Consider the following 49585-nt stretch of genomic DNA (forward strand, 5'->3'; position numbering starts at 1 on the left):
CCAACGGCCACCCTCAAAGCCGTCTAGACGATCTGCTACCGTGGAACTTCACGCCGTCAAGATAAGCTGACTGTGGCCCACAGCGAACGCTTACGGGCGTAGAGGGCCTCGCCCATCTGGCGGGCGCGGTGCGCGGGATCATCATGGCCGCCGCCGATCTCGACGCGGACCTGCTCGGTGCGGATCGAGGGCGCGCTGCGCTTCGCCAGCGCCTCGAAGGCCGCGCGGCGGGCGGTGTCGGCATCGGCGTTCGCGTCGATCTGCCCGTCGATCCAGGACTGGTCGAGCCCGGCGATGCGGGCGATGGAGCGGATCTCGGCGTTCGCTTCGGCGCGAGTCTCGGTGGTCGGCGCCGCGTCGGCGGCCTCTCGGGTGGTCGTCTCGGTCATCTCTGTCTCCATGCGAATGTGGGCCCCGGGGTCGGCGGGCGTCGGCACCAGGGAAATCTCGTGAGGCGTCCAGCGCATGGCGGTGAGCACGCGCGCGCCGTTCTCGACGGTCTCGGCCCAGTCCTCGACCGAGTAGCCGACCGAGACGTGGCGCAGGATGCCTGCCAGCACGTCCTGCCAGACGGGCTCCACCTCGGGTCGGGCCGAGAACTGGATGAGCGCGGTGCCGCGCTTGCCGTCCACAGTGGCGCTGCGCACGGAGCCCAGCACGTCGCGGACGGCGGTCTGGCGATGGGCGTCGAGTACACTGGCCCCTTCGAGACGCGACAGGTCGACGGCCTCGGGCGCGAGGCTCAGCCGCTCGATGTATTGCCCGGCCATGTCGCGGCGGCGCACCGGCGCGCCGGTGGACCACACAACCTCGACGGTGCGGGCCTCCGGATCGGCGGTCGCGGGCGCCAGCGTCGCGCGGCGGGTCAGAAGGCAAACGTTGTCATTCCCGACGTTTGAGCGCGTCCGTGCCCGGGTGGTCGCTGTGTCAGCCATCGGCGGCCTCCTTCTGCTGCGCCGTCGCCGTCTGGCCGAAGGCGAGCCCCAGCCCCTCCGCGCGCTCGCGGTCCGCGGCGATCTCGGCATCCACCTGTTCGGCATCGTAGCCGCGCTCGGAGATCGCCTGGGACCGGCTCTTGAGCCCCGCGCCGATCGCCATGATCTCGGCCTGCACGTCCTTCATCGGATCGACGTAGTCGAACTTCGGCGGCAGCCATTCGCACCCCAGGTAGCCGTCCGGGTTCCGGTCGAAGTCCCACGCGGGCAGCTCGCCCGTGAGCACCGCCAGCCGCACGAACCGCTCCCAGACCGGGCGACAGAACAGGTGCACCACCACGTTGTGCTGCAGCTGCTCGACCCGGCGGCGGAACTCGATCAGCCCCGCCCGGATCGAGGAATAGGTGACGCCCTCCAGGTCGCCCGAGACCAGCTCGTAGGGCAGGCCGAGCCCCGCCGCGACGGCGCGTAGATGGTTCTTCACGAAGGGCGCATAGGCATCGTGCTCGGTCGGATTGGAAAAGCGGATGTCGGTGCCGGGCGGTAGCGGGATCAGGCTGCCGGGCTCCATGCCCACGGTCAGCGCGCCGCCGGTGTTGGTGCCGCTCAGCCCACCCGCCGTGCCATCGGGATCGGTGATGAAGCCGGTGAACAGCGCCGCGACCTTCGCCTTCACCAGCGCAGCATCCTCGAACTGGTCGAGCTCGTGCAGCCGCAGCAGCACCGGCGCGAGCCAGGTGATCCCGCGCAGCTGGCCCGCAGCGAGCGGCTTGAACAGGTGAAGGCAATCGGCGGCAGGGACGCGGAGCGGGTCCATGCGGAGAGACCCCAGCGGATCGCCCGGGCGGGAGGACAAGACCCGATAGGCGACCCGGCGACCGGCGGCGTCGAACTCGATGCCCGCGCGGATCCGCGCCCCGCCGCCGATCTCGCGATGCAGGTCCATGGGAACCTGCTCGCGATCCAGAAGCTCGAGGTGGAGGGGAATGCTGGCGGCGTCGGAGGGGACGCGCAGCCGGGCGAAGCTCTCGCCGCTCTCGACCATCGCGCGCACGGCCATGGCCTGCAGCCCGTAGAAATCCGCCAGCCCGTCCGGGGCGGCGTGATCCGTCCAGCGCAGCCAGAGTGCCTGCAGCCGTTCGCGCACCGCTCGGTCGGGATGGGTGGATTGCGGCTTGATCCCGGCGCCGACGACATTGCCGACGAGGCTGTCCACCGCCGCCGCGACCCACGGGTTGTTCCGCGCATACCACCCGGCCCGCCGCGCCGCCGTGGTCGCGCCCGCGAGGATAGCCGCGTTCAGCCCGTCGACCGTCCGGGCCCCCTCCCAACGCCGCCCGCCACCCGCAGCATCGAAGCCGCGAGCGCGCGCGAGGCCGAGAAGGCGATGGAGGAAGGTCCGCATGGGCAGCAGAATCGCCCGAAACGGACCCTCAAGCTATTGGGAATGTTTGGTAATCAAGGGGATTGTGCGCTCTTCGTGGGGCGCCTATCATCGCGTCATGGCAAAAAACACGATCGGCCCTGCTCCTTTTCCCCCTGTCGTTACCATCGACACGGATGCCCCCCTCACGGTCGCGGATCTCAAGACCGCTTTTGACCAGCGGGACGGGGGAGTGAGCATTTGCGTCCGCTATGCAAGCGGGCACGAGAAGCGCGGCGGGTATTTCTTCCATATCCGGCCACTAGCCAACGGACAGGAGCTTTACTCTCTATTCGATTTTGAGAAGAGACACTTGGTCGATGTCGAGTTCGATGCACTCTTGCGGTTCATTAATCACTCGACTGGACGCGTGTTTGATCAAGCAACCTTCGACCTTTGCGCTACAGAGCTGAATTTTCTGACAGACGACTGATAAGGTGTTTTGGTTTGCGGCCTTGGTCGCGCCGCACTAGGCGATTACCGATTAGCTCATTGTCAGACCACTGATATTTGTCGGTCAGTACCACGGCACGTTTGACGCCCGCCAACTTGCAAGCGTCGACCTGCTCTTTGGCTTTCGGTGCCCGCCGCTTGAGGATCATCCCGATTTTCGTGTTCCTAAAGCCTGCGGTCTGACCGGCTGCGTTCGACAACGGTACAACACCTCCACCCCCAAATTTATTGAGAATATCGGCCGCAAGAACTTCAAAGCCACTCCAAATCACATCTTCTTCGAAAGCGCGGCAGAGGGTGCTTGTTTCTCTCAATAGAGGGCTCAAACCTGGCGCATAAATCGCGCCAGACGGCCATATCCGCAATAACTTTCCATAATTTCCCTCTTCCTCGTTGTACGTGCCATCGTTACAGTTAACCGCGAAACGGAAGTCATATCCCTGAAACCCATTTCCGAGGCCATTTGGTGGATTGTTGAGCCAATTATAGTCGCGAAGTTCGGCCAGGGAGGACGCATGGAAAACATAGCACTTGAGTATCTTTGGTGCGCGATCCCATGCAACTGCTGCCTGATCTCGAAACCACTCCCATAGAAAGACTGCAACGAAATCCGTGTCAGGATTGAGGTCCTTCTTGAGCGTGTCAAAATTTGCAGATTTCTCTTCGGCTACTGCTTCCAGACATTTGACTTCAACGCGTATACCTCGGCTGCCGTTGGTGCTGCGAACCTCAAGGTCTGGAAAGCGATTGGCGACAACGTTAGTCCAGAAAAAATCACCGATCTTGGCTTCGGATAGAATGTCGTTGCCGATCCAAGCGAGCTTATACTCGATGAGTAGACTCATTCGGTTTCTGACATCCGTCAGATTCCGTTCGTTCTCTGGCACTCGGTCGCCGCCGTAGAGCGCCATTCGGCGCCTTGTACCGATCTCGTTGAGGCGGGCTACAACTGCAGGCATGAATTCGCTGGTAAGGAAAGATAAGGTCTCCTCGACCGGAGCCTGCGCGAGGAGGTGCTTCCGAATTTCTTCAGGCTTCATTCAAACAAACTCCTGCGCGAGGTTGTGCACGGCGTTACGCTCCATTTCCGCAGCGTCACGCAGCAAGGCCTCTGCCTTGTCGCGAAGGCGCACGCTGGCTTCAATCTCCGCAAGATATCTTGTTCTCCAAGTCTGCTGGAGCTCCTCCGGCGGAACCGGTATGCGGACCCGTCGCAGATCCTTTGTCGAGAGACGCGGACGCCCGATACCAGCTATCAGGTGCATGATTTGGCCATGGACCAAATCAGAACGAAGCAGGACACTCAGCAGAAGAGGGTCAATGGACCGTCGTCCGGTCGTGTCAGTCTTCACTGTCAGGACGACGCACTCGGGCGACGCGTAACCACCCTCTTCGCCATCCATCAACGCGACCTTTCGGAGACCAGGTCGCATCTTCGCAAACAGGATGTCACCTGGCTCGAAACGCTTCACCGCACTCTTTAGCGAATTTGCTGGCGTGGGAACTTGGTGTGCGATGCCGGCCTCGGCTTCGATGTTTGCCAAACCAGTGTAGAGAATGACCTGCCCCTCAAGTTCCTTCGAGGGCACGACGGTCTCATTCCTCTCGTCGCAAAGATCAGCAAGCGAGACGAGGGTTCGTTCGCTGCTGTCCAAAAGCCTCTGGCTTTCTTTCCGGGTCGGATGGTGAAACCTGAAATCCAAGCGCCAGCCGCGAGGATCTTCACAAAGGTTTTTTCTGATTTCCGCCGTATACGCGAGCTCCGATGCGTCGAAGCTGCCCCCCACGTTTTGGCGCCTGAATAGATCGAGAATTTCTGGCAGATCCGAGTTCAGCCGGGCCTTCCCATCCGATTCATAAACGAGATCATCGTCGCCATTGCTCTTTCTCCCGATCTTTTCGGCCTTTCCGAAAAACGTCTCGTGTGGAGGTATTGTCTTTGTTCTGGGTTTGCGCAGGAATAGAATTGATGCATTTACGGAGGCGTAGGGCATAAAGGCAGTTTCGGGGAGGCTCACAATTGCCTGAATCTCAAAGTTTTCTGTAATGAAGCGACGCACATCCTCCGCTGAATTTCCGTTCAGCACGCCTTCATCGATGATGAAAGCCAGAATGCCACCTTTCTTCAGCAGCTGATGGCATTGCTCAAGAAACAAAATTCCTCGACGACGACTGCTGCGGTCTGCACCAAGCTGAAAGGAGCTGAGCAGAGCCGGATCCGTTAAATCGCTACCGAAGGGCGGATTTGTAATAATCGCATCGTACTTGCCAAAAAAGTCTCTTGCTTCTCGACCAAGCGTTCCGCCGTCCTGAAGCCAGTGTGTGGAAAAATGATTTGCACCATGTGTTGCCAAGTTTATTCCTGCAACCCATGCGAGTCGTTCGTCGATTTCAAATGCTGTGAGAGATTTATGTGGGACCTTCCCCTTGAGGATCTCTACCAAGAATCCTCCGGTACCTGCGGCTGGGTCGCAAATTGCGCCATGCAGCTCAGGCCGCAACATCTCGACCATGAACTTGACGATCTGTGGTGGCGTGAAGAACTGTTGGTTATCGCTCTTGTCGAACGTGTTCTTAATTACCTCTTCATAGGCAAGACCTTTAACATCAAAGGAGACGCCTCGAAATGAGACCTGGTCGAGAGCAGATGCGCATTCGCACACTGCAGTGGTGGCCGCTCTCAATTCCTTGAATTGCGAGGGAACCCTAGCGTCATCCTGCACAATGCGCAGATATGCGGCGCGAAGGCGGTCTGCAAAGTCAGACGGACTTTCTTCACGGCTCATATAGAAGAGGTCCGGGTTGGTTTCTTCAGCTTGAATTTTCAAGAACAGGATCTTCGTCAGCTCGTCGAAGCGTTCGATGATGTTGCTATGACTGTCATTGTCACGCAGGATGTTGTGGAGCCGGTTGATGAGGGAGCGTATTTCTCTGGGCGTCAGGTTTTTTGGCTCCTGGATTGTTGGCGACTTCTCTTCCTGTAAGGGAAGCCGTGCCTGTATCTCTTGAAGGTCGGACAAGGCGTACACTCTGTACTGATTAATCGGGTCTCGGGCGGCTTTCAGCTTGCCTGCCTTGTCCCAGTTGCGAAGTGTCGCCTTGCTGACGCCGAGGTAGCTGGCCGCTTCTTGTAGTGTCACGTATGTTGTCATGTTTGATAACCTTTGAACCTTGTGAGAGGTTATCAAAGAACGGCGCCTCGTCAAGTGACGGTGGTCATCCAGGCGGACCGGATCACCCCCGCAGCCGCCGCATCCGTTCGCGTTTGCGCTGGACCCACCCTCTCCACCTCCTCGTTCAGCCTGAGCCCCATGCTGATCAGCCCGTGCAGGGCGGCGTGGGCATAGACGAAGGTGTCGAGGGCCTCGTTGCGTTCGCCGTCGCGCTTGGGTTGCCACGAGCGGATCGGGCGTCCGCGCTCGAAGCGGGTGACGACGCGCTCGGCGGTCAGCTGTCGGAAATAGTCGGCGTCGAGGCGGCGGGGGAAGTGGATCGCGCCGGGACAGGGCTCGGTGAGGCGCAGGCGGGCGTAGACGGCATCTTTCACCGCGTCCACGCCGACGATGAAGAGCGGGATCTTGCCTTTGTTCGTGCGCGTCGGGCGGCGCGGCCAGACCGGGATACCGGGCCCGCCGCGGCCCTTGATCGCCCAAATGCGGCGAGCAAGGCGAGTGCGGCAGAACTCGTAGGCCATCTTGGTGTGGTGGCCGCCGGTGTCGATGGCGGCGGCGCGCACCGGCAGGTCGAGCCCCGCGGGATGCGGGAAGGTCGCCTGCAGCACCATGTCGAGATCGGACCACAAGCGCGGCCCGGAGGGATCGCCCCAGAGCACGCGGTAGTCGATGACCCACGCCTCTTCATCGCGGCCCCAACCGAGGATCTGCACCTCGATCCGGTCGCCCTGCACGTCGACGCCCGCGGTCAGCACGGCGACCGAGGCGGGCAGCGCCTCGCCCCAGTCCTCGCGCCGCGCCATCAGCGGATCGGCCGGAACGGTGTCGCCCGCCTGGTCCTCCCAGGACTCGCCCAGCTTGGTGTTCACCCAGACCTGCAGGCGGGGCGGGTCCTTGCGGACGCGGCCATGCTCGGCGGCGATCTCGGCCCATGTCTCCCAAGGCGAATAGAGCGCGGAGAGGTGGAAGCCCGCGGTGCGGCCGTCGCCCTCGGCCGTCGCGCGCCACTCTCCCGCTTCCAGCAGGCGGGGTTTCTCGTGCTCGTGATGGACGCCGCCGCAGGCTTCGCAGATCGGCCGGGTCGGTGCCGGGCATTGCACCATCTTCTCGCAGGTGAGGCGGATCAGGCGATCTTCCAGTGGACGATCGCCCCGCCGAACGCAGGACTTCTTCGGCCGCGCCACCTCGATCAGCTTCAGCCGGGCCGTGATCATGTCGAGGATCTGGCTTACGTCCTCGCTGACGAGGCGCAGGGCGCCGCCGCAATCCGGGCAGGTCTCGCCGGGATCCAGTTCCCGGCGCTCACGCGGCGTGTCGGGCGACACCCGCGGACGGCGGCGCGGCGCCTTCTCCGGGGCGTCACCATCGCCCTGTTCATCCGGCGCTGCGGAGACCAGTGTGGCCTCGACGCTTTCCGGCTCGGGCGGGGGCGCAACCTCGGCCTGAGCCACCTGCAGGCTCTCCAGCGCGAATTCCAGTTGCTCGATTTCGCGGGCGATCTTCTCCGAGCCCTTGCCGAAGGCCTGCCGCTTCAGCCGCGCGATCCGCATCCGGAGCGACTGCACCAGCAGGTCGTGCGCGCGCAAGCTGGCCTGCAGCTGAAGGATCATCGCCTTCAGCGCAGCAGGGTCGTCCGGCAGGGAAGCGGCGGTGAGCGACATGGGCCATTGCTACCATGCCCGCGACATAACGCCCAACAAAACAAGGGAAAGCGGCGCTTTGACTCACATCCGCACAGGCGCGCTCGTCCAGCGCGGCTGGCGCCAATCATTCGTCGGGCGAACAGTCCCCCGGACTGTTCGCTGATCCTCCTCATCCTTCCCAGAGCATCGCCATCTGCGCCGGTGTCAGGGCAACCTTGCCCTCGGTGGCCTTCGGCCAGGGGAAGTGCCCGCGCTCGAGCACCTTGTAATAGAGGCAGAAGGCCACTCTTGTCCGGCGGATGCAGACCGGGGTTTCCGGTGCCTTCACGGGAACCGTCGAGCCATGGACCTCTTGTCCTGCATCCGGTTTCTTGCCCATTCCTGAAGCTCGGCCGTCAGCCCCTCGGGCGAGGCCACCGACGCAGTCAGGGCCCCCTGCAATCACGGAGGCCAGCCAGGGGAAGGATTTGCCATAAGATTCCGCCCCGCAGCGGTCTTAACTCTCAGGGCATAACTTACATAATTAACGTTATGCGATACATGCAACAGGCACCGGACTTCGGTAACGGGGCCGCCTCAGTCAAGCTGTTTTTCGTACGCGTCGCCGCCCGCGGAAACGGGTTTTCCCTCTTGTTCTCAGTAGCCCTTCTGTTCGGCCCTCTTCTTCTGAGATCGCCCCGGGTGCATGCTTCGGTCCGTGGTCGGCGCTTTGGCCGCCAACATGATGCTGGTTCAATGCAATTCCGATGTGCCCATCTCATTGGCGTGCTCGACCGCGTCGGCATCAGTCCGGACCACGGCATCACCGGAACCACGTCCCTGTGGGACCTCGAGGGCCTGCAATCAGGCCGACGACAGTTTGGAACTCGGGGCTTCAGGCCGCATCGGGCACCTGAGTGTCGGTTCGGAAGTCGGTGTGATTGACCGTAAGCACCCGGTTGTGGCCGCCTTCTGATGCTGCCGGTTTCGGTCTAGCCATCCGTCGTTATTGACGTCGTTACCGACGCGTCTGTGGCGGAAGGGATCATGCGGCAAGAGATTTTGACGGGCGTCGAGCGGCGACGCCGGTGGTCGGATGCGGAGAAGCGGTCGATCCTGGCGGAGGTGGGTGTGAATGGGGCGCGCGTTGCGGATGTCGCCCGTCGTCATGATCTGACCCGGCAGCACATCTATCAGTGGCGGGCGGAGTTCCGGCGGCGGGGCGAGAGCCTTTCAGATGAGACCGGGTTCCTGCCGGTCGAGATGACGCCAGAGACCACCGTCCCGTCGGTTGCCGCGGCGACCACACCGATCGAGATCGTGCTCGTGAACGGCCGGCGCCTGCGCGGGATCGAGGGTCTGTCGCCCTCCGGCCTCGCGCAACTGATCCGGGTGCTGGAAGGCGCATGATCGGGCCTGGGAATGGCGTGCGCGTGTTTCTCGCGGCAGGCACCACGGACATGCGCTGCGGGATCGCCGGGCTCTGCGCGCGGGCGAAGAAGGTGCTGGGAGAGGATCCGGCCGGCGGCGCGCTCCTGGTGTTTCGGGGACGCATGGGCGACCGGCTGAAGATCTTGCATTGGGATGGGCAGGGCTGACACGTCCTGTCAGGTGGCTGTCACGCGGGCCACCTGCCGCACCCCGGACATGACCTTACGGGAAGCTGACAGCCGGTGTCAGGCGGGCGTCACCCCGGGGTGGCAGAACGGCCCCGATGTCCTTCGGAGCTCAGCCATGAATCGCCCCGTCCCCGTCTGGGATCTGCCGATCCGCCTGTTTCACTGGTCGCTGGCCGCGGCCACCGCGGTGGCCGCCGGCACCGGCTTTTTCGGCGGGGCCGGGGCGATCCGCTGGCATGTCGGCGCGGGCCTTGTGGCCGTGGGCCTGGTGATCGCGCGCATCGTCTGGGGCTTCACCGGAACGACCCACGCCCGCTTTGCCGACTTCCTGCCCCGCCCCGGTGCGGTGATCGAGCATCTGCGCCCCGCCGCGCCGCGCCATCTTGGTCACAATCCGCTGGGGGCGCTGATGGTTTTCGCGCTGATCGGGTTGATGCTGGTGATCGGGGTCACGGGCCTGGCCGTGCTGGGCGGGATGCTGAAGACCGGCCCGCTGGCGTTCTGGTCGTTCGACGCCGGGCGCATGGGGCACGAGTTGCACGAACTGGCCGCCTGGGCGGTCGTCGGGCTGGTGGCCTGCCATCTGGCCGGCGTCGCCTACGAAAGCCGGCGCAGCCGCGAGAATCTGGCCCGCGCCATGCTGACCGGCACGAAAGAGGCGCGGCCCGGCGACCATCCCGCAGGCCAGATCCCGGCGCGGGTGCCGCTGGCGGTGTTCTTCCTGCTGCTTGCGGGCTCGGGGCTGTGGGCGGCGAATGCCTCTTTGGCCGCGCGCCCGCCGCGGGGGATGCCGGCGGCTTTCGATGCCAGCACGCGCGCGGAATGTTCGGCCTGCCACATGGCCTATCACCCCAGCCTGCTGCCTGCCGCGTCCTGGCGGGGGCTGATGGCGACCCTGCCCGACCATTTCGGCGAGGACGCAAGCCTTGACCCCCGGACCGCGGCTGCGATCGAGGCCTGGCTGGTCACCCATGCCGCAGACAGCGCCGACACCCTGCCCGCCCATGCCTTTGCACGGACGGCGCCCGACGCGCCCTTCACCGTGACCGAAACGCCGGTCTGGCGGCGGTTGCATGGCGATCTGCCCGGGGCGCTGTTCGCCGGTCCCGCGGTCAAGAGCCGCTCGAACTGCGCGGCCTGCCATGCCGACGCCGAAAGCGGGCTGTTCTCGCCCTTTTCCATCCATGTTCCCAAGGAGTGACCCGTGAAACGACTGCTGATCCTTTCCGTTCTTCTCGCTGCCCCTGCGCTGGCGCAGGACACCAGCGCCCCCGCCCTGATCGCCGGGTATGAGGCCGCCTCGGGTGCCACGGCCGATCCCGCCCGCGGCAAGGCGCTGTTTCTAGCCGATCACACCGGCGGCAAGCCTGACACGCCGTCCTGCACCACCTGCCACGGTGCGGATGTGACGAAGCCGGGCCAGACCCGCACCGGCAAGACGATCGATGCGCTGGCGCCCTCGGTCACGGCAGGGCGCTTCACCGACAGCGCCAAGGTCGAGAAATGGTTCGGCCGCAACTGCAACAGCGTGCTGGGGCGCGACTGCACGCCGGGCGAAAAGGCCGACATGCTGGCCTGGCTTGCAACGCAATAAGGACAGGCACGATGATCCTGCGCACAGTTCTTCTGGTGATTGGCCTTGTGCCGCTGACGGCCGCTCCGCTGGCCGCCGATGACGATGACGGCAAGCGCGCCCCGATGGTGGTGACCCATGCCGCGACCCTGGCCGAATGTTCGGCCTGCCACATCGCCTATCCCGCGGCCCTGCTGCCGCAGCGGTCCTGGACCGCGATCATGGCCACGCTGGGCGACCATTTCGGCGAGGATGCCGCGTTGGATGCCGCGACCCGCGCCGAGATCGAGGCCTATCTTGTGGCCAATGCGGCCGATACGGGCGGCCGGTCGCGGGCCCTTCGTGGCGTGGATGCAACCGCCACCCCGCTTCGGATCACCGAACTGCCGTGGTTCCGGCGCGAACATGACGGCGAGGTGTCGCAAGCCCTGAAGGACAAGGCGAAAAGCATGGCCAACTGCGCGGCCTGCCATACCGGCGCCGAACAGGGCCTGTTCGACGACGACTGAGGGGCCGTTTGCGGCCGGGGTTGCGACCGCACTCCGGCCCGCCGGATCGTGGTCTCGAACCTGTCCGGCCGGTCCGGTGCGGGGGCGAAAACCGGAACCACCGACGCGGACACATCCCCTGCGATGCGGGCCGCGGTCGGAAATGACCAGAGTGACGGACGCCACCTGCCGGTGTCCGGATCGGCATGAAGGAGTAAAGGGAATGATCCGGGTTTGGGATCCTGTGGTGCGCAGCTTTCACTGGGGGTTGGCGGCCTGCTTTGCGCTGGCCTGGCTGACCGCCGACGAGGTGCAGGCGGCACATGAATGGCTGGGCTACACCGCCGCCGCGCTGGTGGCGCTGCGGGTCGTCTGGGGCTTTGTGGGCTCGCGCTACGCCCGCTTTGCGCAGTTCCTGCGCGGGCCGGGGGCGGTTGTGGCCTATCTGCGCGCCATGGTCGCAGGCCGTGAACGCCGCCACATCGGCCACAATCCGGCCGGGGCGGCGATGATCGTGGCGCTGCTTGTGGCGATGGCGGGCACTGCCCTGACCGGCTGGCTGATGGCCGAGCCGTCGCGGCAGGCGCTGCTGCCCGCGATCGTGACCCCGGCCTTTGCCGACGATCACGGACAGGGCAAAGGCCGGTCGGAAGACATGATCGAAGAGATCCACGAAACGCTGGCCAATCTGATGCTGGCGCTGGTCTTGCTGCATCTGGGCGGCGTGGCCCTTGCCTCGGTCCGCCACCGCGAGAACCTTGCGCGGTCGATGGTCACCGGCCTGAAGCGCCCGGCCGAACCCGGCGACATCGACTGACCCCGGACCGGGCGGGCGTGGCCCCGGCAGTGCCCGCCGTCGCTTTGGCCCGTTCCGCCCCCATCGCGGCGGAACGGGCCAAAGCCGTCAGTCCAGGATCCGCACCGCGCCCTTGTCGGCCGACGAGGCGAAACGGGCATAGACCTTCAGCGCCTGCGACACCTGCCGCTTGCGCGGCGCAGCCGGCGCCCAGCCCTTCGCGTCCTGTTCGGCGCGGCGGGTGGCCAGTTCGGCCTCGGGCAGATCCAGCGTGATCGTGCGGTTCGGAATGTCGATGCGGATCGGGTCGCCATCGCGCACCAGACCGATCGTCCCCCCCGAGGCCGCCTCGGGCGAGACATGGCCGATCGACAGCCCCGAGGTGCCGCCCGAGAACCGCCCGTCGGTGATCAGCGCGCAGGCTTTGCCCAGCCCCTTCGATTTCAGATACGAGGTCGGATACAGCATCTCTTGCATCCCCGGCCCGCCCTTGGGGCCTTCATAGCGGATCACCACCACATCGCCCGCGGCCACGCCCCCGTTCAGGATGCCGTAAACCGCCGCATCCTGGCTTTCGAACACCCGCGCCGGGCCGGAAAACACCAGGATCGATTCGTCCACGCCCGCGGTTTTCACGATGCAGCCATCGGGGGCCAGATTGCCCTTCAGCACCGCCAGCCCGCCATCCTTCGAGAACGGGGTTTCAACCGAACGGATCACGCCATTCGCGCGGTCGGTGTCGAGCGAAGGCCAGGTCGATGCCTGGCTGAACGCCTCTTGCGTGGGCACGCCCCCCGGAGCGGCCAGAAACAGCGCCTGCGCCTCGGGGTCGTTGGTGCGGCCGATGTCCCATTTGTCCAGCGCCGCCCCCAGTGTGGGCGCGTGAACGGTCGGGCAGTCGCGGTGGATCAGCCCGCCGCGTTCCAGCTCTCCCAGAATCGACATGATGCCGCCGGCGCGATGCACGTCCTCGATATGCACATCGGCCTTGTTCGGCGCGACCTTGCACAGGCAGGGCACCCGGCGCGACAGCCGGTCGATGTCGTCCATGGTGAAATCGACGCCGCCTTCCTGCGCGATGGCCAGAATGTGCAGGACGGTGTTGGTCGATCCGCCCATCGCGATATCCAGCGTCATCGCATTTTCGAATGCGGCCTTGCCGGCGATGGTGCGCGGCAGCACGCTGTCGTCGTTCTGTTCGTAATAGCGCCGGCACAGGTCCACCGCGCGGCGGCCCGCTTCCAGAAACAGCCCCTTGCGGAAGGCATGCGTGGCCAACGTCGAGCCGTTCCCGGGCAGCGACAGACCCAGCGCCTCGGTCAGGCAGTTCATCGAATTGGCGGTGAACATCCCCGAGCACGATCCGCAGGTCGGGCAGGCCGCGGTTTCGATCGCATGCAGATCGGCGTCGCTGACCTTGTCATCGGCCGCCGCCACCATCGCATCGACCAGATCCAGCGCCACCGTCCGCCCGTCGCCCAGCGTGACCTTGCCCGCCTCCATCGGCCCGCCGGAAACGAAGATCGCCGGAATGTTCAGCCGCATCGCCGCCATCAGCATCCCGGGGGTGATCTTGTCGCAGTTCGAGATGCAGATCATCGCATCCGCGCAATGCGCGTTCACCATGTATTCGACCGAATCCGCGATCAACTCGCGCGAGGGCAGGGAATACAGCATTCCGTCATGGCCCATGGCGATGCCGTCATCCACCGCGATGGTGTTGAATTCCTTGGCGACGCCGCCGGCGGCCTCGACCTCGCGGGCGACCATCTGGCCCAGATCCTTCAGATGGACATGGCCCGGCACGAACTGGGTGAAGGAATTGACGATGGCGATGATCGGCTTGCCGAAATCGCCGTCCTTCATGCCGGTTGCGCGCCACAGGCCTCGGGCGCCGGCCATGTTGCGGCCATGGGTGCTGGTGCGGGAACGATATGCGGGCATGTTGATATCCGGGCTGGCAACTCTCGGGCTGACGACTGCGCTGCAACGGCGCAGAAATCAACCTTTCATTGCCACAGCGCGGCGCCGATCTCCAGCCGGGACGGGGGGCGGTGTGTCAAGCCGACATCTGTCGCACCGGCCCGGAACGCGGGATGCTGGGGGAAAAGAGGCGTCCGATGACCACCGCGCGCAACACCGCCCTTGACCGCGGTCTTGACATGCTGGGCCGCGCGCTGGCGCGCAAGCTGAACCGGCCCAGTTCCGGCTACAGGCCCTATACGCCGTCGGATTACGAGACGCTGTTTCGCGCGCTGCGGCCCGGCGATGTGCTGCTGGTCGAGGGGCGGGCGCATATCTCGAATGCGATCAAGTATCTGACCCAGTCGACCTGGTCGCATGCGGCGGTCTTTGTCGGCAACGCCCTGCCCGCGCCGGCCGACGGATCCGAACGGCCGCGTCTGGTCGAGGTCAATCTGGGCGAAGGCTGCGTGGCGGTGCCGCTGTCGAAATATGCCAGCTACAACACCCGCATCTGCCGCGCCGCCGGCCTGACCGCGGCCGAACGCGCAGAGGTCGTGGGGTTCATGGTCGAGCGGATCGGCCTGCGCTATGACATGCGCAACATTCTGGATCTTATGCGCTATTTCTTTCCGACCCCGCCGGTTCCGGTGCGCTGGCGCCGCCGGATGCTGGCCTTCGGGTCGGGCGATCCGACGCGGGCGATCTGTTCGTCGCTGATCGCGCAGGCGTTTCACCGTCTGCGCTATCCGATCCTGCCGGAAGTCACACTGGACGAGGTCGGCGAGATCCGGCGCGAGATCCTGCACATCCGCCACCACTCGCTGTTCGCGCCGCGCGATTTCGACCTTTCGCCCTATTTCGAGATCGTGAAACCGAAGATCGCGGCCGGGTTCGATCCCCAGGGTCTGATCTGGGGCCGGCCGTCCGAGACGCCGATCGAATGACGATCCCGCCGCGCGGGACCGCCCGTCACCGCCGGGTGGCGAGGATCTGCAACGCTAGGATCGCCAGCCCGACGGCGCAGGTCGCCAGCACGACCAGGTTCAGCGGCGCAAGGTTGGACACCATGACGCCGACCAGCGCCCAGGCCAGCGCGAGGGCATAGGTCGGGATGTCGTGGCGCAGCAAAAGCACCCCAAGACCCACCGCCAGCGCCAGCCCGATCGCCACCAGCGCCGCCGTCTGCGCGCCCAGCAGCCCATGGCCCGCCAGCAACAGGCCCGTGGCGACGCAGGCCGCCGCCGTCAGCCACCCTGCATAAAGCCCGATCGGGGCGCGCTGCCACCATGGGTCGTCACGCCCCGCCTTCAGCAGCGCCATCACCGCCAGCGCCAGCATCGCCCAGATCATCACCGTGGCCCAGAACGGCGAGACATTCGCCACCGGGATCCAGAACGCGCCGATGCCCAGGCTTCCGATCAGGGGCAGGCGCATCTCATCCCAATCGTCCTCGACCGGCCGCAGCACCACCCCGAAACCGGCACCCAGGATCAGCCAGAGGTAGATCACCCCCCATATCGCAAAGGCATAGCCGGCCGGCTGCACCGGCGGATCGATCTGGGGTATCGGAAACTGGTCGGGTCGGAACCCCCGGAACCCCTGCACCGCCAGCGCCGAGGCGCCAAACGCCAGCGCGGCGACGAATGTCAGCAGGGCCTTCATCAAGGACAACATGGGATCACTCGCGAGCTGTGGCTGAAATCGGGGTGATGCGCCCCGATCAGGGGGCGCGGTTCACGGCATCGCCGGTTGCAGCGATCCCGCCGTTGAATGTGACGCCCTCGATGACGCGAGGCAAGGGCTTCGCGCCCGCAGGCCTGCGCCAGGTCATCGCGGGCCGCGGCCCGTCCCGGCCTGAGGTCCAGCGGCCTGGCGCGGTCGGGTTGCTGCGGTGACGTCCCGCCGCTTTTGCCAGGTCGGGAAGCCCCCGCCTGCCCCGCACCGGGATCGGGACGCCCGCGCCATGGTCGTGCTGTCGGAAGATGCGGCCGGACCAGGGCGCCGAAGATCCTGCCGGCGCATCCCCCGAAGGCGGTGTTCCGGCCGGATTGTGCGGACCCACCGGCTTCGGCCCCACCGGCATCGGGCCCGATGATTGCCTTGACCCCGGCTTTGACGGCGGATCATAACCTCCTTGGGTTGCGCGCGGCACGCCCGAAGGACGGATGATGACAGGCGGCGACTGGAACTGCATCCTGCATGTGGGTGCCGGCAAATGCGGATCTTCCTCGCTTCAGGCGTGCCTGTCGTGGACCCCCTTGATCCGGGGACGGGATGGCCGCCATGCCTATTGCGCGATCGGTCCCGAGGGGCAGGTCCTGTCGGGGCGGGCCCTGACGCGGGCGGCGCTGCGCTCGCCCTTCGGCTTCGTCGCATCGACGGATTTCCGCTCGCACCGCGATATGCCGGGGTCATTCCTTGCGGCCGCACCCGCGTTGCGGCGCATCCTGTGGACCGGGCGGCGGCCGATCCTGTCCTGCGAGGGCTGGAACTTTCGCGGGCCGGAATTTGCCCGGCACGACCTTTTGCGCCGGATGGGGCTGCGGGCGCGGGTTGTGCTGTTCGTGCGCCCGCCGCTGGGTTGGCTGAACAGCGCCTGGTGGCAGTGGCCGGCCTGGTCACGCACGCATGTGGACGACTGGGTGGGCAAGAACCTGTTCATGGTCGACTGGGCCCGCCAGATCGAGGAATGGCAGGCGGTGCCCGGCGTGCAGCGCGTCGATGTCCATCTGGCGACCCGGGACGTGGTGTCGTGCTTCTACCGGCTGCTGGGCGCCCCGGCCCCCGACAGCGCCCGGGTCAACGGCAGCGTGCCCGCCGCCGTCCTGCGCTTCCTGCAACGCAACCGGCAGGAGTTCCGCCCCGATCCGCACAGTTCGCAGATCGAGTTCGTCCTGTCCCGCCGCGTGGATTTCGGCGCCCTTGATCCGGCGCCCTGGATCCTGCCGCGCCCCCTGCAAGCGTCGGTTCTGGCGGCGATGGCGCCTTCGGTGGCCCGCCTTGCCACCCATCTTGATCCCGCCGAGGCGGACGAGCTGCACGGCGATCCCCGCTGGCACAGCGCCGAGGCCTATGCCGACCGCCCGGTCGAACCCGTCGGGCCGCCCGAGGATGCCGGGGGACAGGATGCGCTGATCGCGGCGCTGATCCGGGCGATCGCGGCGATGGATGCACGGGATCTGGAACGGCTGTCCCCGATATGGTCGCGGGGCCGGCTGCCCGATCGCCTTGGCCGTCTGCTCGGGCGTCCGCCGGTCTGAAACGACCGGCCGGCCCCGGATCGCATGTTCGGATCCGTCGCGCGTGGCAGCGTCCCTGACCGGAGGGGAGGGCCTACAGCCGGTCGCGGATCAGGGCGGCAAGATCCTGGCCATCGTGCAGCACGCCCGCGATGCCGGCGGCCCGCGCCGCGGCGATGTCGCTGTCCTGGTCGCCGACCAGAAAGCTGCGCCCGGGGTCCACTGGCCAATGCCGCATCAGGTCAAGGATCATGCCCGGTCCGGGCTTGCGCCAGTCGCAGGCCGCGCGCCAGTGTGCGACGCGGGCTGCGGGATGGTGCGGGCAGTAACGGAAATCATCCACATGCGCCCCGGTCGCGGCCAGTTCGGACTGCATCCGGGCATGAAAGGCCCCGATCGCATCCGTGTCATACAGCCCATGGGCAACGCCGGCCTGATTGGTGACCACGAAGACGAACCACCCCCGGTCGTTGCACAGGCGCACCGCCTCGGGGGCGCCCGGCATCCAGATCAGATCCTCGGGCCGGTGGGTATAGCCCGCATCCCGGTTCAGCACGCCGTCGCGGTCGAAGAACACCGCGGGGCGGCGCAGCGGCAGCAGGCTCTGCGCCTCGGCATAGGCTTCGGGAACCCCGATGTCGATGAAGACCCCGTCGTGAAGTCGGCCGTGCAGCAGCCCCCCCGCGGCAAGCCGGGGCAGCAGGTCGCGTTCGAATGACGAGGAGCCGTCGGGCAGATGTTCCGCCGCCTGCCGGTCGATCACATAGACGCCGCCGTTGATCAGGCCGGGGCCCGGGCCTTCGGGCCGCTCGCGCATCCGCAGGATGCGGTCGCCCGCATCGCGTTCGATCACGCCAAAGCGCGCCGCATCTTCGACCTGGCGCAGCGCCATCGTGGCAAGCCCCCCGGTGCGGCGATGCGCGACGACAAGATCCAGAACATTGAAATCGAAGAATGAATCGCCGTTCGACATCACGAAGGTTCTGTCCAGCGCGCCCATGTGCATCGCAAGCCGCAGCGCCCCGCCCGTCCCAAGCGGTTCCGGCTCGGCCAGCACCGTCACCGTGGGGTCCGCGGCGAAATGGGCGGCGATGTCATCCGCCCGGTAGCCTGCCAGCAGCAGGAAGCGCCGCAGACCGAAGCGGCGCAAATGGGTCAGCAGATGGTCAAGGAACGGCCGCCCCGCCACCGGCAGCATCGGCTTGGGACACCCCGAGACCAGAGGCCCCAGCCGGGTTCCGAGACCGCCGACAAGAAGGACGCATTGCATGGGGCTCTCCGCAAGGTTCAGGCCAGGGCCGCCTCGACCAGTTCGCAGATCGCATGGCCCACGGCGATATGCATCTCCTGGATCCGCGGTGTCTCGTCCGCGGGCACCCGGATGGCGAGATCGGCCCCTTGCGCCAGCGGCCCGCCCGTCGCCCCGGTCAGTGCGATGGTGGAAAGCCCCATCCGGCGGGCGGCCTCGAAGGCTGCAATCACGTTGCGGCTTCGGCCGCTGGTCGACAACCCCACCAGCACGTCGCCCTTGCGCCCCAGGCCACGGATCTGGCGGGCGAAAACCTCGTCGAAGCCATAGTCGTTGCCGATCGCGGTCAGGGTCGAACTGTTCGTGGTCAGCGCATGGGCCGGCAGGGCCGCGCGCTCGGCCAGAAACCGGCCGAGGAATTCGGCCGCCAGATGCTGGGCGTCGGCAGCCGAGCCGCCATTGCCGCAGAAATGAACCGTATGCCCCGCCGCCAGCGCCGCCGTCACCATGGCGGCGGCCTGGTCCACCTCAGGGGCAAGGCCCGCGATCCGCGAGAAGCTGGCCACCTGGGCTGCCAGGATGTCGGCGGCGCATCGGGTCATGGTTCGACTCCGAACGGGCGAAAGCCCCCGGGGGAAACCATCCACCCCGTCGAGCCTCCGCTGGAAAAGGAACAGGGCCCGGCCTCGCCGCCAAATCCCCGCAGCGTTTCGATGACGGCGGCGCGATGCAGCGGATCGGCCAGCAGCATCATGAAGCCGCCCCCCCCCCCGCCCCCGAGATCTTGCCCGCCAGCGCCCCCGCCGCCAGCGCCGCGTCAAGCACCCGGTCGATCTCGGCCGAGCTGACCATCGCCGCGGTGGCCTTCTTGGCTTCCCAGCTGTGGCGCAGGATCGCCGCTACCGACGAGAGATCGGACCGAAGCAAGGCGGCCTTCATCTCAAGCGCATCGCGCTTCATCAGATGCAGTGCTTCGACCGCATCGGGCACATCGCCCGAGATCGCGGCGGTCTGCTTTTCGATGATGTCCGAGGAATAGCGCGACACGCCGGTGAAATACAGCAGCAGCAACGTCTCAAGCTCGTTGCGCACCACCTCGCGGATTGGCAGCGGATTGACGATCACATGCCCATCCGCGGCAAATTCCATGAAGTTCAACCCGCCAAAGGCCGCCGCATACTGGTCCTGCGCCCCCCCGGCCATGCCAAGGTCGATGCGCTCGATCCGGTAGGCCAGATGGGCCAGATCATATTCCCCCAGTGGCAGGCCAAGCCAGGCCCGGAAGGCTTCCAGCATGGCCACGACCAGGGCGGATGACGCCCCGAGCCCCGCCCCCCGCGGGCTGTCGATCGAGGTGATCAGCGTCAGCGGCAAGGGCCGGCCGCCGTTGTAATCCTGCACGATGCGGTTGTAGAGCCCACGGTGCAGCCGCAGCCCCTCGTCGCAGGGCAGAAACGGGGCGGCTTCGGTCTCTTCGCTTTCGCCCAGATCGTCGGCGATGAAATGAACCCGGCCGTCCCGCCGCGGGATCACCGTGGCATGGGCAAAGCGGTTGATCGTGACATTGAGACGCGAACGTGCTGTTCCCGTTCCGCATCAGGGACGTGCTCTTCACCTTTGCGCACGGGGGATGCATCGGCAGAACCCGGACGATCCTGGTCCGTCCGCAGCCTTTCCGGGCCAGGCTGTTGCTCGTCTCCGGCCCGATAATGCCGGCAGACGGCGTGAACCCCCTATTACCGGATCCTGAAAAGCCCCACGGGATCGACAATCCGGTGCCCCGACACGAAACGCACAGCCCCATGCGGGTGTCGGATGCAAGCGCCCGAACCATCATGACGCGGCTGCGAACTGCCAAGGGGCCCAGATCGATCCCCTCGCATGGCCAGAGCGGCGGCGCGCACAGGCGCGCATCAGGATCGTGCCGAAACGAGTTCCTGGCGCGCCACGCCCCTGGCTCTGCCAGGAGCGCAACGAATGGAAGGAAGATCTCCCGCGGCACGAACAACGCCGCCTCGGCGGATCCTGGGACGATCCGGATTTTCTTCGCCCGGATGACACCGTTCCGGCACCGGACTTTGCTCTCCAACGTGGCAGGCCGGGATGTGGAGTCTCCGGATTTTGGGTAAGCCGCTGGAAACGGCGGGTCGGACCATGCCGAAAGTTTCTCCTCCCGGAAATCTGGCACCCGGTCGTCCATGGTTCATGTCAATACTTCCGGTCCATCGACGGGCGGGATCACCATGAGGGGTCTGATACCGGAGGGGGCAGAAAAGTACGCTCTCATCCGCGGGTTGGTTACCGCCTGACCCTGTCCGATGCGGGCTTGCCTCTCTCTAAGAACGGATGTCTGTCCCAACGTACGTCGACGGCTCCCTGATCTTGGGCCGCCATCTCCAGCATGCTGCACAGGCGCGGCCTGCGGCGCCGTTCAGGCCGGCAGGGGCGTCTGGCGGGCGATGGCCCAGATGAAGTCCGCCAGCTCACGCGCGATGGCGGTCAGCACGCGGGGCAACGGCTTGCCCGTCCTCGAGAGGGCGCGGTAGCGCTGGCAGAGCCGGGTCTGCGCCTTCCAGGCGATGTCGCGATGTGCGACGGCAGTTGCTCGGCGCGCTTGAGGTGACGGTGCGCCTCCCGCGCAGGATGCGGGTAGGACCAGCTGGCCTCAGGTCGCGCATCGCCTCCTGTTCCTCGTCGGGCGTCCAGATCGGCGTCAACTCGCCCGCGCGCCACAGGTGGGCGAGCATCTCGGCATCGCGCCGGTCGGTCTTCACCCGGTTGCCGGCCCGCCGCGGAATGAGCGCCGGCGCCACGACGGCGCATTCGAAGCCGAGCTTCGTCAGCAGCCGGTGCAGGCCATAGCCGCAGGGGCCAGCTTCGTAGCAGAAGACCGGGTTCGATCCCGCCGCCTTCAGCCTCTTCGTCAGGCGCAGCACGGCGTCGGCTGTGTTCGGGATCACCCCGGAAAACCGGAGTTCTCCATCGCGGCCCTCATCTGCAGTGGCTACGGAGATCGTGTCGGCGTGGACATCCAGCCCGACGTAGGTTGTCTTCGTCATCAGCATTCTCCTTCGCAAACCGGTTCAGGTTCGCCAGGAAACCACGTGGCATGACTGCCGACACCGCTCATGGGGGCTAAGAGCGGGAGCTACCGTTTCGGCCCTTTGCGGACACAACGGGTGGCTTCTGATGCTGCGGCGGGCCCATCGATGAGGATAGTCAGTCGCTCGACTTCATTCTCTGGAGCCAAAGTTCCTGTCCATCGCGACGGGCGGACTTTGCCGAGGGGAGCAGCCTCCCGATCATGTCTGAACGAGGTGTCCATCGCGCAGGTGGATCAGGCGGTCGAAGCGGTCGAATATCTTTTCATCATGGGTCACGGTCACGATGCAGGCCTCCTGCTCGGCCGCCAGCTTGCGCAGCAGATCCATCACCAGTTGCGCCCGCTGGCTGTCCAGAGCGGCGGTCGGCTCATCTGCCAGGATGATCCTGGGCCGGTTCGCCAGCGCCCGCGCAATGGCCACCCGCTGCGCCTCCCCGCCCGACAGATGCGCCGGCTTTTCCCCGGCGCGATGGCCGACCTCGAGATAGTCCAGCAGTTCGCGCGCCCGGGCCTGGCCCATGGCCGCCGGCGCACCAGCCAGGTCCAGCACCAGTGCGACGTTTTCGCCGGCTGTCAGAAAGGGCAGCAGGTTGTGTGCCTGAAAGATGAAGCCGATCTTGTCCAGCCGCAGGCGCCGCAGATCGTCGCGCAGCCATCGCCCATCGAACACCGTCTCGCCGTCCAGTGCCAACTGTCCGGCCGTAGGGGCGAGGATGCAGCCGATGATGTTCAGCAGCGTCGTTTTGCCGGATCCTGACGGGCCCAGCAGCGCGATCACCTCTCCGGCCCGCACCTGCAGGTCCACCGAGCGCAGCGCATCGACACGGGTTTCGCCCGCGCCGTAATGCTTGGCCACGCCCTTCACGTCGATCAGGATGTCCCCCGGCGCCATCTCAGCCCCCCAGGGCGGTGGCCGGATCCACCTTCATGGCCGCGCGCACCCCAAGGCCCGAGGCAAGGAGGCAGACCACGAAGATGATCAGCGCCAGCATCATGGCATTGAACGGCTCCAGCAGCACGCGGCGGGGAAAGTTGTCCTTGACCAGCAGGATCAGCGTCAGCCCGATGCCCCAGCCGCTGAGGCCAAGGATCAGCGCCTGCTGGACGATCAGCCCCACGATGGTGCGGTCCGGTGCGCCGATCAGCTTCAGCGTGGCGATCTGCTTCAGCTTCTCCATGGTCATGGTATAGATGATCAGCGCGATTACCACGGCGCTGACGGTCAGCAGGATGCCAAGGAACAGCCCGATCTGCCGCCGCGCCTTGTCCACCACCGAGACGAGCAGGATGTCCTCCTGTTCGGCCTGGGTCAGGGCGGCAAGGTGCTTCCACTGGCGCACCGTGTCGGTCAGCAACGCCACATCGGCGCCCGGGGTCACCTGCGCCACCACCGCCGCTACCGAAGCGGTCTTGACCGGAACGGCCCCGCGCGCCGCCTGCACCCGCTCGGCCGCCGGGGCCAGCTCGGTCTGCAGGGCCAGCGCGTCGGCCAGTGTCACGAACACCGCCGCATCTCCGCCCGAGTTCATCATCCCCTCGACCAGCCCGACCACGGCAAAGCGGTTGCGGCCCAGCCGGATCGTGTCACCGGGCACAAGTCCGGTCTTGCGGTCGGCGACCAGTTCGAAATGGCTGGTGCCGATCCCGCGGCCCTGAACAATCCGCTGCGGCCCACCGGGGCGACCGGGTTGGTACCCGATTACATAGAGCCGCAGCGTGCGGCCGGCGTAGGGTGCCTCGACAGTCTGGTAGGTGATGGCACCCGCCGCGGCCACGCCGGGCATGCGGGCCACGGCGTCGCGGGTGTCGGCGGGGATGGCGGACGCCTCGGCGAACGGTCCCTGGGTATCGGCCTCGACCACCCAGACATCGACGGCAGGGGCGCGGACCACCGCCAGCGCATCCGCAACCAGTCCATTGTAGATGCCGATCATCGCCAGCACCACCGTCATCAGCAGCCCAAGGCCGAAGCAGGTCAGGACAAAGCGGAACAGGCCGTGACGAATATCCTTGATCGCAAGGTTCATGGTGTGGCCTCCATGGCGCGGCGGCCGATCCTGGCGCCTTTCGGAGGCTGCGCCACGATCTGCGCTCCGTCGGGCAGTCCGCCCGTCACCTCGATCCGGCCGCGGTCGTCGCGCGCGCCGAAGGTCACTTCGGCCCGAGCCAGCCGCCCGTCCTGCACGATCCAGACCGTCCCGCGAAAGCCGTCATAGCCCGAGACCGCCAGTTCCGGGACCATCAGGGCACGCTCGCGCGTTCCGGTCAGGATGCGGACCTCGGTCTGTTCGCCGAGATACATCGGCTGCGGACAGTCGTCGCAAACAAGCCAGACCCGGCGTTCCTCGTTTGCCCTGTCACTCTCCAGGCCGATGCGGGCGATGTTGCCGTGGAATTCCGACGCCGGCTGCGAACGCAGACGAATGCTGCCGGGCTGGCCCAGGGCCAGCTGGCCGGCGCGCTCTTCGTCGACATAGGCCTGGATCCAGACCGTCGCAGGGTCGATCAGGGTGAAGATCGGATCACCCGCCTTGACCACCGTGCCGGGCTCGACATGCCGGGCCACGACCACCGCATCATAGGGCGCCACGAGGCGGTGATGCGCAAGAAGCGTTTCTTCCAGCCGCAGTGCCGCGGCGGCATCCTCGCCTTGCGCGCGGATCACCGCCAGATCCGCCTCTGCCACCATCAGGTCGGCACGGGCCACGGCTTCGTCACGTCCGGCCTCTTCGGCACGCTGAACCGAGGCGACATCCCGCCTGGCAAGATCCTGCTGCCGCCCGTTTGCCGCCTCTCGCTGCGCCAGCATGGCGCGGGCGCGGATCACCGCCGCTTCGGCCCTGGTCCGTGCCGCGGCATTCGCCACGACCGCGGCCCTGGCGCGCGCGACACGAGCCTCCTGTTCGGCCGGATTCAGCGAGGCAAGATCCTGACCTTTCGTCACCCGGTCTCCGGCATCGGCCGAGAGCGAGATCATCGCCGCCCCCACTTCGAAGCCGACCCGGCTGAGCACGCGCGCCTCGACGGTGCCCAAGCCATAGATGCGCAACGGGACGTCGGTTTCCGGCCGCGCCACTGGCACCGGGATCGGCCGGTTGGTCAGCACCATGGTGCCCGCACCCAGGACCATCACCGCGACCACTCCCAGGATCCATGTCTTGCGCATCGTTCATGCCTCCCGCGTGGCCAGCAGCCGCAACTGCACGTCAAGCATCCGCAGCCCTTCATCCCGGATCGGGAAAGCGCGTGCCCCGAGCGTCCAACGGATCGCCACCCCCTGGACAAGCGACGTCAAGAGCATCGCTGCATCATCCGGCGCCACGTCGGTGCGCAGCGCCTTCTGCTGCTGGCCGGCGGCAATCTCGCGTCTCAGATGTCCATGAAAGGCCATCAGTCGGCCAGCGAAGGCCATGCGAAGCTCAGCGTTCTCCACGTTCAACTCACGTGAAAAAAGCAGCATGGGCAGCGCCGGCGTGGCTGCAATCCGCTCCAGCTGAGCGGCGATGACGGCCTTGATCCGGTCAACCGGAAGGCTGTGACCGGTCAACGCCGCATCCCAGGCCCGGGTCATGGCCTCGGCAACAGAAGCCGCCACGGCCTGCCACAGCGCCGCCTTCGTGGGAAAGTGCCGGAACAGCGCTGCCTGGGTAATGCCGATCTCGGCGGTCACGGCGCCGGTTGTCACGCGGTCAGGCCCGATCCGGTCGGCCAGGCTCAGGACGGTGTCCACGATCTCCGCTTTTCGCAGATCCGACGACTTTCGCATGCTTCAACCATAATAAGTAATCGCTCACTTACTGCACGGTGGCGGGTGAAGGTCAATCCTGTTCTGCACGGGAACAGGACCGATCACCGACGACATGAGCCCGCGGGGCCTCCGTCGCCACGCTCGATGCGTCGGCGCCGCAAGGCGGGGCGAGACATCCGCCATCCGGAATCGCGGAGCGCGCCACCACCTGCCGGAGGAGGGCGAATGGTCCCGCAGGCCCGAGTTTCGGCGCCTCGGCCATGATGCCGAGGATGCTGACGCCAGTCGCGCAGGCTTCGCGGCAGAAACCGATCGTCCGCCGGGTGCTGACGGCGTGGAGCAGGCCGTCGGTCAGAAGGATGCAGGCTCGATGCGGTGGACGCTCCAGCCACGGGGCCCACCGCGCCTTTGTTCGGTCGTTGAACGGACAGAGGTTGGGGAGCGGCGCGCCGCCATAGACCTTGGACATGATCCAGGTCTCCATGCCCAGCGGCTCAGACGCCTCCGCCATCACCTGGGCGAGGAGCACCGACTGGTCGCAGCCGTGGGGGCCGTGCCGGGAGGCCAGGCCGCAAAACTTAACGGTTTATTATGTCGCGTAAAATAGCGTCGCAGGAAGCCGTTGGAGCCAAGCAGATGAAATGCCGGCCCCCTGGCCGGCTCCTGAGGAATGCACATGTCCCTGCGCATCGTGGCCGAAGGGTCGGCCGAGACGCCGCACGCAGAAACCCGGCAAGGCGAAGTTCCCTTCGGCTTCGACGAGATCTTCTTCTCGCGCACCGACGGGCGCGGCGTCATCCAGGCTGGCAACTCCGTCTTTCGCCGCGTCTCCGGATACGAGGGGTCGCGGCTCATCGGCGCTCCGCACCGGATCGTGCGCCATCCCGTCATGCCCAAGGCAGCTTTCCACCTGCTCTGGGAGCGCCTGCAGGCGGGTCGGGCCACCGGCGTCTACGTCTGCAACCGCGCGCTCGATGGTCGTGCCTACTGGGTCTTCGCGGCCGTCGTTCCGATCCGGGACGGGTATTTGTCCGTGCGGATCAAGCCCAGCACGACATTCTTCGATCGCGCGAAGGCGCTCTATGCGGAGCTTCTGGCCGCCGAGGCCGACGGACTCGCGCCCGCGGACGGGGCGGCGCGACTGAGGGCGCGGCTCGTGGCGGACGGATACTCCGGCTACAAGTCGTTTCAGGCGCAGGCTCTTGCGGCCGAGGTGACGGCGCGGGCGGGACAGACCTCCGGCTATGCACCCGATGTCGATCAGGCCGTGCGGGCGACGGAGGCCGCGGACGGCATCGAGGCGGAACTCACCGCGATGAGCGCCATCTTCCGCCGGGCGCTCCTCATCACGACGAACCTTCGAATCGTGGCCTCACAGATCGGAACCCGCGGCCGTGCCCTCGGCGCGATCGCAGACAACTACGCGCTGTTGTCCAACGAGATGATCCGGTGGATCAACCAGCGCATGGAGAATGCAAGCGGGCGTGCCTGTGGCATTGCGGGATCGGTGAGCGAGGATCTGTTCCTCAAGAGCGCCACGGCACTTCTCGACGAGATGTCGGACAATTACGCGAGGGACGACGAGGCCGGCCTCGGCGACCCGGAGGCCGAGCGTCTCCGGCTCTCGGAGGCGGCGGCACAATACCGGGTGCGTGCAGAGGCCTATCACGAGCGCGCACTGCGGGACGTTGCCGACCTTGAGGTTCATCTCGCCCAGATGCGCCACCACGTCAGCGCTCTCGACGCCATCCGCATGCAGTGCCGTGTGGAGGGCGCACATACGCGCGCGAACGACGGTGCCCTCGGGCAGATCGTCGGTCAACTCGACACCTTTCAGGACGAACTCGGCGAGCACCTCTCGCAGACGATGGCCCATGGGCGCCAGATCCAGGGTTCAGGCGTGGAAGCCCGCCACGTCTGGCCGAGGGCCGACGTTCCATGACCTCGGTCGGCACCACGAAGCCGTGCCGGTTCTCCATCAAGATATGCCCCATGAGGCACAGCACCGCGCCGGCCCCGGGAGACTTCTTGTTGAGCTGCGCCTCCGGATCCGTGACCGAGGCGAGGGTGGCGTTGGAACGCTTCTTGCCCCGGAAGCCGATCTCGGAATTTCGGGTTCGGGGTTCCTGCGGGGACATCGGGGCGGTCGGACTTGATCTCGGCGGGTTCAGCGCTGGCGGGGGCAGAGGGGCTGGCGGATCGTCGGGACCGTCGCCGGGCTCTGCCGCCTTCTCCGGCTTCGGCTGAAAGCTCTTCATCGACGCACAGGCTTTGATGAGCGTGCCGTCGACCGAGAAGTGCTCGTCCGACAGGAGCGGCGCGATCTCGCGATGGGCGGGTATGGCGGACAGGAACGTCCGCGCGATGTCCGTCGTCAGCAGCCGGTCGTGGTTCTTGCTGAACGCGGTCGGGACCCACACGGCATCATCGATGGGGCGCAGGGCCGGCGCCAATGGCGCAAGGTCCATCTGGCCATGGATGCCGCCACTTCCGACAGGCCCACGCTCTCGAGCGCGCGGGCGAGCAGGTAGTGCGAGACGGAATATTCCACCAGATTCACCGGCCGCCCCGCGATTTCGGCCAACCGTGTCGCCGGTGTGGGTGCGAAATCCTCAAGGCCAGTAAGGCGAGCCACGTCATTCTGGCGATGCCGTGATGCTTCGGAAAAGGACGAACCCCGTGAACTTTCGCCTGAACTCCCTGCGCGCGGCGCTCGCCGCGACCCTTGCCGCGGCGCTTCTGGCCGCCCCCGCCCGTGCGGGCGAGACGCTGGCCGCCGTCGCCGCCAATTTCACCGAGCCCGCGGCCGAGCTCGCCGCGGCCTTCACCGCGGCCACCGGCCACACCGTCACCTTCAGCTTCGGCCCCGCGGGGCAGTTCTACACCCAGATCGCGCAGGGCGCCCCGTTCGAGGTGTTTCTCTCGGCCGATCAGGCGCGCCCGGAGAAGGCCGAGGCCGAGGGGTTCGCCGTTCCCGGCACCCGCTTCACCTATGCGATCGGCACGCTCGTGTTGTGGAGCGCCGACCCCGCGCTGATCGACGGCACCGAGGCGGTGCTGCGCCGCCCCGACCTCGCCCATGTCGCCATCGCCGATCCCGCCGCCGCCCCCTACGGCGCCGCCGCGGTCGAGACGATGCAGGCGCTGGGGCTGTACGACAGCCTCGAGCCGAAACTGGTGACCGGCAAGAGCATCAGTCAGGCGCATCAGTTCGTGGCTACCGGAAATGCGCCCGTGGGGTTTGTCGCCCTCAGCCAGGTGATTGCGGAGGACAAGGGCTCGCGCTGGCTGGTGCCGCCCGAGCTTCACGCCCCGATCCGGCAGGATGCCGTGTTGCTGAAGACGGGCGAGACGAGCGAGGCCGCCCGCGCCTTTCTTGACTTCCTGCGGACGCCCGAGGCGCGCGCGATCATCGAACGCTACGGCTACGCACTCGAGGACTGACCCATGACGGAGACAGCACCGCTGTTCGACGCGGCCATGATCGAGACGATCTGGCTCACGCTGAAGCTGGCCGTGATCTCGACGGCGGTGCTGCTGCTGGTCGGCACGCCGCTGGCCTGGTGGCTGTCGCGGGCCGGCGGTCTCTGGAAGGAGATCGTGGCCACCCTCGTGGCCCTCCCCATCGTGCTGCCGCCCACCGTGCTCGGCTTCTACCTGCTGATCGCGATGGGGCCGGCCTCGCCGCTGACCGCGCTGCTGGGGCGCAAGCTGTCCTTCACCTTCGAGGGGCTGGTGGTGGGATCGGTGATCTACTCGCTGCCCTTCGTGGTCAACCCGATCCGCAACGCCTTCGAGGCGATGGGGTCGCGCCCGATGGAGGTGGCGGCGACGCTGCGGGCCTCGCCGCTCGATGCCTTCTTCACCGTGGCGCTGCCGCTGGCGCTGCCGGGGATCTTCACCGGGGCGATCCTCGGCTTTGCCCATACGGTGGGCGAGTTCGGCGTGGTGCTGATGATCGGCGGCGGCATTCCGGGCCAGACCAAGGTGCTGTCGGTGCAGATCTTCGACTATGTCGAGACGCTGCAATGTCCAACGAGATGATCCGGTGGATCAACCAGCGCATGGAGAATGCAAGCGGGCGTGCCTGTGGCATTGCGGGATCGGTGAGCGAGGATCTGTTCCTCAAGAGCGCCACGGCACTTCTCGACGAGATGTCGGACAATTACGCGAGGGACGACGAGGCCGGCCTCGGCGACCCGGAGGCCGAGCGTCTCCGGCTCTCGGAGGCGGCGGCACAATACCGGGTGCGTGCAGAGGCCTATCACGAGCGCGCACTGCCCCAGCCGGACGAACCAGCGGTGTCAATCGGCCCTTTGACAGCGGGGTTGGGTCAAGCCTGTTTTTCTGTCCGTGCCGGTGGCATGGTTCTTTCCGAGGTCATGACCTCATGCTGATGTCCGGGCCGGGCACCTCAACGTTTCGAACGACGTCCGCTGGGCGTCAGCCTATTGAACGATGTCACCGCGACACCGTCCCGGTGGGACATCACAGGCCCGGTATCAGCTCCGCGATCTCAGCGGCCGCTCACGCGGCGGTCTTCGCGGTCTCCCATTCAAAGACGGTGCCGTCGGTCCAGATGCAGTGCAGGATGACGGCCAGCTTTCGGGCGACCGCGACCTGCGCCTTCTTCGTGCCCACCCGCTTCGCGAGGCGGACGCCGCACGCAGGTCAAAGGCTCTGCGGGCCATCACCCGGACGGATCGCGACCTGAAGCAGGCCGACGGGAAAAGGACTATTCCTGCGCCTCATCCCGGTACTTCCTGACGATCTTTCCCAGAATGACCAGGACTTCATCCCGGAAGCCCCGGCGCAAATCTGCCTCGAGCTCCCGGTCTACCCTCGTCAACAGGCCCGAGGCCGCGAGGATGGAAAGGGCGGTGCATCCGGAATTGTGAAGAGCCAGATACTTCGCCCGCTCGACCGGCCGGTCGTGAAACCACTTCAGGGCAAGCTGTCCCGGAACCGGCATCCGGTACAGGACGTAGTGGGCGAAGGACTGCCTCTCCCATTCCAGGTTTCGGACATGAAGCAGGATCCGGCGCGCGCGAGCAATGGCCGGGCGACCATGTTCCTCGAGCCAGGACGGAACATCCCCCCCCTCCACGGGGGAAGGCACCGACCGGATCACGCAACCGGACAAGGATGTGACGCGGGAGCCTTCGGTTGCCTCGGTCGTGAAGGCCGGGATACAGTCAACGCCCTGGTCCATGTTCAGCTTCCGCTCCCCGAAACCGCGGCGCGGCGCTGCCCCGGGATGTGCGGCGATTGCTTCGGAAAGAAGACCATGTCCATGCAACTTTACCATCCATCCCGGGTGGTTGACGGGTTCGGACGAGACTCGCACCGGTAGTGCGAATCCAGAAGCGCGCAAAAGCGGCGCCAGATGATCTTAGGATGCCTCAAGCTGGCGTTCTGCAACAACGCCCCCTGCGCGCCACCCGGCACTTCGGCCGAGCGCTCTGGAAACGATGGACAGGATACCACGCCCGCAGCCGGATCGAGGCGAAGATGCGATGCCTCAAGGCCTTCGGCGAACGCATCATGGCGCGGGACCCCGACCGCCAGACCGCAGAAATCCACATCCGCGTCGCGCTCATCAACCGCTTCAACGCCCTCGGCACCGCCGAGATCGTCCGCGTCGCCTGACGTCCGGGGGGAAAGGGGGCGCTATGCCTCAAGCTGGCGTTCTGCAACAACGCCCGGCGCACCGGCAAAGCCGGAAATGGCCCATGCCTTTTGCACGCCGGTCCTGACACGGCAGGCCGGGCAGGCAGCGGGGGTCAGGCGGTTTCCCGCCTTCAGTGCTTGCTCTTGGCCGCGATCCAGTCCATCGCCGCCAGCAGCACGCCCGAGACCACGAAGGTCAGGTGAATGATGACCAGCCAGCGCAGATGCGGTTCGGAAAACGCGCTCTCGATGCCCGGCTCACCGATCTCCATGAACCGTTTGAGCAGATGAATCCCCGAGATCGCCACGATCGAGGCGATCAGTTTCAGCTTCAGCCCCGAGAAATTCACCGTGCCCATCCATTCCGGCCGCTCGGCGCCGTCGTCGATATCCATCTTCGAGACGAAGGATTCATAGCCCGAGAACAGCACGATCAGCAGCAGGTTCCCCGCCAGCGTCAGGTCCACCAGCGTCAGCACCGCCAGGATCGCATCCTCGGAGGACATGGTGAAGGTCTGGGGCGCATAGTAAAGCACCTCGCGGGCGAAGACGACGACCAGCATCGCCAGCGACACGACCAGCCCCAGATACATCGGTGCCATCAACCAGCGCGACGCGAACAGCCCGCGTTCGAAGTTCCGTTCCACCATGCGTTTTCCCGTCATCCCGCACCTGTTCCCTTGTCCCTGCGACGGCCCCCACTTGGGCGTGCGGGGGCCGGCTGTCAACGGTCGCCCTGCCGGTGCAGCAGCGCCGCAGGCATCCGCGACACCAGCAGTTTGTCGATGCGGCGCCCGTCAAGGTCGAGCACCTCGATCTTCCAGCCGCTGAGGCGGAAGCTGTCGCCCACCACCGGGATCCGCCCCAGCGTCTCGAGCACGAGACCGGCCGCCGTGGCATGATCGCGCGGCTCGGGCAGGCGCAGCGACAAAAGCTCGGCGAATTCGTCCACCGGCATCCAGCCCGCGACCAGCATCGAGCCGTCGGACCGTGTCACCACGACGGGTTCTTCCGTCACCTCGCCGCCAAAGGCGCCGGTGATGATCTCAAGCAGGTCAAGCGGGGTGACGATCCCCTCGAAGGTGCCATATTCGTCATAGACCAGCACCATGTGCGAGGGCGTGGCCCGCAACCTTTCGATCACCTCGATCGCGCCCTGATTCTCGTGGACCACCGGCGCGTCCTGCACCAGAGCGCGCAGGTCGAAGCCTTCGTCGGCCGGTGCATTGGCGATGTCGCGGGCCGCGACCACGCCGATGATGTCGTCGGGGCCACCGTCGCGCACCGGCAGGCGCGACCGGCGCGAGGCGCCAAGAAGGCGCATCGCCTCGGGGCGGGTGCTGTCGGCATCCAGCACCTCGACCTCGTGACGCGGGGTCATCAGGCCGCGCGCGGTGCGGTCGGCCATCCGCATCACCCCCGAGATCATCCGGCTTTCCGACGCATGCATCGCCCCCGAGGCTTCGGCCTCGGAAACCAGTAGGCGCACCTCGTCGTCGGTCACCGTCCGGGTGGTCGCGCCGCCCTGCCCCAGCAGGCGCAACACCCCCCGCCCCGAGCGGTCGAGCAGCCAGACCAGCGGCGCCGCCACCGTCGCGATCGCGCGCATGATCGGCGCGACCCGGCAGGCGACCCGTTCGGGGGCGCGCAGGGCGATCTGCTTCGGCACCAGTTCGCCCACGATCAGCGACAGATAGGTGATGGCCACGACGACAACGCCCACACCCAGCGACTGGGCCAGCGCCACGGGCAGCCCGGCCCCGGCAAGGCTGGCCGCCAGCCGGCTGCCCAGCGTGGCCCCCGAAAAGGCCCCCGACAGCACACCCACCAGCGTGATGCCGATCTGCACGCTGGACAGGAACCGGCCCGGCTCGGCGGCCAGCCTGATCGCGGTGGCGGCCCCCGGCACATGCTGGTCGGCCAGCAGTTTCAGTCGCGCCGGCCGGGCCGAGACGATGGCCAGTTCCGACATGGCCAGCAGGCCGTTGATCAGGGTCAGAAGCAGGACGATGGCAATTTCAATATACATGGGTCTGTTTTGCCCGTTTGGCGGTGGCATGTCCATTATCCGGGCGGGGCGTGCCGGTTTCGCATCCGGCGGACGGAAGGACGCAGGCCCTTCCCCCCGGCGCCGGGATCGGCCAGAACCGTTGCGGCGCCCGGACCCTGCGTCCGACAGCAAAGGGATCCGGTTCATGACGTTGCAAGCCCTCTGGCGTGGCGATCTTCCCCTTGGTCAGGCGTTCTGGAGCCATGCGATCCTGTATTCCGGTCTGGCCAGCCTGACCGCGACCGTCACGGCGTTTGCGCTGATCGCAGCCGAAGCCCCGACGGCCCTTGCGGCCACGGTCTATTTCCTGCCGACCCCCTATATCCTTGTGACGCTTGTCGGCGTCTGGCGCAGCGCGGCCCGCGACCCCGGCCCCGAGGCCCGTGCCCTTGCGGCCAAACTGGCGGCCCTGCTGTGGGCCGTCGCGATGATCCTGATCTGACGGCGGGCGGCGGCCCTGTGGCTGGCCCCCGGCACTTATTGGCGCCGCCGCGCCCCGGCCTTGCTACCGGGGCGCGCGGGTTTGCAGAACGGCAAGGGCGGCGATCGCCGCGATCACCAGGGCTTCGCCGCCATCCTCAGCCCAGGCAAGAATCAGTCTGAGTGGCCAGTAGGTGACAGCCGAATGCAGCATGTCGACCACGACGGCAAAGAAGACAAGCATCCCGAACAGCAGACCGTACAGGATGAAGATCGCGCCGTCCCGGGCCGTCATCCCCTTCAGCCCCCAGCCCAGAAGCGGCAGCATCCCAAGCCCCGCCAGCCCCCAGGCCAGCAACTCGCCCAGATCCTGATTGCGCAGCCCGCCCCAGGGTTGCAGATCAAGCGCCCCCACCAGAAGCGCGCCGACAGTCTCGTGATAGCTGAACGCATCGTCCAGCAGCACGAAGCCGAACAGGACCGACAGGACCAGAAACGCCCGCAGGCCGGTTCGCCGGAACAGCAGCCCGGTCAGAACCGAGGCCAGAAGCGTCTGGCCATACATGAGGATTTCGGGCACCGAGCGGTCCAGGCCCAGCGAAAACCAATTCAGCCCAAGGTCATGGACACCAAGACGATGCAGGATGTCCATCGCGACGGCAATCGCGATGCAACGATGCCCCGAAAAGGGCGGCGGTCGCCTGCCTCGCCCGAAGGTCGTGGTGCAGAACGCCGACGACGATACGGAATTCGCGATCCAAGGCAAAACGCAGGACCCCGGCAGGCCTGTGCAGACTCCGAGATTGAAATATCATGGCGACCGTCGCAAAACTGAAATGGCAAAAGAATATCCTGGGCCAAGGTATCACCGACCCGGCTGATCGCAAGGTGCGATCCTGGCCTGTCTTTACATATCCATATCCGCCCGGTGCGTGTCAGGCGGGCTGCGATGGAAGATCCTGCCCGGGCTGCCCGGGGCGCAGGATGCGGCCCCCGGATGCCCGGGTCAGGCGCCGGCCACCAGCGGATGATCCAGCGCGGTCAGGATGCCGCGCAGCTCGGCCAAGCCACGCAGGCGGCCGATGGCAGGATAGCCGGGCTGCACCTTGCGGCCCAGATCGTCAAGAATGTCCTGCCCGTGATCGGGCCGCATCGGGATCGCACAATCGGCCCGCCCCGCAGCCTTGCGCCGGCCTTCCTCTTTCAGGACAGCGGCGATCATCGCCACCATGTCGGTGTCACCTTCCAGATGCATCGCCTCGTAGAACGAGTTGCGGATCTCGGTGCCTTCCAGCGCCACATGGCGCAGATGCAGGAAATGCACGCGCGCGCCCAGCCACTCCATCATGCCGGGCAGGTCGTTGTCGGGCCGCGCGCCCGGACTGCCGGAACATTTCGACGAAACCGGGGCCCCGCCCCCGCACTGACAAAGCCGCGCGGAAACCACATCCCTGGCCCCGCCCCCCTGGATGCCCGACAAGGGCCCGTTGATCCAGGCGTCGAAGCCTCCGCACCGGACCATCGCCACGACCTGGCCGTTTCATTCTGGCCCAAATATCCCACGGGGGGAGACCCGCCCCGGGGGCGGGTCCGGGGGGCGTGAAGCCCCCCGCCGCGGCAGGCCTCGCAAACCGCCCCCTCCCGCTGGCGATCCATCAGAAATCCAGCCCCAGATCCAGCGTCCGCGCCGAATGGGTCAGCGCCCCGGACGAGATGTAATCCACCCCGGTCGCCGCCACTTCGGCGATGCGCGAAAGGCCCATGTTGCCCGAGGCTTCGGTCACCAGCCGCCCTGCCACCATCCGCACCGCCTCGGTCAGCGTGGCCGTATCCATGTTGTCGAGCAACACGACATCGGCGCCGCCCTGATCCAACACCTCGGCCAGCTGGTCCAGCCGGTCCACCTCGATCTCGATCCGCATCATGTGCGAGGCCGCGGCCCGCGCCGCCGCAAGCGCGGGGCGGATGCCGCCCGCCGCGGCGATATGGTTGTCCTTGATCAGCATCGCGTCGCTCAGCCCGAAGCGGTGGCTGAAGCCGCCGCCATGCAGCACCGCCAGCTTTTCGACGATGCGCAGGCCGGGCGTGGTCTTGCGGGTGCAGGTGATGCGGGTGGCGGTGCCCGCCGTTTCGGCCACGAAGCCCGCCGTCAGCGTGGCGATGCCCGACAGCCGGCCGGCGAAGTTCAACGCCACCCGCTCGGCCGACAGGATCGCGGCGGCGTCCCCTTCGATTTCCATCAGCACCTCGCCGGCGATGCAGCGGCTGCCGTCGGGGCGGTGCAGGCTCACGCGCAAGGCGGGGTCCACCAGTCGGAAGGCCAGCGCCGCCACTTGCATCCCCGAGACCACACCCGCCTCGCGCGCCGCCAGACGCGCGCGGCAGGTGGTGCCCGCGGGGATCACCGCGCGGGTGGTGACATCGCCCCAGGGGCCAAGATCCTCGGCCAGCGCGGCCCGGACCAGGGGTTCAAGCAGAAGATCGGGAAACGGGGTCATGGGTCACCTTCACAGACTGTCGCGGAGCGCCAGCGCCTCGGCCAGCGTCAGGCGCGAACGGGTGGCCGCGCCGGGATCGGGAAAATCCTCGCGGAAATGGCCGCCGCGAGAGTCCCGCCGCAGCAACGCCGCCGCCGCGATCAGCGTGGCGGCGGCGGTCATGTTCAGGAAGGCGGGCGTGGGGTGGGCCTGCTCCAGCGCGGCGATGGCGCGCAGCGCGGTTGTCAGCCCTTCGGCGCTGCGCAACACGCCGACATGATCCGACATCAGCCGGCGCAGCGCCGCCACCGCCGCGGGATCGACAGGCCGGCCCCCCGGCGGCAGGGTCAGCGCCACCGGCGCCACCTTCCGCACCGCCCCCAGCCCGCCCGCGATGTCGGCCGCCGCCCGGCGGGCATAGACCAGCGCCTCAAGCAGCCCGTTCGAGGCCAGCCGGTTCGCGCCATGCAGGCCCGTGGCGCTGGCCTCGCCCACCACCCACAGGCCGGGAAGGCTGGACCGGCCCGGCCCCGTCACCTCGACCCCGCCCATATGGTAATGCGCGGCCGCCGTGACCGGGATCGGCCCGGTCACCGGATCGATGCCGGCGCGACGACAGGCCGAGGCGACCTCGGGGAAGTGCGCATCGATCGCCGCCCCCAGACAGGCGCGGGTATCGAGCGCCGGCCGCAGCCCCGCCCGCTCGGCGGCAAAGACCGCGCGGGCCACCACGTCGCGGGGGGCAAGTTCGGCATCGGGGTGCAGCGCGACCATGAAACGGCGGCCGTCGCGGTCGATCAGAGCCGCGCCCTCGCCGCGCAGCGCCTCGGTCGCCAGCGGCGCCGGGTCTTCGCCGGTGGCAATGGCGGTGGGGTGGAACTGCACGAATTCGGCATCCGCCACCACCGCACCGGCCCGCGCGGCCATCCCCAGCGCCTGCCCCCGGACCCGGGCCGGGTTGGTGGTCTGCGCATAAAGCCCCGCCGCGCCGCCGCCCGCCAGCAGGACGGCCGTCCCGCGCAGCGTGACCGGACCGCTGTGGCCGTCGGCAGCGGTCACCGTGACGCCGATGACCCGCCCCGCCTCGACCGCAAGCCCGGTGGCCGCAACGCCTTCCAGCACCTGGATCGAGGGCGTCCGCCGCACCTCGGCCACCAGGGTCGCCATGATCTCGCGCCCGGCCTGATCGCCCTTCACCCGCACCACGCGCGGCCGCGAATGCGCCGCCTCGCGCGACAGCACATAGCCGCCCTGCGCATCGCGGTCGAAGGGCGCGCCGCGGCCGGTCAGGTCCAGTATATGGTCCCGCGCCTCGGCGGTGACCGAGGCCGCCACCGCCTCGACCACGGTGCCCGCGCCCGCGCGCACCGTGTCGGCGGCATGATCGGCCGGGCTGTCGCCGGGGCCCATCGCGGCGGCGATGCCGCCCTGCGCCCAGGCGGAGCTTGCCCCCTCGCCCAGCGGTTCGGGTGAGATCACCAGCACCGGCTGCGGCACCAGATGCAGCGCCGCGTAAAGCCCGGCGATGCCGGCGCCGACGACGATCACCCGGCCGGTATCGATCGCCTGCCCGGTCCCCGGCGCCTCAGCCGCGGCTGACATCGATCATCCGCTGCACGGCCCGCCGGGCGCCTTCGGCCAGATCGGGCGCCACCTCGACCGCGCCGGTCATGGTGTGAAGGCTGTAAAGCACCTTCTCGAGTGTGATCATCTTCATGTAGGGGCAGAGGTTGCAGGGCTTGGCGAACTCCACATCCGGCAGCGCATCGGCGATGTTCGAGGCCATGGAACATTCCGTCACCAACAGCGCCTTGGCCGGGCGGTGGGTGGTCACCCAGTCGATGATCCCCCCGGTCGAGCCGGTGTAATCCGCCTCGGCCACCACCTCGGGCGGGCATTCGGGATGGGCAATGATCGCCACGCCCGGATCAAGGCGGCGGTAGTCGCGCAGCTCGCCCGCAGTGTATTGTTCATGGACGATGCAGGCGCCTTCCCACCAGACGATGCGCTTGTTGGTCTGCGCCGCGGTGTTGCGGGCCAGATACTGGTCGGGCGTCATGATGACGGTATCGCTTTCCATCGCCTCGACGATCTTCACCGCGTTCGACGAGGTGCAGCAGATGTCCGACGCCGCCTTCACCTCGGCGGTGGTGTTGACATAGCTGACCACCGGCGCGCCCGGATAGCGCGCCCGCATCGTCGCCACATCCGCCGCGGTGATCGAGGACGCCAGCGAACAGCCCGCCCCCATGTCGGGCATCAGCACGGTCTTTCCGGGGTTCAGCACCTTCGAGGTCTCGGCCATGAAATGCACGCCGCATTGCACGATCACTTCGGCCGCGACTTCGGTGGCCCTGATCGCCAGTTGCAGGCTGTCGCCCACATGGTCGGCGATCCCGTGGAAGATCTCGGGCGTCATGTAGTTGTGCGCCAAGACCACCGCGTTGCGTTCGGCCTTCAGGCGGTTGATCTCGATGACATAGGGCGCAAACCGCGCCCAGTCGGCAAAGGGCACGACGCGGGCCATGCGGGCATGGATGTCGCGGGTGGCTTCCGCCTTGGCCAGCGACGGCGCAAGATCATAGGCAGCATCAAGGACGGCGCGCAGGTCGGTCGGGTCGGGCATGGCGGAACGCTCGCGGGACACGGGGGGATTGGGCCGGCGCTGGCTACAGGAGAACCCCGACCGGAGCAACCGTCCCCCCGCCCCCGGGCCTTTCGCCGCGCTGCGGCAAATCGGTGCCGCCCGCGCCGGGGCGCATCAGGCATGACCTGTCGCGACTGGGACGATGCGACCGGCGCTGCCCGGACGGGGCCTTATCCCGCCGCGTCCAGCGGCCAGTCCATCACCCGTATCGGCCGCGGCTTCAGCACCCGGATCGCGGCCGGGGGACGGCCGCCGGCGAAAAACACCCCGTCATCCAGCACTTGCCGCACCAGATCGGCGCCGACCTCGGGTTCGTCGCGGGAATAGGCATAGACCAGCGCGAAATCGCACAACTGGTTCACCAGCCGCGGGATGCCGCCCGTCGCGGCCTGGATCGCCTCGACCGCGGCATGCTGGAACACCGGCCGTTCGGCCCCCGCCACCGCCATCCGATGCGCGACGTAATCCTGGATGGTCCGCCCATCCAGCGCGGGCAGGTGATAGCTGGCCGAAACCCTCTGGGCGAACTGCACCAGATCGGGGCGGCGGATGGTGTCGCGCAACTCGGGCTGGCCCACCAGCACCAGTTGCACAAGCTCGTCCTTGCCCGAGTTGATGTTGGTCAGCATCCGCAATTCTTCCAGCGACTCGCGGCTGAGGTTCTGCGCCTCGTCGAAGATCAGGATGGTGCGGCGGCCCTCGGCATAGCGTTCGATCAGGAAGGCCTGGAACCGGGCGAACAGCGCGACATAATCCGCCCCCTGCGGCGCGGTCTCGCCAAAGGCCATCAGCACCCAGCGCAACAGCTCGCCCCGGTCGCCCTGCGCATTCGAGACCAGCCCCACCACCACATCATCCCCCAGCGATGCCAGCAGGTGCTGTATCAGCGTGGTCTTGCCCGCCCCCACCTCGCCGGTGATCAGCGTGATCGGCGCGCGGGTCAGGATGCCGTAATCCAGCATGGCGAAGGCGGCGCGGTGCGGGGCGGACCAGAACAGGAAGGCCGGATCGGGCACCAGCGAGAACGGCCGTTCGCGAAGACCGAAGAAGCCGGTGTAGATGTCCAGAGCGGTGCGCATGTTCCATCCCCTGCAAGGCTTGACCTTGCTGGGCCGGGAATCGGGCCATTGTTGGGCCAATGGCAGGGATTTTCATGAAAAACCGGCCACCTGAGGGGCGGGCATGACCGGGCTTCGACCGGGCGGCACCGGCGCGGACGATGGGATCGGGCAGGGGTCAGACGGGGCAGGGGTCAGATCGGGCGTGACAGCTCGTCAAGCAACGCCCTCGCCTGGGTGCGGTGGTCAAAGCGCGTCAGCGCCGTCCGGCGCGCGGCCGCGCCGATCCGCTGGCAAAGCGCGGGATCTTCCGCCAGACGGCGCAGGGCCGCGGCGAGCGCCGCCTCGTCCTGCTGCGGGACAAGGATGCCGTCCACGCCATCCTCGATCATGTCGGGGGTGCCGCCGATCACCGAGGCGATCACCGGCAAGCCGGTCGCCATCGCCTCCATCACCGTCACCGGCGCGGCCTCGCCCGCGCCGAACGAGGTCAGCGCCAGCACATCGGCCGATTGCAGCAAGGCCAGAACCTGCGCCTCGGACTGTGTGCCCAGAAGGTGCACCTCGTTCTCCAGCCCCAACCGTGCGATGCGTGCTTCGATGGCCAGACGCTCTGGCCCCTCGCCGGCGATACGGTAGCGAAAGGGGATGCCCGCGGCCTTCAGCCGGGCCAGCGCCTCAAGCAGATGGACATGGCCCTTGGTGCGGTTCAGCCGCGCCACCGTCACGACATCAAGCGGCGCCCCCGGCGGGCGGATGCGTCCGCCTTCGGGCGGGCAGAACCGCTCGACGTCGACCCCCATCCAGATCACCGGGGCGCGGATATGCGGATCAAGGCCCGCGATCTGCGCAGCCAGGGGCCGCGTCACCACGCTGACAAAGCGCGCCCGCGCCATCTTGGCCCGATGGTCGGCACCATAGACCGGAAGATCGCCGTGCAGCGTCAGGCTGTAGGGCAGACGGTCCAGAATATGCGCCAAGGCCCCCAGATGCGCGGCATTGGCGCAGGAATGGATATGGACATGGCAATAGCCCTTTCGCCGGCAGGCCAACCCCAGCGCCGAGGCCGACCCGATCAAGCCCAGAAGTTTCAACCGCTGGCGCAGCGGGGTTTCCGACAGCCCCAGCACATAGGCCCCCGCCCGCAGCACCCGCAAAGGCCGCAGCGCCAGCCGGGCCACCACGCGCAGCCCGGGCGGGAACAGATAGCGCGTGCGCACCACGGCAAGGGGGGCGAAGTCATGCGGACAGGCATCGGGGGCGGGCCTTCGGGTCGAAAACAGACCCACCCGTGCTCCGGCCTCTTCAAGGGCGCGGATCTCGCGCCAGAAGAAGGCATGGGTCTGGCCGGGAAATTCGGGGACCAGATAGGCGATCGCTTTCGGCGTCTGGGTCATGGAGCGCACCCGCGAAACAAGGACGATATCATCATAACGACACCACACGGGAAGGCGAGACGAGAACGCCAAGTGCCCGCCACTGGCGCAATTTCAGGCGACAGGACCATGCAGAAGGCCGCGCCGGGGCATCGGTTCCCCCGGAAGGCGGTCCGAAATATGGTGCGGCCCGGTTTTGGTGTTATGAAGAACGGATGGGACAGGACGCAGGAGGCCTTCTTGTCGATCGCGAATTTCATCGGCACTCATCTGCTGCCCTTCACCAATCCACGGGTGGTCTGCCCGCCGGGGCGGGTGGTCTGCGCAGGCCGGCCCAACATCGTCGTGACCACGCCGATGCGAAGCGGCACCCATATCCTGATCGATCTGATCCTCAACAACATGCCCGCCTATCGGCGCAGCCCGCTTTACATCGACCTCGACCAGTGCGCGAAGCAGGAAGGCCCCGAAAACGATCTTGTGGGACGGATCACACCCGAGGCGGGCTATGTGATCAAGACCCACATGCCGATCAATACGCCCGCAGGGATGGCCGATGATCCCCGGATCCTGCGGATCCTTGAAACCGCGGGTGCCATCCTGACAGTTCGGCGCAGCCGCGACAGCGTCTGCCGGTCGCTTGCGCGCTGGCACGGTTTGCAGCCCGACGAGGCCTTGGCCATCTACGGCCCAAGCTACGACCGCTTCTGGGAGTTCTGGGCCGACCGGGGGACGATCGGGATCGACTTCGACGACCTGTTCCGGCCGGACCGGATGGCGGCCGTTCTTGACGATCTTTGCGCCCGGGTGGGGGTGCGGCGGGCGCAGACCCTGGTGCCGCCGCCGTCGGGGTCGAACCGGGCGGCGCTTCATGCCCGCAAGGCGATCACCCGGCTTGCAGGGCGCCACGCCCCGCGCATCGACACCACGATCCACACGCTGAAGGGCTGATCCCGCCCCCGCCGAAAGGCACGGCTTTCCCGACGATTGCGCCGGTGCCGGGGGCGGATGACACGACCGCAGATCCCGGTGCTGTTGACAAAGCGGCAGGACCGGCAATGATTGCCGTATTCCCGATGATATTTGGCACAATGGATTTCGGAATGCAGGCTTGTCCGAACCTATTTCTGATCGGTGCCCAGAAAGGCGGATCGTCCACCCTGGCCCGGCAGTTGATCCGCCATCCCGCGATCGCCTTCCAGTCGGTCAAGGAACCGAACTTCTTCATCGCACCATCCCTCGACGCGTGCCGTGCCCAGCTGCTTCAGGCCGGGCCACCGACCAAGGAGGTGCCCTACAGTCTGGATGCCTCGGTCAATTACACCCGCTACCCGCTTCAGCCGCATGTCCCCGAAACCATCCTGCGGATCTGCGGCCCGGACGAGCCGCGCTTCCTTTACATCCTGCGCCATCCGTTTGATCGGGCGGTCAGCGAATATTACTGGAAACGCGAGCATTTCGGCGAATATCGCAGCATCGACGCGGCGCTGACACCGGAGTCGCAATATGTTCTGACGGGGTGCTACGACCTTCAGATCTCGCGCTATCTTGCCCACTTCGCCCGCGACAGGTTCCTGTTCCTGACGTTTGATGACCATATCCGCGATCCGCAGGGATCGTGCGATGCGATCTTTGACTGGCTTGGCCTTGAGCGGACGGATCTTGGTGCCCAGGTCACGCTCCATCGGGGCCGGACGAACCAGGCGGTCACGAAAGAGGCGCGGTTGCGGGCTGTCAACCGGCTGGTCTATGCCAGTCCGGCGCTGCGCCGGGCGGTCAAGTCGGTGCTGCCCCACCGGATGCTGCGCCGGGTGACGGATATGCTCAGCCGGCCCACAATGCGGGAGGCGCCGCCGGCAAACCTGCGGCAACACCTGATGCAGGAGATCTTTGCCGACAGCATCGCATGGCGCCGCCGCCGTGACCGGCCTGGACCTGTCCGCCTGGCTGGACTGAGACGCCACCCCCGCCCGGTCGCACAATCACGCGGCGCCCATCGAAACCGGGAGCGACAGGTGAAAGGCGGTTTTCCGGTCGGGCCGGGTGCAGAAAACCAATGCCTTGGCCCCCATGGCCCGGACGTTCGAGACAGGACGGATCTTCAGCGCCGCATGGCGTTGTTTCAGGATTCTGATTGACGATAGCCCCCCGGCGGGATGGTGCGCCTTGCGGCACGCACTGAGCCTTGAGAGGACAACACGCGCAATCGCGTCGCTCGGCACGAGACCACTTGCCGGCTTTTGTGCTGTTGCGGGGCGTGAGCCGCGTCTTCGCCGGACACCGGACCACGTCGTGACGAGGATCGAACCTGAACCGCTCGGGCGCAAAGCCCTGCGCGCCCTTGCGACGATCATCCGCGTCCCCTGAAGCCGAAGGGGAAAGGGGCTCTCATGCCCCAGGCGAAAGTTCGGCAACAACGCCGCCTTGAACCCATCCCCACCGTCCGCCATCGCCGCCTTGCTCTGAAACCTCAGAGCAAGGCTCGCCTATCCGTCAGTGCCGGGGAACCGGCAAAATCAATGGGGCGAAGGCAGCGCCTGCACCCTACCTGAAAACCCGATGCCCACCGCGCCGCCCCAGTCGGGACACGATCCCGTTCAGGCCCCTCGCGGGGTTCCGCCCCCCCGACAAGGGGGGATGCGGTCGGTCGCTACTTCAGGAATTCAGACACCGTCCTGGCGTCGATCCGCGCCTGGGCGGCATGACCAAGGGCCGGCAGGCGCAGCCGCTTGGCCAGCCCTACCAGCAGGGGATCGCGCAAGCCATGCCGCTTTACCCGCAGCGACCAGATCGCCCGCTTGTTCATAGCCTGCAGGGCCACCCGCTCCATCCGTCGGGGAAAAACCGGGCGGTGTCCGCTGGGCGCATAGCCGCGCGCGGTCAGCAAAGGCCCCAATCGCGCCTCGACAAGGCCCAGGTCGCGGGCGGTCTGGTTGCGCCGCCATTGTTCGACCAGCGAGGCATCGGGTGGATCATAGGTCGAGGCCCGATGATAGTCGAGCATCGCCGGATCGAACGGCAGGCCGACAAAGGACGTGATCCTGGCCAATTCCTCGGCCGGGGCAAGGATCAGCCGCTCGTAGTGCAACGTCATCGTCCGCGTGCCGGGAAAGGCAGCCATCGCCCGGTCCCATTCCCGCTCGGTCCGAAGCCAGTGTTCGACGCCGTGATAGACCGTTCCCGCCCAGCCCATGCCGATCGACGATCGCGCCACATCGCGCGGATCGCGCAGCATGTGCAGAATCGGCGTATCGGGGAACAGCCGCAGGGCGGTTTCGATTCCGCGATGCATCATCAAAACCACACATTGGTCGGGCCGATCACGCAATTGGCCGATCATGTCGATCAGAGCCTCGCGCCCGGGCAGTGCGGGATCAAGCCGGGCGCGGCTTGCCCGGTAGATACGGTTGCGCCCAAGGCGGTCCGCGTCGATCGTAACCCTGCCGTCCGGGGCGATTGCCGTGAAATCGAACAGGAAATCCGTCTCGCCCGGGCAGCTCAGCCCAGGATGCATGTCCAGCATCAGCCTGAGAAGGGTCGTCCCCGAACGCAGCGCACCATAGGCAATCACGAACATCCCGGGCGTTCTCCGATTGAAACGACGAAACGCGCATCACCGACACACCACACAAACAGCCGTTTTCCCGTCGCCTTGGAACGCGTGCTTGCGCGGCAGGATCAGCGGGTCAAGGATCAGTGCCCCGTGGCCTTCATCACCACCCGCACGGTGGCCAGCAGAAGCGAGATGTCGGTCCGCAACGACACGTCGCGGTGATACTGGGTGTCATACCAGGCGCGGTCGGCAAAGGACGAGCGGTTGCGCTGCATGACCTGCCACGATCCGGTGATCCCGGGACGCAGGCTGTAATAGGCCGATCCGGGGTAAAGGATGCGCTGGTTCGGCATCATCGGACGCGGTCCGACAAGGCTCATCTCGCCTTTCAGCACGTTCCACAGCTGCGGCAGTTCGTCGAGCGAATAGGCCCGCAGGAACCGGCCCATCCGCGTCACCCGCGGGTCGCGCTTCAGCTTCTGGGACAGGTTCCATTCGGCCCGGGCCACCGGATGGGCCGCCAGATACCGATCGAGTGCCGCTTCGGCGTCATGCACCATCGTGCGCAGCTTCCAGATCCGGTAGATGCGCCCGTTCCGGCCCACGCGTTCCTGGGTGTAGAATGGCCGGCCACCGTCAAGGGCGACAAGACAGGCCAGGATGAAGACCACCGGCAGAACCACCGGAAGCCCGAGGATGATGAACAGGATGTCGAGAAACCGCTTAACGCCATCGTGATAGAATCTGTTTGCGGGGCGAGAGAAGGATCTGAAGCCTGAAATGACTTCGTCGCCCTCGGTCTGCTCCACGATATCATGGTAGTGGGCTGTCATGGTTCAATTTCTCAAACATAAAAAGGTCGTGGCTCCGGTGGCCGGACGCCTTGAAGGGAAGCCCGCGGACCAAGGGGAAGTTCCCTTAAATCTGCCGTCAGACTGTCCCCGAATCCGATCACCTTATCCTCATGGATAATATTTTTTTACCAATGTAGCAAATCCTATTCTTTGGATAGCTTGACGATCCATCCGATAACGCACTGATTTGGAAACAGATCCTGCGCACCCGTCAAGCAGGTTGGCCTTTTGGTCACTCTGTGCTTCACCTTTCACCAAGGGGGCTTGCGGTTTCAGCGTTAAGCAAATATTCAATCTGTGGTTGTATCCGCGCCCACAAAATGCAATTGCAAGAGAATCCCGACTGCCTAATGGGACAGACGCTCAGGCCAAGGGCCATTGCGGCAGGTCCAACGGTCCCCGCCCAAAGGATCGATCCCGATCAGCCCCCCCCCACATACCGCGAAATCGAAAGGACGGGGCGCGCGCAGCCAAGGCATCAGGTTCCGGCAGGAAAGGCGCCACACTGTTTCCTGTCATGTCACAAACCTGCCGCGCCAGGCTTCCGCCACAACAGGCCCCGTGCCGGGCGGTCCGGCCGCAAGCCGCCGGCACCCTGCCCCCCTTACCCGCCAAAAGGCCCCCTTGACCGCCAGAAGGACCGTCACACCCCCAGCCGCGCGCGGATGTCGGCGGGCGCCTGGTGATGGATGGCCACGAAATCGTGAGCCCGGACGAAACCAGGATCGCCTTGGCCGATCAGCGCCACCCTGATCAGCCGGCGGGGCAGCGCGAACAAATCATAGCCTTTGGCCTTGAGGATCGAAAAGGTCGTAGCGGTTCGCGGCCGGTTTTCTTCGAACAGGATGACCTGCGGCATCACCGGTGACGGGCCGGTGAACAGGCCGGTCAGCACCTCGCTTTCGAACCCTTCGACATCAATCTTCAGAAGCCGGACTTCGGTGATGCCACATTGTTCCAGGATGGCGGACAGGGGTTCCACGCGAACCTTGAAGACATGTTCGACCGGCCGATCCGGGTGGTCGAGCAGGGACGCCTGCCCGGCGGCACCCGAAGCTCCGACTCGCCCTGCGCGCGGCCAAGGGCGACCGGGAACAGCTCGACCGGAATCCCCGGATTGGCCGCTTTCATGCGGCGCAGCCGTTCCTGCATCAGCGGCGAGGGTTCAAAGGCAAGAACCCGGCCATGCTCTCCTACCCGGCTGGCGATCAAGGCCGTCATCAGCCCCAGATTGGCGCCCGCATCCAGCGCGGTGTCGCCGGGGGACAGCACCCGGTCGATGACCCAGGTCAGCTTGGGGTCCAGATCCCCCATCAGATACATTGATCGCCCCACCAGATCGTTCAGCGGAACCGGACACCGGATGCCGCGGATGTCGGCCCAGACCAGATCCGCCGAGGGCGGGCAAAGCACCTTGGCCACTCGCGAACAGGCCACCGCGCCGTATCCGCTTGCAAAGGGATATTTCCTGAAGAACCAGCGGGTCGCAGACCGCAGAGGCGCACTTTTCGCGAAGGTCTCTGCCGGGGTCTGGGGGTTTCCGGACATTGTTATTCCCAATCAATCAAGGCCAGCGGACAAGAGGGGCCGGCAGCATTTCAAATATAAGAATCACCCTAGCTTCAAAATCGTATGACCGCTTCCCTTTGTTTTCGAGATAGGCGAACGTGGCGCGTCCCGTGCCGGTCACGCGCAGGGCCGCCGTGATATTGGAAAACCGCGATTTCAAGATGTTAACCCATCCCTCCTCCCGTTCTTATGTCCTGATCTCGCCCTGCCGGAACGAGGCCGCCTATATGCGCCGCACGCTGGACAGCGTGATCGCCCAGACGGTGCGGCCCGCGCTTTGGGTGGTGGTGGATGACGGCTCGACCGACGAGACGCCGCAGATCCTGGCCGATTACGCTGCGCGCCACGACTGGATCCGGGTGGTGGCCAAGCCCGACCGCGGCCACCGCGCCGTGGGGCCGGGCGTGATCGAGGCGTTCCATGCCGGGTATGCCACCATCGACCCCACGGCCTTCGCTTATTCCTGCAAGCTCGATCTCGATCTGGATCTGCCGCCGCGCTACTTCGAGACCCTGATCGCGCGGATGGAGGCCGACCCGCGTCTGGGCACCTGTTCGGGCAAGCCCTATGCCCGCCACGGCGACCGGCTGATTTCCGAGAAGTGCGGCGACGAGATGTCGGTCGGCATGACCAAGTTCTACCGCCGCGCATGTTTCGAGGCGATCGGCGGCTATGTCCGGCAGGTGATGTGGGATGCGATCGACTGCCACAAGGCGCGGCAGCTGGGCTGGAAGGCTGCCAGCTGGGACGAGCCCGCCCTGCGGTTCGAACATCTGCGCCCGATGGGATCAAGCCAGCAGTCGATCTTCACCGGCCGCCGCCGTCATGGCTTCGGGCAGTATTTCATGGGGTCGGACCCGCTGTATTTCGCGGCGACCGCGCTTTATCGCATGACGCATCCGCCCTATGTGCTGGGGGGGCTGGCGATGCTTCAGGGCTATTTCGGCGCCTGGGTCCGGGGTGTGCCGCAACTGGACGATCCGGCCCTGCGCGCCTTCATCCGCGCCTATCAGCGCCGCGCGCTGCGGGTGGGCAAGGCCCGCGCCGTGGCCGAGATCGAGGCCCGCCCCCCTGCCGGTTCGGCCATCGCCTGACCGTTCAGGCCAAAAGCCGGTCCAGCCGGGCGGCCTCGGTCGCGATGGCATGATGGGCCTCGACCTTCGCCCGGCCCGCATCGCCCATCCGGCGGCGCAGGTCGGGGTCTTGCAGCAGCCGCTCAAGCGCCCGGGCCAGCGCGGGCGCATCACCCGGCGGCACAAGGCAGCCGCTGTCGCCCTCGGCCACCAGTTCGGGAATGCCGGCGATGCGGGTGGCCACCACCGGCAGGCGGCTCGCCATCGCCTCCATCAGCACCACGGGCACGCCTTCGGCAAAGCTGGGCAGCGCAAAGAGATCGGCCCGCGCCAGCACCCCCGCCACCTCGTCTTGCGAAAGATAGCCGGTGAAGGTGACGGCCCCGCCAAGCGCCTCGGCGCGGGCCTCGATCGCTGCGCGTTCGGGGCCGTCGCCCACCAGCGTCAGCCGCGCATCGGGATGGGTTTTCAGCACCTCGGCAAAGGCATCAAGCAGCACGGGCACCCCCTTCACCGCCGCCAGCCGGCCGACAAAGACGATCTCCTTGCCCGCGGGGCGGTCGGCCGTCCGGCCATAGCGGGCGGGGTCGATGCCGCAATGCACGATCTTCAGCTTCGGCCAGTGCCGGGGATCGGCGAAGATCATCGCCTGGCTGCGGCAGAACCGGCTGATGCAGACGGTGAAGCGCGCCCGCGCGATCTTTTCATCCAGCCGCCAGAGTCGGGGTTCGAAGAAGATCGCGGGGCCATGCAGCGTCATGCTGAAGGGCAGGCCCGCCAACGCCCCGGCCAGCATCGCGACCGAGCCGCTGGAATCGCCAAAATGGTTGTGCAGGTGGCTGACGCCCTGCTGCTGCAAGTGGTGCGCCAGAACCGCGGCTTCAAGAAGATAGAACATCTGCCACAGTGTGCCCTTCACCCCCGGCCGCCGCGTCCGCCAGGCCAGGTTGAGCGCGTCCAGCGCGCGGCGCGGGCTGCGCAGGGCAAAGGCCAGCGCACGGGCCAGCCGCACCGGATTCAGCGCCGCGCGCAGAACATAGAAGGTGGTGTCGGCTGCCGCCCGTTCGGCCGGGCCGCGCAGATGTTCAGGCCCCGGGCGGCGGATCGAGCAGGTCAGAACCTCGCGGCCAAGCGTCCGCAACGCCTCGACCTCGCGCAGGATGAAGGTGTGCGAGACCGCCGGATAGCTGCCGGTCAGATAGGCGATGCGGGGGGGGGTGGAACCGGACGGGGGGGAGTCGGGCATCGCTTCGGCACATCCTCAATCAACAGTGGCAGCTAGGGGAAAGGCTGCGGCAAAGTAAAGTCACCCGAAGAAGACTGCCCCGGCGGTCGCCAACCGCCGGGGCAGGATCGCGCTTTTGCCGTCGTCAGGCCACGGTCGCGATGACCTGCCCCGACGTGGCGTAGCTGACGGTTCCGCCGATGACATCGGCGAAGGTGCCGGTGATG

50 protein-coding genes and 4 pseudogenes are annotated in these 49585 nt (G+C 66.6%); 19 read left to right on the top strand and 35 right to left on the bottom strand.

From position 1 onward, the window contains the following. Window positions 1-56: 56 nt before the first annotated feature. Window positions 57-935 carry an HK97 family phage prohead protease gene (locus tag CRO07_RS16165; protein ID WP_235841055.1) on the bottom strand — a complete coding sequence of 293 codons (879 nt, stop codon included), beginning with the start codon at window positions 933-935 and terminating at the stop codon, window positions 57-59. Further along, window positions 928-2340, bottom strand: a complete 1413-nt coding sequence (locus CRO07_RS16170; RefSeq protein WP_097031696.1) for a phage portal protein — start codon at window positions 2338-2340, stop codon at window positions 928-930. Before CRO07_RS16170 ends, CRO07_RS16165 begins: the two co-directional genes overlap by 8 nt. Between CRO07_RS16170 and CRO07_RS16175 the strand changes: the two genes are divergently transcribed. Further along, the gene (locus CRO07_RS16175; RefSeq protein WP_097031697.1) at window positions 2339-2791 is read left to right on the top strand and encodes a hypothetical protein; all 453 of its coding nucleotides are present in this window, start codon (window positions 2339-2341) and stop codon (window positions 2789-2791) included. The two genes, CRO07_RS16170 and CRO07_RS16175, sit on opposite strands and share 2 nt — an antisense overlap. Here the strand turns inward: CRO07_RS16175 and CRO07_RS18495 are convergent. The 4 genes from CRO07_RS18495 to tnpB (CRO07_RS19535) all read right to left on the bottom strand — a co-directional run bounded on the left by CRO07_RS18495 (window position 2760) and on the right by tnpB (CRO07_RS19535) (window position 8006). Then, window positions 2760-3851, bottom strand: a complete 1092-nt coding sequence (locus CRO07_RS18495) for a hypothetical protein (RefSeq protein WP_141400088.1) — start codon at window positions 3849-3851, stop codon at window positions 2760-2762. The two genes, CRO07_RS16175 and CRO07_RS18495, sit on opposite strands and share 32 nt — an antisense overlap. After that, the gene (locus CRO07_RS16180) at window positions 3852-5963 is read right to left on the bottom strand and encodes an N-6 DNA methylase (RefSeq protein WP_097031698.1); all 2112 of its coding nucleotides are present in this window, start codon (window positions 5961-5963) and stop codon (window positions 3852-3854) included. 50 nt (window positions 5964-6013) lie between these two features. Next, window positions 6014-7645 carry a terminase gpA endonuclease subunit gene (locus CRO07_RS16185; protein WP_097031699.1) on the bottom strand — a complete coding sequence of 544 codons (1632 nt, stop codon included), beginning with the start codon at window positions 7643-7645 and terminating at the stop codon, window positions 6014-6016. 151 nt (window positions 7646-7796) lie between these two features. After that, window positions 7797-8006 carry an IS66 family insertion sequence element accessory protein TnpB gene (tnpB, locus tag CRO07_RS19535; protein ID WP_097031700.1) on the bottom strand — a complete coding sequence of 70 codons (210 nt, stop codon included), beginning with the start codon at window positions 8004-8006 and terminating at the stop codon, window positions 7797-7799. A gap of 647 nt (window positions 8007-8653) precedes the next feature. Between tnpB (CRO07_RS19535) and tnpA the strand changes: the two genes are divergently transcribed. From tnpA to CRO07_RS16220, 6 genes are all read left to right on the top strand, one after another. After that, window positions 8654-9016 (top strand): IS66-like element accessory protein TnpA, encoded by a 363-nt coding sequence (gene tnpA / locus CRO07_RS16195; protein ID WP_097031701.1) that lies wholly within the window; start codon window positions 8654-8656, stop codon window positions 9014-9016. 17 nt (window positions 9017-9033) lie between these two features. After that, on the top strand, window positions 9034-9204 hold the full coding sequence (tnpB, locus tag CRO07_RS16200) for an IS66 family insertion sequence element accessory protein TnpB (RefSeq protein ID WP_235841060.1): 171 nt from the start codon (window positions 9034-9036) through the stop codon (window positions 9202-9204). A gap of 136 nt (window positions 9205-9340) precedes the next feature. Continuing rightward, window positions 9341-10426, top strand: a complete 1086-nt coding sequence (locus tag CRO07_RS16205) for a cytochrome b/b6 domain-containing protein (protein WP_097031703.1) — start codon at window positions 9341-9343, stop codon at window positions 10424-10426. Between the two features lie 3 nt (window positions 10427-10429). Next, window positions 10430-10819: a DUF1924 domain-containing protein gene (locus CRO07_RS16210; RefSeq protein WP_097031704.1), complete on the top strand. Its 390-nt coding sequence runs from the start codon at window positions 10430-10432 to the stop codon at window positions 10817-10819. An 11-nt stretch (window positions 10820-10830) separates the two neighbouring features. Continuing rightward, window positions 10831-11307, top strand: coding sequence for a diheme cytochrome c (locus CRO07_RS16215; protein ID WP_097031705.1), 477 nt, complete (start codon window positions 10831-10833; stop codon window positions 11305-11307). Window positions 11308-11509: 202 nt separating this feature from the next. Next, the gene (locus CRO07_RS16220; RefSeq protein WP_097031706.1) at window positions 11510-12103 is read left to right on the top strand and encodes a cytochrome b/b6 domain-containing protein; all 594 of its coding nucleotides are present in this window, start codon (window positions 11510-11512) and stop codon (window positions 12101-12103) included. Window positions 12104-12190: 87 nt separating this feature from the next. Here CRO07_RS16220 and ilvD read toward each other — a convergent pair whose 3' ends face one another. Further along, window positions 12191-14026, bottom strand: a complete 1836-nt coding sequence (gene ilvD, locus CRO07_RS16225) for a dihydroxy-acid dehydratase (protein ID WP_097031707.1) — start codon at window positions 14024-14026, stop codon at window positions 12191-12193. A 176-nt stretch (window positions 14027-14202) separates the two neighbouring features. On the opposite strand from ilvD, the gene CRO07_RS16230 reads away from it, so the two are divergent. Next, complete coding sequence (locus CRO07_RS16230) at window positions 14203-14991, top strand: YiiX/YebB-like N1pC/P60 family cysteine hydrolase (RefSeq protein ID WP_097031708.1); 789 nt, start codon at window positions 14203-14205, stop codon at window positions 14989-14991. A gap of 25 nt (window positions 14992-15016) precedes the next feature. On the opposite strand, the gene CRO07_RS16235 is transcribed toward CRO07_RS16230, so the two are convergent. Beyond that, on the bottom strand, window positions 15017-15709 hold the full coding sequence (locus CRO07_RS16235) for a hypothetical protein (RefSeq protein ID WP_407919640.1): 693 nt from the start codon (window positions 15707-15709) through the stop codon (window positions 15017-15019). A 506-nt stretch (window positions 15710-16215) separates the two neighbouring features. Between CRO07_RS16235 and CRO07_RS16245 the strand changes: the two genes are divergently transcribed. Beyond that, on the top strand, window positions 16216-17307 hold the full coding sequence (locus CRO07_RS16245) for a hypothetical protein (RefSeq protein ID WP_141400089.1): 1092 nt from the start codon (window positions 16216-16218) through the stop codon (window positions 17305-17307). Between the two features lie 73 nt (window positions 17308-17380). Here the strand turns inward: CRO07_RS16245 and CRO07_RS16250 are convergent, their stop codons facing one another. The 10 genes and pseudogenes from CRO07_RS16250 to CRO07_RS16290 all read right to left on the bottom strand — a co-directional run bounded on the left by CRO07_RS16250 (window position 17381) and on the right by CRO07_RS16290 (window position 25915). Next, a complete protein-coding gene (locus CRO07_RS16250) occupies window positions 17381-18556 on the bottom strand; it encodes an HAD-IIIA family hydrolase (protein WP_097031711.1) in 1176 nt (391 codons plus the stop codon). A 17-nt stretch (window positions 18557-18573) separates the two neighbouring features. After that, window positions 18574-19137: a D-sedoheptulose-7-phosphate isomerase gene (locus CRO07_RS16255; RefSeq protein ID WP_097031712.1), complete on the bottom strand. Its 564-nt coding sequence runs from the start codon at window positions 19135-19137 to the stop codon at window positions 18574-18576. Then, a complete protein-coding gene (locus CRO07_RS18800; RefSeq protein ID WP_176504609.1) occupies window positions 19134-19289 on the bottom strand; it encodes a hypothetical protein in 156 nt (51 codons plus the stop codon). Before CRO07_RS18800 ends, CRO07_RS16255 begins: the two co-directional genes overlap by 4 nt. Beyond that, complete coding sequence (locus tag CRO07_RS16260; RefSeq protein WP_097031713.1) at window positions 19286-20068, bottom strand: GHMP family kinase ATP-binding protein; 783 nt, start codon at window positions 20066-20068, stop codon at window positions 19286-19288. The genes CRO07_RS18800 and CRO07_RS16260 overlap by 4 nt, the downstream gene beginning before the upstream one ends. An 898-nt stretch (window positions 20069-20966) precedes the next feature. Then, window positions 20967-21594: pseudogene (locus tag CRO07_RS16265) on the bottom strand (IS110 family transposase). Between the two features lie 243 nt (window positions 21595-21837). Next, window positions 21838-22530 (bottom strand): ABC transporter ATP-binding protein, encoded by a 693-nt coding sequence (locus CRO07_RS16270; protein WP_097031714.1) that lies wholly within the window; start codon window positions 22528-22530, stop codon window positions 21838-21840. 1 nt (window position 22531) lies between these two features. After that, complete coding sequence (locus tag CRO07_RS16275) at window positions 22532-23665, bottom strand: ABC transporter permease (protein ID WP_097031715.1); 1134 nt, start codon at window positions 23663-23665, stop codon at window positions 22532-22534. Beyond that, the gene (locus tag CRO07_RS16280) at window positions 23662-24804 is read right to left on the bottom strand and encodes an efflux RND transporter periplasmic adaptor subunit (RefSeq protein ID WP_097031716.1); all 1143 of its coding nucleotides are present in this window, start codon (window positions 24802-24804) and stop codon (window positions 23662-23664) included. The genes CRO07_RS16275 and CRO07_RS16280 overlap by 4 nt, the downstream gene beginning before the upstream one ends. A gap of 3 nt (window positions 24805-24807) precedes the next feature. Next, the gene (locus CRO07_RS16285) at window positions 24808-25404 is read right to left on the bottom strand and encodes a TetR/AcrR family transcriptional regulator (RefSeq protein ID WP_097031717.1); all 597 of its coding nucleotides are present in this window, start codon (window positions 25402-25404) and stop codon (window positions 24808-24810) included. A gap of 52 nt (window positions 25405-25456) precedes the next feature. Next, a complete protein-coding gene (locus tag CRO07_RS16290) occupies window positions 25457-25915 on the bottom strand; it encodes a hypothetical protein (protein ID WP_097031718.1) in 459 nt (152 codons plus the stop codon). A gap of 147 nt (window positions 25916-26062) precedes the next feature. On the opposite strand from CRO07_RS16290, the gene CRO07_RS16295 reads away from it, so the two are divergent. After that, a complete protein-coding gene (locus tag CRO07_RS16295; RefSeq protein ID WP_141400091.1) occupies window positions 26063-27328 on the top strand; it encodes a PAS domain S-box protein in 1266 nt (421 codons plus the stop codon). On the opposite strand, the pseudogene CRO07_RS16300 reads toward CRO07_RS16295, so the two are convergent. Beyond that, window positions 27270-27818 (bottom strand): annotated as a pseudogene (locus CRO07_RS16300) (IS5/IS1182 family transposase); the annotation flags it as partial. The gene CRO07_RS16295 and the pseudogene CRO07_RS16300 sit on opposite strands and share 59 nt — an antisense overlap. Window positions 27819-28065: 247 nt before the next feature. Here CRO07_RS16300 and modA point away from each other — a divergent pair. From modA to CRO07_RS18805, 3 genes are read left to right on the top strand one after another with little or no spacing between them, the layout of a single operon-like run. After that, window positions 28066-28830: a molybdate ABC transporter substrate-binding protein gene (gene modA / locus CRO07_RS16310; protein WP_176504610.1), complete on the top strand. Its 765-nt coding sequence runs from the start codon at window positions 28066-28068 to the stop codon at window positions 28828-28830. 3 nt (window positions 28831-28833) lie between these two features. After that, window positions 28834-29430: a molybdate ABC transporter permease subunit gene (modB, locus tag CRO07_RS16315; protein WP_235841065.1), complete on the top strand. Its 597-nt coding sequence runs from the start codon at window positions 28834-28836 to the stop codon at window positions 29428-29430. Further along, window positions 29415-29783 carry a hypothetical protein gene (locus tag CRO07_RS18805; protein ID WP_176504611.1) on the top strand — a complete coding sequence of 123 codons (369 nt, stop codon included), beginning with the start codon at window positions 29415-29417 and terminating at the stop codon, window positions 29781-29783. The genes modB and CRO07_RS18805 overlap by 16 nt, the downstream gene beginning before the upstream one ends. 130 nt (window positions 29784-29913) lie before the next feature. Here the strand turns inward: CRO07_RS18805 and CRO07_RS19220 are convergent. Both CRO07_RS19220 and CRO07_RS16330 read right to left on the bottom strand, forming a co-directional pair. Then, window positions 29914-30048, bottom strand: a pseudogene (locus CRO07_RS19220) (IS110 family transposase); the annotation flags it as partial. A 73-nt stretch (window positions 30049-30121) separates the two neighbouring features. Then, the gene (locus CRO07_RS16330; RefSeq protein ID WP_097031721.1) at window positions 30122-30598 is read right to left on the bottom strand and encodes a hypothetical protein; all 477 of its coding nucleotides are present in this window, start codon (window positions 30596-30598) and stop codon (window positions 30122-30124) included. A 140-nt stretch (window positions 30599-30738) separates the two neighbouring features. Here CRO07_RS16330 and CRO07_RS16335 point away from each other — a divergent pair, with 140 nt between their 5' ends. After that, window positions 30739-31035 carry a hypothetical protein gene (locus CRO07_RS16335; RefSeq protein ID WP_328589357.1) on the top strand — a complete coding sequence of 99 codons (297 nt, stop codon included), beginning with the start codon at window positions 30739-30741 and terminating at the stop codon, window positions 31033-31035. Window positions 31036-31187: 152 nt separating this feature from the next. On the opposite strand, the gene CRO07_RS16340 is transcribed toward CRO07_RS16335, so the two are convergent. Beyond that, a complete protein-coding gene (locus CRO07_RS16340) occupies window positions 31188-31721 on the bottom strand; it encodes a TIGR00645 family protein (RefSeq protein ID WP_097031722.1) in 534 nt (177 codons plus the stop codon). A 59-nt stretch (window positions 31722-31780) separates the two neighbouring features. Further along, window positions 31781-33085 carry a hemolysin family protein gene (locus CRO07_RS16345; protein ID WP_097031723.1) on the bottom strand — a complete coding sequence of 435 codons (1305 nt, stop codon included), beginning with the start codon at window positions 33083-33085 and terminating at the stop codon, window positions 31781-31783. A 166-nt stretch (window positions 33086-33251) separates the two neighbouring features. On the opposite strand from CRO07_RS16345, the gene CRO07_RS16350 reads away from it, so the two are divergent. Beyond that, entirely contained in the window at window positions 33252-33548 is a 297-nt protein-coding gene (locus tag CRO07_RS16350) for a hypothetical protein (protein WP_097031724.1), read from the top strand. A 63-nt stretch (window positions 33549-33611) separates the two neighbouring features. Here CRO07_RS16350 and CRO07_RS16355 read toward each other — a convergent pair whose 3' ends face one another. Continuing rightward, window positions 33612-34178, bottom strand: coding sequence for a hypothetical protein (locus CRO07_RS16355; protein ID WP_097031725.1), 567 nt, complete (start codon window positions 34176-34178; stop codon window positions 33612-33614). On the opposite strand from CRO07_RS16355, the gene CRO07_RS18500 reads away from it, so the two are divergent. Then, a complete protein-coding gene (locus tag CRO07_RS18500; RefSeq protein WP_141400092.1) occupies window positions 34171-34407 on the top strand; it encodes a hypothetical protein in 237 nt (78 codons plus the stop codon). The genes CRO07_RS16355 and CRO07_RS18500 overlap by 8 nt on opposite strands. A gap of 125 nt (window positions 34408-34532) precedes the next feature. On the opposite strand, the pseudogene CRO07_RS16360 reads toward CRO07_RS18500, so the two are convergent. The 6 genes and pseudogenes from CRO07_RS16360 to epsE all read right to left on the bottom strand — a co-directional run. Beyond that, window positions 34533-34919 (bottom strand): annotated as a pseudogene (locus CRO07_RS16360) (mannonate dehydratase); the annotation flags it as partial. A 262-nt stretch (window positions 34920-35181) separates the two neighbouring features. Continuing rightward, window positions 35182-36024, bottom strand: coding sequence for a carboxylating nicotinate-nucleotide diphosphorylase (gene nadC, locus CRO07_RS16365; protein ID WP_097031727.1), 843 nt, complete (start codon window positions 36022-36024; stop codon window positions 35182-35184). Window positions 36025-36033: 9 nt separating this feature from the next. Then, window positions 36034-37605, bottom strand: a complete 1572-nt coding sequence (locus CRO07_RS16370; protein WP_097031728.1) for an L-aspartate oxidase — start codon at window positions 37603-37605, stop codon at window positions 36034-36036. After that, window positions 37589-38629 (bottom strand): quinolinate synthase NadA, encoded by a 1041-nt coding sequence (gene nadA / locus CRO07_RS16375; RefSeq protein WP_097031729.1) that lies wholly within the window; start codon window positions 38627-38629, stop codon window positions 37589-37591. The genes CRO07_RS16370 and nadA overlap by 17 nt, the downstream gene beginning before the upstream one ends. A gap of 191 nt (window positions 38630-38820) precedes the next feature. Further along, on the bottom strand, window positions 38821-39729 hold the full coding sequence (locus tag CRO07_RS16380; RefSeq protein WP_097031730.1) for an ExeA family protein: 909 nt from the start codon (window positions 39727-39729) through the stop codon (window positions 38821-38823). Between the two features lie 173 nt (window positions 39730-39902). Continuing rightward, window positions 39903-41105 (bottom strand): exopolysaccharide biosynthesis GT4 family glycosyltransferase EpsE, encoded by a 1203-nt coding sequence (gene epsE, locus CRO07_RS16385; RefSeq protein WP_097031731.1) that lies wholly within the window; start codon window positions 41103-41105, stop codon window positions 39903-39905. A gap of 219 nt (window positions 41106-41324) precedes the next feature. Between epsE and CRO07_RS16390 the strand changes: the two genes are divergently transcribed. After that, window positions 41325-42035: a hypothetical protein gene (locus CRO07_RS16390; protein WP_141400093.1), complete on the top strand. Its 711-nt coding sequence runs from the start codon at window positions 41325-41327 to the stop codon at window positions 42033-42035. Between the two features lie 125 nt (window positions 42036-42160). After that, window positions 42161-43222 carry a sulfotransferase domain-containing protein gene (locus CRO07_RS16395; protein ID WP_204840040.1) on the top strand — a complete coding sequence of 354 codons (1062 nt, stop codon included), beginning with the start codon at window positions 42161-42163 and terminating at the stop codon, window positions 43220-43222. A 512-nt stretch (window positions 43223-43734) separates the two neighbouring features. Here the strand turns inward: CRO07_RS16395 and CRO07_RS16400 are convergent. The 4 genes from CRO07_RS16400 to CRO07_RS16415 form a co-directional block, all read right to left on the bottom strand. Next, window positions 43735-44661, bottom strand: a complete 927-nt coding sequence (locus CRO07_RS16400) for a sulfotransferase family protein (RefSeq protein WP_097031734.1) — start codon at window positions 44659-44661, stop codon at window positions 43735-43737. A gap of 116 nt (window positions 44662-44777) precedes the next feature. Beyond that, window positions 44778-45470 carry a sugar transferase gene (locus CRO07_RS16405; RefSeq protein ID WP_097031735.1) on the bottom strand — a complete coding sequence of 231 codons (693 nt, stop codon included), beginning with the start codon at window positions 45468-45470 and terminating at the stop codon, window positions 44778-44780. A gap of 664 nt (window positions 45471-46134) precedes the next feature. Then, window positions 46135-46473 carry an FkbM family methyltransferase gene (locus CRO07_RS16410; RefSeq protein WP_176504613.1) on the bottom strand — a complete coding sequence of 113 codons (339 nt, stop codon included), beginning with the start codon at window positions 46471-46473 and terminating at the stop codon, window positions 46135-46137. Further along, window positions 46416-46913 (bottom strand): FkbM family methyltransferase, encoded by a 498-nt coding sequence (locus CRO07_RS16415; protein WP_204840041.1) that lies wholly within the window; start codon window positions 46911-46913, stop codon window positions 46416-46418. Before CRO07_RS16415 ends, CRO07_RS16410 begins: the two co-directional genes overlap by 58 nt. A gap of 308 nt (window positions 46914-47221) precedes the next feature. On the opposite strand from CRO07_RS16415, the gene CRO07_RS16420 reads away from it, so the two are divergent. Next, complete coding sequence (locus CRO07_RS16420; protein WP_097031741.1) at window positions 47222-48154, top strand: glycosyltransferase family 2 protein; 933 nt, start codon at window positions 47222-47224, stop codon at window positions 48152-48154. Between the two features lie 4 nt (window positions 48155-48158). On the opposite strand, the gene CRO07_RS16425 is transcribed toward CRO07_RS16420, so the two are convergent. After that, window positions 48159-49379, bottom strand: a complete 1221-nt coding sequence (locus CRO07_RS16425; RefSeq protein ID WP_097031738.1) for a glycosyltransferase family 4 protein — start codon at window positions 49377-49379, stop codon at window positions 48159-48161. Window positions 49380-49585: the final 206 nt, after the last annotated feature.

It is taken from the genome of Cereibacter ovatus, from assembly GCF_900207575.1.
In the GTDB taxonomy this organism is placed as follows: Bacteria; Pseudomonadota; Alphaproteobacteria; order Rhodobacterales; family Rhodobacteraceae; genus Cereibacter_A; species Cereibacter_A ovatus.

Bases quoted from the DNA above. Each gene is read 5' to 3' on its own strand.
- CRO07_RS16165 (WP_235841055.1), bottom strand. From the start codon at position 935: ATGGCTGACACAGCGACCACCCGGGCACGGACGCGCTCAAACGTCGGG.
- CRO07_RS16175 (WP_097031697.1), top strand. From the start codon at position 2,339: ATGGGCAGCAGAATCGCCCGAAACGGACCCTCAAGCTATTGGGAATGT.
- CRO07_RS16170 (WP_097031696.1), bottom strand. From the start codon at position 2,340: ATGCGGACCTTCCTCCATCGCCTTCTCGGCCTCGCGCGCGCTCGCGGC.
- CRO07_RS18495 (WP_141400088.1), bottom strand. From the start codon at position 3,851: ATGAAGCCTGAAGAAATTCGGAAGCACCTCCTCGCGCAGGCTCCGGTC.
- CRO07_RS16180 (WP_097031698.1), bottom strand. From the start codon at position 5,963: ATGACAACATACGTGACACTACAAGAAGCGGCCAGCTACCTCGGCGTC.
- CRO07_RS16185 (WP_097031699.1), bottom strand. From the start codon at position 7,645: ATGTCGCTCACCGCCGCTTCCCTGCCGGACGACCCTGCTGCGCTGAAG.
- tnpB (WP_097031700.1), bottom strand. From the start codon at position 8,006: ATGGGCAAGAAACCGGATGCAGGACAAGAGGTCCATGGCTCGACGGTT.
- tnpA (WP_097031701.1), top strand. From the start codon at position 8,654: ATGCGGCAAGAGATTTTGACGGGCGTCGAGCGGCGACGCCGGTGGTCG.
- CRO07_RS16205 (WP_097031703.1), top strand. From the start codon at position 9,341: ATGAATCGCCCCGTCCCCGTCTGGGATCTGCCGATCCGCCTGTTTCAC.
- CRO07_RS16215 (WP_097031705.1), top strand. From the start codon at position 10,831: ATGATCCTGCGCACAGTTCTTCTGGTGATTGGCCTTGTGCCGCTGACG.
- CRO07_RS16220 (WP_097031706.1), top strand. From the start codon at position 11,510: ATGATCCGGGTTTGGGATCCTGTGGTGCGCAGCTTTCACTGGGGGTTG.
- ilvD (WP_097031707.1), bottom strand. From the start codon at position 14,026: ATGCCCGCATATCGTTCCCGCACCAGCACCCATGGCCGCAACATGGCC.
- CRO07_RS16230 (WP_097031708.1), top strand. From the start codon at position 14,203: ATGACCACCGCGCGCAACACCGCCCTTGACCGCGGTCTTGACATGCTG.
- CRO07_RS16235 (WP_407919640.1), bottom strand. From the start codon at position 15,709: ATGAAGGCCCTGCTGACATTCGTCGCCGCGCTGGCGTTTGGCGCCTCG.
- CRO07_RS16245 (WP_141400089.1), top strand. From the start codon at position 16,216: ATGACAGGCGGCGACTGGAACTGCATCCTGCATGTGGGTGCCGGCAAA.
- CRO07_RS16250 (WP_097031711.1), bottom strand. From the start codon at position 18,556: ATGCAATGCGTCCTTCTTGTCGGCGGTCTCGGAACCCGGCTGGGGCCT.
- CRO07_RS16255 (WP_097031712.1), bottom strand. From the start codon at position 19,137: ATGACCCGATGCGCCGCCGACATCCTGGCAGCCCAGGTGGCCAGCTTC.
- CRO07_RS18800 (WP_176504609.1), bottom strand. From the start codon at position 19,289: ATGATGCTGCTGGCCGATCCGCTGCATCGCGCCGCCGTCATCGAAACG.
- CRO07_RS16270 (WP_097031714.1), bottom strand. From the start codon at position 22,530: ATGGCGCCGGGGGACATCCTGATCGACGTGAAGGGCGTGGCCAAGCAT.
- CRO07_RS16275 (WP_097031715.1), bottom strand. From the start codon at position 23,665: ATGAACCTTGCGATCAAGGATATTCGTCACGGCCTGTTCCGCTTTGTC.
- CRO07_RS16280 (WP_097031716.1), bottom strand. From the start codon at position 24,804: ATGCGCAAGACATGGATCCTGGGAGTGGTCGCGGTGATGGTCCTGGGT.
- CRO07_RS16285 (WP_097031717.1), bottom strand. From the start codon at position 25,404: ATGCGAAAGTCGTCGGATCTGCGAAAAGCGGAGATCGTGGACACCGTC.
- CRO07_RS16295 (WP_141400091.1), top strand. From the start codon at position 26,063: ATGTCCCTGCGCATCGTGGCCGAAGGGTCGGCCGAGACGCCGCACGCA.
- modB (WP_235841065.1), top strand. From the start codon at position 28,834: ATGACGGAGACAGCACCGCTGTTCGACGCGGCCATGATCGAGACGATC.
- CRO07_RS18805 (WP_176504611.1), top strand. From the start codon at position 29,415: ATGTCCAACGAGATGATCCGGTGGATCAACCAGCGCATGGAGAATGCA.
- CRO07_RS16330 (WP_097031721.1), bottom strand. From the start codon at position 30,598: ATGGACCAGGGCGTTGACTGTATCCCGGCCTTCACGACCGAGGCAACC.
- CRO07_RS16340 (WP_097031722.1), bottom strand. From the start codon at position 31,721: ATGACGGGAAAACGCATGGTGGAACGGAACTTCGAACGCGGGCTGTTC.
- CRO07_RS16345 (WP_097031723.1), bottom strand. From the start codon at position 33,085: ATGTATATTGAAATTGCCATCGTCCTGCTTCTGACCCTGATCAACGGC.
- CRO07_RS16350 (WP_097031724.1), top strand. From the start codon at position 33,252: ATGACGTTGCAAGCCCTCTGGCGTGGCGATCTTCCCCTTGGTCAGGCG.
- CRO07_RS18500 (WP_141400092.1), top strand. From the start codon at position 34,171: ATGTCCATCGCGACGGCAATCGCGATGCAACGATGCCCCGAAAAGGGC.
- CRO07_RS16355 (WP_097031725.1), bottom strand. From the start codon at position 34,178: ATGGACATCCTGCATCGTCTTGGTGTCCATGACCTTGGGCTGAATTGG.
- nadC (WP_097031727.1), bottom strand. From the start codon at position 36,024: ATGACCCCGTTTCCCGATCTTCTGCTTGAACCCCTGGTCCGGGCCGCG.
- CRO07_RS16370 (WP_097031728.1), bottom strand. From the start codon at position 37,605: ATGTCAGCCGCGGCTGAGGCGCCGGGGACCGGGCAGGCGATCGATACC.
- nadA (WP_097031729.1), bottom strand. From the start codon at position 38,629: ATGCCCGACCCGACCGACCTGCGCGCCGTCCTTGATGCTGCCTATGAT.
- CRO07_RS16380 (WP_097031730.1), bottom strand. From the start codon at position 39,729: ATGCGCACCGCTCTGGACATCTACACCGGCTTCTTCGGTCTTCGCGAA.
- epsE (WP_097031731.1), bottom strand. From the start codon at position 41,105: ATGACCCAGACGCCGAAAGCGATCGCCTATCTGGTCCCCGAATTTCCC.
- CRO07_RS16395 (WP_204840040.1), top strand. From the start codon at position 42,161: ATGATATTTGGCACAATGGATTTCGGAATGCAGGCTTGTCCGAACCTA.
- CRO07_RS16400 (WP_097031734.1), bottom strand. From the start codon at position 44,661: ATGTTCGTGATTGCCTATGGTGCGCTGCGTTCGGGGACGACCCTTCTC.
- CRO07_RS16405 (WP_097031735.1), bottom strand. From the start codon at position 45,470: ATGACAGCCCACTACCATGATATCGTGGAGCAGACCGAGGGCGACGAA.
- CRO07_RS16420 (WP_097031741.1), top strand. From the start codon at position 47,222: ATGTTAACCCATCCCTCCTCCCGTTCTTATGTCCTGATCTCGCCCTGC.
- CRO07_RS16425 (WP_097031738.1), bottom strand. From the start codon at position 49,379: ATGCCCGACTCCCCCCCGTCCGGTTCCACCCCCCCCCGCATCGCCTAT.